Origin of the sequence: Streptomyces sp. NPDC002889, from assembly GCF_042888425.1 — a bacterium.
In the GTDB taxonomy this organism is placed as follows: domain Bacteria; phylum Actinomycetota; class Actinomycetes; order Streptomycetales; family Streptomycetaceae; genus Streptomyces.
Window position 1 is genome coordinate 111,763 of the sequence record NZ_JBIAPT010000010.1, and the last position, 56,352, is coordinate 168,114.

Genomic DNA, 56,352 nt, shown 5'->3' on the forward strand with positions numbered 1-56,352 from the left:
CTGGCCGTGCTGGCGGGCCGCGAGGCCGACGCCGCGGTCCTCGGCTACGAGATGGCGATGCTGGTCAAGAGTGTGCGGCCGTATCTGATGACGCCGGCCAGACAAGCAGCGGGGGCGACGCCGAGCGCCACGGGTCAATGATCGTGCCAACGCCCACGGACGGGCCGCTGCTCGACGACGCGGCCGGGCGGCTGATCCGTCCGTACACGGTGAGCGGCGGCCGTACCCGTCCTACGGCCGCCCTCGACCTGCTGTCCATGGTGATGGCCACCGGGAGCGCGCCGCAGCCGCAGCTCGGTCCCGAGCACACCATGGCGCTCGGACTGTGCGGCTGCCCGACCTCGGTCGCCGAGATCTCCGCGCACCTGCGGCTGCCGGCGGTCGTCACCAAGGTGCTGCTGTCCGACCTGGTGGACTGCGGCGCGCTGACCGCGCGAGCCCCGCGCAGCCATGACACACCCACGGACCGTTCTTTGCTGGAGGCGGTGCTCGATGGCCTACGACGGCGGCTTTGAAACCGGGGACCTGTTCCCCACCGCACTCAAGATTCTGGTCGCAGGCGGCTTCGGCGTGGGCAAGACGACCCTCGTGGGCGCGGTGAGCGAGATCGACCCCCTCAATACGGAGGAGTTGCTGACCCAGGTCAGCGCGGCCACCGACAACCTGGACGGCATCGAGTCCAAGACAACCACCACGGTCGCCATGGACTTCGGCCGGATCACCCTGGACGCGCGCCATGTGCTCTACCTCTTCGGCACGCCCGGGCAGGAGCGCTTCTGGTTCATGTGGGACGAACTCTCCGAGGGCGCGCTCGGAGCGGTCGTCCTTGCCGACACCCGCCGGCTCGAGGACTCCTTCTCCGCCGTGGACTTCTTCGAGCGGCGCGGCATCGGATTCGTCGTCGCCGTCAACGAGTTCGACGGCGCCTACCGCTACGAGCCGGAGGAGGTGCGGGCAGCGATCGACCTCAAGCCGGAGGTCCCGGTCGTGCTGTGTGACGCGCGGATCGCCAGCTCCGGGATCGGGACCCTCGTCACGCTGGTCCAGCATCTGCTCACCACCACCGCGGTGCCGGGCGCCCCGGCACCCAGCTATGGAGCTCCGACATGACCTACGACCCCACCGGCCATCTGCTGCTGACACCGGTCGACCGCGAGGCTCCCGTCCGGGTGCAGCGGCTGCGCCAGCTGGGATTCGGAGACCGACCCGACCCGGCCTTCGACGAATTCGCCCGCAAGCTCGCCGAGGTGACTGGGGCCCCGTTCTCCATGGTCAACTTCATCGACGAGCACCGGCAGTTCTTCGCCGGGCTGCACACGCCGACGGGTACGCACCGGGGCTCCGACCCGGGTGCGGCGTCGGGTGGCGGCGGCGCGGTCAGCCGTTTCATGGCGCGCGACCACGGCTACTGCCCGCATGTGGTGGTGCGCCGCAAGGCGCTCGTACTGGAGGACGTCTGCGACTACCCGCGCTTCGCGGGCAATCCGGTCGTCGACGAGATCGGCATCCGTTCCTATCTCGGGGCCCCGCTGATCGACCGTACCGGGATCGCGCTGGGCACGATCTGTGTGGTGGACACCGAGCCGCGGCCCTGGGGCCGGGCGGGACTGGAGACCATCAAGTCCCTTGCCGCGGAACTCGTCGACCAGATCCACCGCCGCGAGGACGGCAGCTTCTGAGGCGGCGTTGCCGGGCGCACTCCCACGGGCCCGGCAACGCCATCGGTACGGCCCCGGCAGGCGGATGCCCTGCCTGCCGGGGCCGTACGTATGAGGAAGGGGTGGCGGTACGCCTTCCGTACGTCTCCCTGGCGCCGTGTCACATCGCGGGCATCATCCGCACCTCGTCGGACAGCTGTGTCGACCATTGCCCTTTCTCCGTGCCCAGCGCCACCTCCGCGAGCCGCAGCAGCTGCACGTCCGAGGTACCGGCGGGCGCGAACATATGAAGGGCGTCGCGCAGGTACCGTTCCATGGGCCGGTCGGTGAAGAGCCCCGACGCCGCATGGATCTCCATGCCGTTGCGGGCGGAGTCGATCGTCGACTCGACGTTGACCAGCTTGGCGTTCATCAGCTCCGCGTCGCATGCCATCCCGTGATCGAGCAGATGCACGGCGTGGTACGCGGCGAGTCTGGCCGTCATCAGACGCGACTGCATCGAACCCAGCTTCATCTTCACCGACGGCAGTTCGTGCAGGGGCCGGCCGTAGCGGTGGCGCTGGGCACAGAACCGGGTGGTCTCCTCGAGGATCGCACGGTGGATTCCGAGAGATACGGCGGTGAGGTTGGCCCGTCCGTAGAGCACGCTGGACGAGTACGCCACGGACAGTCCGTCGCCCTCGTCGCCGAGGCGATGGGAGGCGGGAACCCGGCAGTTGTCGAAGTGCAGCTCTCCGAAGCTGAAGCCGTGCAGCCCCATCGTCGGTTTCTGTTCGCCGATCGTGAGCCCTGGGCGGTCCGACTCGACGAGAAGCGCCGTGAGCCCCTGCGAGCCGGGTCCGGTCCTGGCCACCACGCCATGCAGATCGCCCACATGACTGTTTCCGACGAACACTTTTCGGCCATTGAGGATGTAGTCGTCGCCGTCCCGTACCGCGGTGGCGCTCATGCCCAGAACATGGCCGCCGGACTCGGTCTCGGTCACGGCTATGGTCGGCAGGCACTCACCCGCGGCGATCGCGGGGAGCCAGGTCTTCTTCTGCTCGTCGCTCCCGAAATGGACAATTTTTGCCACTCCCAGCTGCGACGCCTGCAGCATCGCGCCCATGGCACCGCTGACCCGGGACAGCTCCTCGATGATGATGGTCTTGGCGAGGTGTCCCAGGCCCATCCCGCCGTAGTCGTTGCTGATGGTGGCACCGAGCCAGCCCTGCCGTGCGATCAGCAGGGACAGCTCCCGGTGGACCGCGCGGGCCGCCTCCATCGTGGAGATTCGTGGCCGTACCTCCCTCTCGGCGAACTCCCTCACATCAGCTCGCAGCTGATGATGCATGCGACTGGCGAAGTATCCGTCCACGCGAGCCCTCCTCCGCGAAACGCCTGCTCGTGCGGTTGTTCGAGCAGGTGGTGCATCGGCAGTGGTCCCGTCCCGAACAGGCCGACCACATCAGCGTGTTGACCCTTTCGGAGCGGCACAAGGTCATCGTCAACTTTGGCCGGAATCAAGGACGTTGACGTTTGATTGAACAGGTGTTCCCTGTGGTAAGGCCCTGTCCGGTCCTGCGGTACGGCATTCCCCACGCACGGCTTTCTGCCACATGCCAACGGCAAAGGTTTCGTGGGTATATGGCACTCAGGGACAAATGACCGCCTCGGACGAGCACGACTGTGCCATCGGGGAGCATGCGCAGGACCGGTTCAGCGGCCAAGTGAACCGAAATGAGCGTTCCCCGCGCGGTGGGCGGCCCGTCGCGGGCGCATGGTGGCGGCACTGAGCGCTGGGGCGCGCAACGCAGCGCACGGACTCCGGTTCCTGCCTCTGTCGCGAGCCGTACACGTCATCGCCGAACGGTGACCCTGCGTACCACCATCAATGTCAGTGGTGCGTCGTACGGTTTTTCCATGGCCACTGCCGACGACGTACGCAGAATCGCGCTCGCGTTGCCCGGGGCGATGGAGAAGCTCGCCTGGGGTATGCCCACCTTCCGTGTGGACAAAGGCGGGCGGATCTTCGCCTCGCTGGACGACGACGACAAGGTGATGGGGGTGAAGTGCCCCAAGGAGGACCGGGAGGAGCTGATCGCTTGCGAACCGGAGAAGTTCTTCCTGCGCGTGGGTCATGACGAGAACTACGCATGGCTGCGGGTGCGGTTGGCCGCGCTCGACGACGAGGACGAGCTGTACGCGATCCTGCTCGACTCCTGGCGCCAGGCGGCGCCGCGCAAACTGCTCGACGCGCACCCGGAGTTGGCCGCCTCTGCGGACTGAACCCGGCGAGGCTGCCGCCCCGGCCGGGGCGGCAGCGGGCGGCGACGATCCGCTCGCGCAGTCCCTGCGGATCCCGTCCGTGTGCGGCGAGGTGCTCATCGATCCGGCCTTGCTGGGCTGCTCGCGCCTTGCCGCGCCCAGCTGCGTCGGCGCGGCAGGGCCTGCGCCTCGTCCGTGGGCGACCGGGGGCGTATGGGTGTCCGTCGGCGGGCCAGGCGTCCGCGGCCCCGGCGCTGATCAGCCTCCGACCGTGCCCTGCCCGGGGCGCGGCGCTGGGCGGTGTCGGAGCCGTCGCTGCTGATCCCGCGAGCATCAGGACGAGGCGCGGGTTCTCGTCCAGCAGGCAGGGGCGGCGGAGATGGACCGGTCGCGCACCGCGTCCATGGTCAGCACCCGCACCCGCACCACCGCCGGGGGCCGGTCGGCCCCAGGGCGGGCCGCTGCCGATCCCGGCCCCGGCATGCGGTCACGGGGGACATGGGATACGGGTTCGTGACCACCGGTCGAAGTGCGGTATTGTTCTGATGCGCGTTCGGCCGGGGGAAACCCCAGGTCAGACGGGCATCGGGACGTGGCGCAGCTTGGTAGCGCACTTGACTGGGGGTCAAGGGGTCGCAGGTTCAAATCCTGTCGTCCCGACTTTTCGAAGTCGCAGGTGAGAGGCCGTGTCGGAACTGTCCGACACGGCCTCTCGATCTTTCGGGGCGGGGCGTTTTGCCAGTCCGCCCGGTCCGGGCCGACGTGGCGTACGGCATCGGGCTCGCCAACCGGCTCGTCCCAGTGGGCGACGCCCGCCGGGCGGAGCACCTCGCCCGCGAGATCGCCGCGTTCCCGCAGCTGTGCCCGCGCCACGACCGGCTGTCCGCGCGCGAGCAGCACGGACTCGTCGAGCCGCAATCCCCGGCCCCCGAGTACCGGCACGGCATGGTCCCGCTGACCGCGGGGGAGACCCGGTCGGGCGCCGACCGGTTCGCGGGCGGCGCGGGCCGCCACGGGTCCTTCACGGACCGACGGGGTCCGCGCCCGGGGCCCGGTGGCCGGGACGGTAGCCCGAATGCCCTGTCCCGGTGCCGGGTTCGCGCCCCGGCAGCGACCCTGGGGAGATGGAGCACGGCGCCTTCCGGATCCAGGTCCGCAGAATCTACGACGCCCCCGAGCCGGACGACGGCACTCGGGTGCTCGTCGACCGGCTCTGGCCACGCGGTCTGAGCAAGGCGGACGCCCGTATCGACGAGTGGCCCAAGGCTCTTACGCCGTCGACGGAACTGCGCCGCTGGTACCACGGCAAGGAGGGTACCTACGAGGAGTTCTGCCGGCGCTACGAGAACGAACTGGCCGAGCCCGCCGCCGCACAGGCGCTCGACGGGCTGCGTACGCTCGCGGCCGCCGGTCCGCTGACCCTCCTGACAGCGGCCAAGGAGCCGGACCGCAGCCATACGTCGGTGCTCGTGCGCCGACTGGCGCGGGGCCGCCCCTGACCCCTGGTGCCTCGTGCCCTTCCCGGCTGCCAGGGGACTCGTGCACGATGGCCGGACGAGCAGGCGTGCCGCCTGTGAACCTGACGTTCTTCCCCGAGCCCCGGAGGCGCCGCGTGGCGAGCAGAGATCACGACCGGCTCGACGAGTTACAGCGCGATCCCTATCCGCTCTACACCCGTGCGCGTCGCGCCGAAGGTCTGACGTTCGTGCCCGAACTCGACGCCTGGCTCGTCGCCCGCGACGCCGACGTACGCGAAGTGCTGCGCCGCGCCGACGACTTCTCCTCCGTACGCGCGCTGCTCCCGGACGTCATGCCGTCGCCAGCCGCCCTGCAGGTGCTGGCCAAGGGGTACGGAAAGCGGCCCACCGTCGTCTCCACCGACGGGGCGGCGCACAGGCGGCACCGGGCACCGCTCAACCGCGGGCTGTCCGCGGGGCGCATCGCCGCCCTGCTGCCGTACGCCACCGAACGTGCCGAGGCGCTCGTCGACACGTTCGCCGCGGACGGCCGTGCCGAGCTGATGCGGGCGTACGCGCGCAGGCTGCCGGGACAGGTGATCGGCCGGCTGATCGGCCTCGAGGAGGACGACGTACCGGACGCGGTGTACGGCGGCTACCGCGCCGAGCAGTTGCTGTTCCGCCCCCTGGAAGCGGATGAGCAGGCCGAGGCCGCCGAGGACGTCGTCGCACTGCAGACCATGCTCGACCGGTACATCCGCGACCGGCGCGAGAGCCCCCGTGACGATCTGCTGTCCGGGATGGTCGCCGCACTCGCGCCCGGCAGTGGCGAGCTCAGTCTCGACCAGCGCCACGAACTGGTCTCCAGCTTCCAGAACTTCCTGATCGCCGGGCATCTGACCACCACCGCACTCATCGGTACGACGCTGCTGCATCTGCTGCGTGACCGGCGGCAGTGGGAGATGATCTGCGACGATCCGGCGCTGATCCCCGCCGCGGTGGAGGAGGCCGCCCGCTACGACAGTGCCGTCCAGGGGTTCCGGCGCACCACGACCCGGGCCGTCACCCTCGCCGGCACCGAACTGCCGGCCGGCGCTACCGTGTTCGTGGCGTACGGTTCCGCGAACCGCGACGAGCGCAGCCATGAGCGACCCGATGTATTCGACATCACCCGTCCGGTGTCCCGTCGGCATGTGGCCTTCGGACACGGTGCGCACGGCTGCCCCGGCTCGCAGCTCGCCCGCGAACAGATGGCACTGACCGTCGGACTGCTCGCCCGCAGGCTGCCCGGCCTGAGGCTCGACGAGGACCGGCCGCCGGTCGTGATGCGCCCGACGCTGATCCACCGCTCGCCCGATGAGCTTCACGTCCGTTGGTGAACGCCGACGCCGCCACCAGCGGCCGCGCCCGGGCGCGGGGCCGGGAGACGGACAGGAGTGGTCCGATGTCCAGCCCTCCGGGTGGTACGCGGGCCTCCGTGTTCGGCATATCCTCCGGCCATGCGCGTCGCACTCTTCGTCACCTGCGTCAATGACGCGGTGTTCCCGGCCACGGGCATCGCGACCGTGAGACTCCTGGAACGGCTGGGGGTCGACGTGGACTTCCCGGCCGCTCAGACATGCTGCGGACAGCCGCAGCTCAACACCGGCTACAGGCGCCAGGCCGAGCCGCTGGTCCGGCGCACGGCGCAGACCTTCGAGGGGTACGAGTACGTCGTGACCCCGTCGGGGTCGTGCGCGGCCATGGTCCGGCAGCACTACCCGCGGCTCGGCGGCGCACCCGGAGCCGACCTGGCGGCACGCACCTACGAACTGACGGAGTTCCTCGTCGATGTGCTCGGCCTGACCGACGTCGGCGCTTACTTCCCGTACACCGTCACCTACCACCCCTCCTGCCACGGCCTGCGGCTGCTCGGACTCGGCGACCGGCCGCGCCGGCTGCTGGAAGCCGTCGAAGGGCTGGAGCTGCGCGAGCTGCCCGGCGCGCAGGAGTGCTGCGGTTTCGGCGGCACCTTCGCCGTCAAGAACGCCGATGTATCCACTGCCATGGGGCAGGACAAGGTGCGCAGCGCGGTGTCCACCGGCGCCACCGTGCTGTGCGGCGCGGACAGCTCCTGTCTCCTGCACATCGACGGCCTTCTGCGCCGCCAGGACGAGCCGCTGCGCACCCTGCACATCGCGGAGATCCTCAGCAGCACGCAGCAGCAGCCCTACGCGGCACAGGAGGTGCGGGTATGAGCGGCACCTACCTGGGGATGCCCTCCTTCCCCACGGCGGCCAGGGACGCGTTGCGCAACCCGACATTGCGCGCCAATCTGCGGTACGCCACCCACACCATCCGGGACAAGCGGGCGGCCGCGGTCGCGGAACTGCCGGACTGGGCCGAGCTGCGTGAGGCCGGCAAACAGATCAAGGACCACACGCTGCGTCATCTCGACCGACATCTGCTCCGGCTGGAGGCGCGGGTCACGGAGGCGGGCGGCACCGTGCACTGGGCAGCCGACGCCGCCGAGGCCAACCGGATCGTCGCGGACCTGGTCAAGGCCACCGGCGAGCGCGAGGTCGTCAAGGTCAAGTCGATGGCCACCCAGGAGATCGGTCTCAACGAGGCGCTGGAGGCCGAAGGGATCGCGGCCTACGAGACCGATCTCGCCGAGCTGATCGTGCAGTTGGGCGACGACCGCCCCTCGCACATCCTGGTCCCCGCCATCCACCGCAATCGCGGCGAGATCCGCGACATCTTCATCCGGAGGATGGCGAGTTGGGGGCGCCCCGCGCCCGAGGGACTCTCCGACAGCCCGGCCGAGCTCGCCGAGGCGGCCCGGCTGCACCTGCGGGAGAAGTTCCTGCGCGCCAAGGTCGGCGTCTCCGGTGCCAACTTCATGGTCGCCGAGACCGGCACCATGGTCGTCCTCGAGTCGGAGGGCAACGGCCGCATGTGCCTGACCCTGCCCGAGACGCTCATCTCCGTCGTCGGCATCGAAAAGGTGGTGCCCACCTGGCGGGACCTGGAGGTGTTCCTGCAGACCCTGCCGCGCTCCTCGACCGCCGAGCGCATGAATCCGTACACCTCCATGTGGACCGGGACCCGCGACGGCGACGGCCCCCGCGCCTTCCATCTGGTGCTGCTCGACAACGGCCGGACGCGGACACTGGCCGATGACACCGGCCGCCAGGCCCTGCGCTGTATCCGCTGCTCGGCCTGTCTGAACGTGTGCCCGGTGTACGAGCGGGCCGGCGGTCATGCCTACGGCTCCGTGTACCCCGGCCCGATCGGCGCGATCCTCAGTCCCCAACTGCGCGGCACACACAGTGAGATCGACGCCTCACTGCCGTACGCCTCGTCCCTGTGCGGAGCCTGCTACGAGGTGTGCCCGGTCGCCATCGACATCCCCGAGGTCCTGGTCCACCTCCGGGAGAAGGTTGTGGACCAGGGCGGCAGGGGCCACCGCCTGGAGAAGGTGGTGATGAAGGCGGCCGGCTGGGTGCTGAACCACCCCGGCGCGCTCGCCGCCGCCGAGCGGGCCGCGACCGGAACCCGGCGGCTCCATCCGAAGAGGCTGCCCGGCGCGGGTGCCTGGACCGCGTCCCGCGAACTGCCGGAGCTGCCTGCCGCTTCCTTTCGTGACTGGTGGAAGAAGAACCGCACATGAGCCACCGCGCCCCCTCCACGAACTCCCGCGACCGCATCCTCGGTCGCATCCGCGCCGCCGTCGCCGACGCCCCCGAGGCGCCGGAGGCGGCCCGCGACTACCTGGAGCGCCACACATCCGACGACCCGGCCGCGATGCTCGACCTGCTGCACGACAACCTCGCCGACTACCGCGCGCTCGTGCACCGCGCCGCCGAGCGTGAACTTCCCTCCCTGATCGCGGAGTTGCTCACCGAGCACTGTGCAGGCTCGGTGGCCGTGCCGGACGGACTCCCGCCCGCCTGGCTCGCCGCCACCGACGCCGAACAGTGCGCCGACGAAGGCCCGCTGTCCCCCTACGAACTCGATGCGACGGACGCCGTCGTGACCGGTTGCGCGCTCGCGATCGCCGAGACCGGCACGATCGTCCTGGACGCGGGCCCCGGCCAGGGCCGCCGGGCCCTCACCCTCGTCCCCGACCTGCACATCTGCGTCGTGCGCGCCGCCGACCAGATCGTCGCGTCCGTCCCGCAGGCCATGTCGAGACTGGACCCGACCCGCCCGCTGACCTGGATCTCGGGCCCCTCGGCGACCAGCGACATCGAACTCGACCGCGTGGAGGGCGTGCACGGTCCCCGCACGCTGGAGGTGATCCTGCTGACGGATTAGGGCGCAGGCGGGAGGTCTCCCCGGCCTGCGGTCAGCCGAGGCGACTCCGTGGCCGCGTCCACCGGGCCCGCGAGCCGGGCCGCCAGAGCCCGGGCCCACGTCGTCAGGCCGACGACATCGATCGCGTACGGATCGGGGAAACCCGAGATCCGTTCCGCACCACGCAGCAGCAGACGGGCGCCGCCCGTCGTGTTGCCGCGGGCCGCATGGGTGAGGCCGACCGCGAGCTGGGCCAGGCCCCGCCACAGCTCGCGCTCCTCGTCCGGACCGGACTTCCATGCGTCCTCGAGGACCTCGTGCGCATGGAACGGCATGCCCGCATCGAGCAGGCGCTGCGCCTCGGCCAGCGTCTGGGCCGGGGTGCGCAGTACTCCCTCGGGCTGGCGCGCGACGCCCGGTGCGCCGTAGGGCAGAGGGCGGCCCAGCCCGTCGCGGGGGCGGGCGCTGCGTGCGCGGCCTTCAAAGTCGCGGTCCCGGGGTGCCTTGGTCACGCCCCGATTGTCCCCCGGACCGTCGCACGGACCGGACCGGGGGCCGTCAGAGGTCTGCAGGCGCCGCGGGCAGGGTGGGGGGCGGGCTCGTCCGGATCACGCATCGTGTGTGGACGAGGGAAAGGTTGGGATGTCAAACCTACCTCGTCGTGATGCGGGAGGGAGTGAGTTGGATGTGGCAACCTGGTGCTCATGAAGGCACGCACCATGCCGGACGGCTCTGTCCCCGCACTGGCCCTGGACTCGCGCGGCAGACCGTGCTCGATCGCGCTGTCGCTCCAGGCAGTGGGGGAGAAGTGGGCTCTGCTCGCCGTCCGCGAGATCGGCTTCGGCAACAACCGCTTCGGGGAGATCGCCCGCAACACGGGTGCGCCCCGCGACGTCCTGACCGCGCGCCTGCGCCATCTGGAGTCGGTCGGTGTCGTCATCCGGCGGCAGTACCTCGAGCACCCGCCGCGCTACGAGTACCACCTCACCGAGGCGGGCCGGGACCTGCTGATCGTGCTGACGACGCTGCGGGCCTGGGGCGACCGATGGCTCGTCGACGAAGCTCCCGCGGTGTTCAGCCACTCCTGCGGTGCGGAACTGGACGTGGTGCACAGCTGCCGCCACTGCGGTGGCGAGGTCGTTCCCGATGATCTGCGTCTGCGGGTGCGCAGTCCCGGATGGGACAGAAGGGGACCCGTCGAGCCGCAGGACGGCCCTCGGGCGCCGGACCGCGGCCCGGGCGCCTCTTGAGGATCTTGCCGGGTTCGGCCTGAACCACAGGACACGCTCCCGGCCTTGTGGTCCGTGCGTGCGCCTCCATGGCTGCCCGTCAGGTCAGGTGTGGGCAGATCGGGTTCGCCGCCCGGTGCGGCAGCCCGCCATGAGCGGGTCACGCCCACCCCGTCCGCCCGCCCCGCAGAGTGAGGTATGGTTCTCTTGCGCGTTCGGCCGGGGGAAACCCCAGGTCAGGCGGGCATCGGGACGTGGCGCAGCTTGGTAGCGCACTTGACTGGGGGTCAAGGGGTCGCAGGTTCAAATCCTGTCGTCCCGACTTTTCGAAGTCGCAGATCAGAGACCGTGTCGGAGCAGTCCGACGCGGTCTCCTGGTGTTTCTGGTGTGGTGTTCACGGCGCGCCAACGCCGTCCTGGTGCCCGGCATATGCCCGTCGACACCACCCCCGGCGGCTCCGTTCGCCCAGGCCAGCGCGCCTCGGATAGGGTGATTCGAGATGAAATACACCCGAAAGCGGGAATGGTCGGCAGGCCGAGCGCCCCCATCCCGGGGTTAGGTCGTTGCGGTGGACACACGCGAGTCGACGAGTGACGTGCCGGATCAGCCCCTGACGGCGATCGGGTATGCGGGTGTGCTCCGCGAACTGCTGCCGATAGCGCTGTGGCGGACCGATGTGGCAGGGCGCATCGTGGAGTGGTCGCTGGCCGCCCAGGATCTGCTCGGCTACGTGCCGCAGCAGGTGCTGGGCCGGGACTCCCTCACGGTCCTGGTCCCCGAGTCCAACTGGGAGCTGGCCGGGCAGCTCACCCGGAAGGTGTCGGCGGGTGAGGCCGTAGTGGGGACGCTCCCGGTGCGGCACCACGACGGGCACTTCATCGCGATGGAGATGTGGATCGTCCCCGCCGCCGACTCGACGGGAGAGACGGGCACGCTGGCCATCGCCGTGGAGACCTCCGCGGTGCGCACCATGCGGGATTCGCTCGCGGCCCTGGAGGGCCTGTTCACCCAGTCACCCATCGGTCTCGCCATTCTCGGTCCCGATCTGCGCTTTCTGCGGGTCAACGACGCGCTGGCACGGATGAACGGCGTGACCGCTGCCGAGCATCTCGGCAAACGGCCGGCCGAGGTCGCGCCCGGGGTCAACGCCGCGGCGCTGGAGACGGTGATGCAGCAGGTCATGGACAGCGGTGAGGCGGTGGTCGACGTCCGCCGCACCGGCCGTACCCCCGCCGATCCCGATCACGACCGGATCTGGTCCTGTTCCTACGCTCCACTCCTCGACAGCACAGGCCGGAGACTGGGAGTGATCGCTTCCCTGATCGACATCACCGCCGGGCAACAGGCGCAGGTCGAGGCCGACCGCGCGCGCCACCGCTTCGCACTGCTGGCCGCGGCCGGCGCACGGATAGGCACCACGCTGGACCTGCGGCAGACCGCGGAGGAAGTGGTGCAGGTGCTGGTGCCCCAGCTGGCCGACTCGGCCGACGTCCAGCTGCTGGAGGAGATGCTCGACCCCGACGAGAGCGCCGCGTCCAGCCATGGGGTGGTGCGGCGCATGGCGCTCTCCTTCCCGGATGCGTCCGCCGTCGCCGAGCTGGCGGTGGGCCAGACCTTCCAGGTCCCGCTCGGCTCGGTGTACGAGCAGGTCATCGCCGACGGGCGTCCCATGAACCTCTACCGGTCCGACGTCCCGGCGCTGATCACCGCTCCGGAGGCGGAGCGGCTGCGGACGTACCTCAGCGGTCTCGGTTCCGCGCGGCTGGTCCCGCTGGTCGCCCGCGGCAAGGTGCTGGGCGCCGTGGTGGTGACACGGCTCCGCAGCCGCGAGCGGTTCGACGAGCAGGACTGCGTCCTCATCGACGAAGTGGTCGCCCGGGCCGCGCTGAACATCGACAACGCGCGCATGTACACCAGCCAGCGGGCGGCCGCTCTCACGCTCCAGCGCAGCCTCACGAGCACCGTGCTGCCAGAAGTGACCGGTCTGGAACTGGCCGGACGCTATCTCCCCGCCAGCGACCACGAGGTCGGCGGCGACTGGTTCGATGTCTTCGCTCTGCCCGACGGCAGGACCGGGCTGGTCATCGGGGACGTCATGGGCCACGGCATCCATGCGGCGGCGGTCATGGGACAGCTGCGCACGGCGGTGCGGACACTGGCCCGGCACGGCATCCCTCCGGCCGGGATGCTCCACTCGCTGGACGCCGCCGTGGCCGACCTGGGTGAGAACGAGATGGCGACCTGCGTCTACGCGGTCCACGATCCCGCCGCCGGCGGTGCTCTGATCGCCAGGGCCGGCCACCCACCCCCGGCCGTGGCCGACGCCGGGGGGAGGATCGCGTTTCTCGACGGCCCCCCGGGTACGCCCCTGGGGGCCGGCGGACAGGACTTCCAGACCGAATCGGTGCCGCTGCCCCCGGGCAGTGTGCTGGTGCTGTACACCGACGGCCTCATCGAGGCCCGCGACAGGGACGTCGACCACGGAATGCAGCAGCTCGCCGGGGCGCTCCTGCACCTCGACCACTCGCTGGACGAGATCTGCGACGGCGTCCTCGCCAGGCTGCTGCCCTCCACGGCCCAGGACGATGTCGCGGTACTCCTGGCCAGGGCGCTGCCGCCCGGGGCCCCTGCCAGGAGCCGTACCGGCCCGCGCGGTCGCGCACGCAAGGCGCAGGGGTGAGGGTGGTAGCGATGGACACACCCGTGACGACGTTCAGCGAGGGGCCGGAAGACCCGTTCGCGGTGCGGCGCGCGGCTTCGGCGGTTCTGGACGACCGCGGGACAGTCGTGGGCTGGAGCGAGCGGGCCGAAGCGCTGCTCGGCTACCCGCCCGACGAGGCACTCGGACAGAAGGCTACGGCTCTCCTGGTCGACCCCCCGGACCGGGACGTGGTCATGGACGCGGTGGCGGCCTGCGTACGGGAGCAGGGATGGTTCGGGGTCGTGCCCGTCCGGCATCGCAGCGGCCGTCGGGTGGAGGTGGGCTGCCGGGTCCGGGTGCTCACGAAGGGCGACAGCCGCCAGGAGTGGTTCATCGTCGCTGCGCCCGCCGAGGAGGTCGTTCAGTGGGAGACGGACCGGTCGGTCCTGGACGGACTGTTCCGCCGCTCCCCGATCGGTCTGTCCGTCTTCGCGCCGGACCTGAGCATCCTGCGGGTGAACCGGGCGATCGCGCGGTTCAGTCAGATACCGGCCGAGCAGCACCGCGGGCTCCGTACGAGCGACTTCCTGATCCAGCGGGACTCCGACACGGTGGAGAGGCAGTTGCGGGAGGTGCTCGAAACGGGCCAGTCCTCGATCTTCACCGAGCAGTCCTGCGTTCTGCGGCATGATCCCGACGTCGAGCTGTTCGTGTCGGTGTCGGCGTTCCGGATGGAGGACTCCAGCGGACGGATCCTCGGGGTGGGGCAGACGGTCGAGGACGTGACCGAACGCCACGAGGCCCGCCGTCGGCTCGCTCTGCTCAACGAGGCCAGTGCCCGCATCGGGACCACGCTGGACGTGGGCAGGACGGCGCGTGAGCTGGCAGAGGTGGCGGTCCCGGAGCTCGCCGACTGTGTCTCCGTGGACCTGCTGGAGCCGGTGACCCGCGGGGAAGAGCCCTTGCAGGACATGCTCTCGACCGTGCGCCGGGCGGCGGTGCGCAGCATCCTGCCCGACACGGCAGAGGTCATGTACCCGGTGGGCCACACGATCAACATCCCACCCGAGAGTACGCACGCGCGGTGTCTGGCCGAGCGGCGTCCGGCCATTGCCCGGCAACTGGGGGGCGGCACCGGGTGGCTCTCCCGGGATCCGGAGCGGGCCGAGCGCGCCCGGGCGCTGGGCATCCACGGCCTGATGGTGGTGCCGCTGATCGCGCGGGGGCTCGTACTCGGCATGATCAGTCTGTGGCGCTCCCGACGGACCGATGCGTTCGAGGAGGACGACCTCAAACTCGCCGAGGAGTTCGCCTCCCGTGCCGCCCTGTGCATCGACAACGCACGGCGCTACACCCAGCAGCACGACGCGGCGCTCACCTTGCAGCACAGCCTGCTCCCGCACGATGTGCCCAGCCACCCCGCGGTCGAGGTCGCCTACCGCTATCTGCCGGCCGACGCGGAGACCGGCGTCGGCGGTGACTGGTTCGATGTCATCCCCCTGTCCGGGGTCCGCGTCGCCCTCGTCGTCGGCGACGTGGTCGGCCACGGCATCCACGCGGCGGCCACCATGGGGCGGCTGCGGACGGCCGTGCACACCCTGGCCAATCTCGATCTCACCCCGGACGAGGTCCTCTCCCACCTCGACGACCTGGTGGACCGACTGGCGGCCGAACAGGAGCCGACGGAGGAGAGCTTCCCCGAAGTCCTCGGCGCGACCTGTCTGTACGCGGTCTACGACCCGGCCGCGCGGCACTGCGCCCTCGCCCGCGCCGGTCACCCGCCGCCGGTGCTGGTGACCTCGGACGGACAGGCGCGACTGCTCGACGTGCCGGCCGGTCCGCCGCTGGGCCTGGGCGGGCTGCCGTTCGAGGCCGCCGAGATGACCCTGGACGAAGGCAGCCTCCTGGCGCTCTACACCGACGGCCTCATCCAGGGCAGGAAGCGGGACGTGGATGAGTCCGTGGCGGATCTGTGCGCAGCGCTGACCTCGCCGGCCCAGTCGTTGGAGGAGATCTGTACCGCGGTCGAGGGTGCGTTGCTGCACAACCGGCCGGGCGACGGTGTCGCAGACGACGTGGCACTGCTCGTGGCCCGTACCCGCGTCCTGGCGAAGGAGAAGGTGGCCACGTGGGAGCTGCCCGTGGAAGCCACCGCCGCCGCTCAGGCCAGGGCGCTCACGACGGCCCAGCTGACCGAGTGGGGGCTCGAGGACATGATCTTCACCACCGAGCTGATCGTCAGCGAGCTGGTCACCAACGCCTACCGGTACGGTGACGGGCCGATCGGTCTGCGGCTCATCCGCAACGACCATCTCATCTGCGAGGTGTCCGACACCGGCAGCACGTCGCCCCACCTGCGCCGGGCCCGTACCACCGACGAGGGCGGCCGCGGACTGTTCCTGGTGGCCCAGCTCACCGAGCGGTGGGGGACTCGGTACACGCGCGACGGCAAGACCATCTGGACCGAGCAGCATCTGCCGTCCGCGTCACCACTGCTGCCGCCGTCGGCATGACCCCGGACTCAGGCCGAGCGCTCCTTGGCCGCCTTCAGCTTCTGCCACACCGCGCTGAGCGCTTCCAGATCCTCCTGGTCGAGGAGATCGGTGAAGACAGGGGCCAGGCATTCCCGGCGTGTGGTGTCGGCCTCCGCGAACAGCCGGTGACCCTCCTCGGTGAGCGCGACCTCGACGGATCGCGCGTCCCGCGCGGACGGGGTGCGGGTGACCAGCCCACGGCTTTGGAGGGCGTCGACGACGCGGGACACCTGGCTGCGGCTGAGCATCGTGCTGTTGCCGAGTACGGATGCGGGGACCGGCTCCGGGCTGGAGGCGAGCCACAGCATGACCTCGAACCAGGAGACCGGCAGGTCGTGGGCCTTGCTCAGGGCACGGTCGACGCGTTCGGTGAGGACGGTCCCGGCCCAGACCAGCCCGTAGAAGGCGTGGTCGGCGACCGGCATCTCCGCCTGGGTGAGCTTCCTCTTCGTCATGATCCGAGCTTAGCGGTTGCGTGCGCACGCACATAATGGCTATGGTGTGTGTACACGCACTTAATGGCGGTTCCTGCGAAAGAAAGGCCAGCACCATGTCTTCCAAGGTTGTTCTGATCACCGGCACCTCCTCCGGTATCGGCCTCGCCGCCGCCGTCGCCGCGGCACAGGCCGGCTGGCTCACCGTGGCCACCTTGCGCGACACCGGCCGCGCCGACGCGCTGCGCAAGGCCGCCGCCGAGGCCGGCGTCGAGCTCGACATACGGCAGCTCGATGTCACCGACGAAGCCTCCGTCGCCGCGGCGATCGACGGCGTGATCGCCGACCACGGCCGCCTCGACGCCGTGATCAACAACGCGGGCGCCGGGCACCTCGGCACACTGGAGAACGAGAGCGTGGCCGAGGTACGCAAGGTCATGGAGGTCAACTTCTTCGGCGTACTCCATGTCTCCAAGGCGGCCCTGCCCCACCTGCGCGCCTCCGGCGGCCGTCTGATCACCGTCACCAGCGTCGGCGGCGTCATCGGGCAGCCCTTCAACGAGGCCTACTGCGCCGCGAAGTTCGCCGTCGAGGGCTACATGGAGAGCCTGGCGCCGGTCGCGGCGAAGCTCGGCGTGAGTGTCTCCGTCGTCGAACCCGGCGCTGTCGCCACCGAGTTCGTCAACAACCTCGGTCTCGACCTCGAGAGCGAGGTCGCCGCTGCGGGTCCGTACGCCGAGCCGCTCCAGGTCTATGTGGACCGCACGATCTCACAGTTCCTCAACGGCGCGCAGACCCCGGACGAGGCCGCCGAGTCCGTGCTGCATGCGCTCACCGCGGCCCGCCCGGCGTTCCGTATCCAGACGTCGCAGTGGGCCCGTGACTTCGTCGGCACCAAGCTCGCCGACCTGGACGGCTCGGCGGTGCTCGGCCTCACCGGCACCTGGGTCGGCTGAGGCCGTCACGCGGGTGACGGGCCGGTGTCCGGCGCGGGCGCCGCCGCCGGGCGGACCGGCCAGGCGCTCAGGGCCGTGGCCAGCTGGGCGCGTGAACGGACGTCCAGTTTCTGATAGATGCGGGTGAGGCGCGCCTCCACCGTCTTCACGCTCAGATACAGCTTGGCCGCTGCCTCCTGGTTGCTCGCCCCCCGGCCCACCAGCTGCGCCAGGCGCAGTTCCGCGTCCGTGAGCGAGGACAGGGCGCCGCCGCGGGCGGCCCCCGCGCTCGGGGCTGGTTCCGTGGCCCCCGGGAGCGTCTCGGTGGCCAGTGCCAGCCAGGGCGTCGCCCCCGCCCGTTCGAAGACCGCGGCCGCGGACTGCAGCGCGCCCGCCGCCGCGGAACGTCTGCGGCGGCGGCGCTCCACGCGAGCGAGCGCGATCAGAGCGCGACCGCTCTCCAGTGGCAGCCCCGCCGCGGCGAAACGCTCGACGACCGACGTCAGTACTTCCGCCGCCTCGTCGGGTTTGCCGTTCGCCGCCAGATACAGGGCGTAGGCCCGGTCGCAGCCGAGCAGCACCGTGGTCCGGCCGAGGCGTTCCGCGACCGGGCGCACGCCGGCAAGCAGATCCGCGGCCTCCTCCAGGGCGTCGTTCGCCAGCAGCGCCTCGGCCAGCTCCTCGTGCCAGCGCAGCATCGAGGGGTCGACGGTGGACTGGGCACGTTCGCTCGCCTGGACCCGCCTCAGGGTCTCCAGCGCGTTGGACACGTCCCCGGTGACGAGCTGGACGCGTCCGAGCGCGTACAGGCTGCGGGAGAGGAAGACATGGTCGCCCTCCTCGTCGGAGGCCTGCGCACTGCGCCTGGCGTAGCTCGCGGCCCGTGCGAAGCTGCCGCCCGCGGTCTCCGCCAGGGCCAGCGCGTACCAGGCGGGGCCGGGCGACAGGCCGGCCTCGAGGGTGAGAGCGAGCGACCGACCGGCGTGGGGGATCGCCGACGCGCACTGGCCCTGCCGTGCCTCGACCTCCGCGAGCGTACGGAACAGTTCGATCGCGTCCTCGACCGGGCCGCGGCGTTCGACCAGCGGCAGCAGCGCGTTCAGCTGGTCGCGGGCGTCGGTGAGCCGGTCGTCGAACAGGGCATGGCGGATCGTCAGGATCCGGGCCGCGTTGCGGATGCCGAGCGGACGCTCGGCCAGCTCGAGGGCGCGGGCCCTGGCGAGCACCCGCTCCGCGTCCGGTGAGCCCAGCACACGGTCCATGCGCGCCCGCACGGTCAGTGCCCTGGCCTCCGTCATCCGATCGCCCACCGAGCCGGCGAGCACCGCCGATTCGACCGCGGCGCCCCGCGACCGTACGGGGTCGCCGTCGGCGAGGACGTACTTCACCGCCAGCCGGAGCTGGACGGCCGCCCGCAGCGCCGTATCGCCCTCGGAGTCCTCCATCGCGTGCACATATGTCTCGTCGAGACCGCCGAGGCCCTGCCCGGCCGTGTCGAGCACGGCGAGGCGGGCCCGCACCCGGTCGCGCGGCGCGGCGTCGCGGGCCAGCAGATCGGTGGCCGCCCGCACGGCCAGATCGGCCCGGGCGGCGCGCGCGGCCTCCTCGGCGGCGTCGACGAGCCGGGCGAGCCGCTGCACTCCGTGCTCGACGGGCGTGGACTCGGCGGCGAGCAGGGCGAGTTCGGCGGCCAGCGCGCTGTCGCCGCGCCGCCGCGCGGTGTCGGCGGCCGCCGCGACCAGCGCGGCCAGTGCCTCGTCCGGGATGTCCGTGGCCAATGCCCGGTGCCGTACCGCGGCGACGGGGTCGTCCACCACCTGCGCGAGCGCCGCGTGCCCGGAGCTGCGCTGCGTCCAGCAGGCGTCGTGCACCAGCGTCGAGGGCAGCACACCGGCGGTGAAGGCGACCGTCCCGTCCTCCTTGAGGGAGATCAGATTCGCCCGCTCCGCCGCCGCCAGGTCCGCCTCCGCGGTCGGCCGCCCGGCCCGGCGGATCAGGGAGGCTGTCGGCCGCAGCGCGAGGGCCGCCAGCAGCAGGGTGTCGCGTACGGAGGGGGAGGCGACCCCGAGCAGCTGCCGGGCCAGATCGCGGGCGCGGCCGGACAGCGACAGCGCCTCGGCGTGGTGCACCGGTGTACGTGCGTCGGCAAGGGAGCGGCCGACCGCGAGCGCGACGCGTGGATTGCCGCCACTGGCCTTGTGGATGCGGCCGGCCATCCGGGAGGGCAGCCGGTGGTGGAAGAGGAGTTCCGCGATCTCGTCCGCCTGCAGCGGCGGTACGAACAGGATGTCGGCCTCGGACGGCACCCACAGCGGCTCCTGGCCGCCCCCGGGTGCGTTCGTGCCCGGTGTTTCGGGTGCGTACGCCGCCGGCGTCTCGAGGGCGATGACCCGCAGCGAGGCCGGCGCGAGATGCAGCGCGAAGCGCAGCAGGTCCGCGCTGTCGGCGTCGATGCAGTGCACGCCGTCGACGACCAGGAGGACGGGACCGCGCACGGCGAGGGTCCGCAGTATCCGGGCGAGGGCCAGCCGCAGGGCGATGGGGTCCCAGCCGCCCTCGGGTACGGGCGCCTCGCGGCACAGCATGGCGACGGCCGAGCGCTGCGGCCCTGGCAGCTCCTCGAGGATGTCGTACGAGCGGGTCCCGTCGGAGCCGCCCTGTGCCCCCGTCGGCGGCCACGACACGGTTGCGGAGACCGAGGCGACGAGGGCTGCCGCGGCCGCACCGGACATGTCGCGGTCGGAGGGGAGTGTGGCGAGCCACAGCACGGTCTCCCCACGAGCCTCGGCACCCGCGGCGACGGCCAGTGCGATCTCTGTCTTGCCCACCCCGGCCGGGCCGGTGAGCAGGGCGCGTCCACGGGCCTGCAGGACCCGTTCGAGGCGCGCGATGAGCTCTGCTCGTCCGACGGGCGCGGGGCGGTGCGCCGCTGACGTCACGAGCCCACCACCACCTTCCGGCGTGCGCGGGCCCCCTGCCCGTTCGAGCAGAGAATACGAATGCTGTCGCCGTAGTCCAGGGGTTGCGTCCGGCATTCGGACAGTCAGTGCCGCGACGCCGACGGGGCGCGCCCCCGGCAAATGCCGTGAACACGCCCCTGACCAGCGATGATGCCGTAGAGCCGGTGGCTCAGAAGGTGAGACTCCAGGAGTCGATGTATCCGGTGTCACCCGAGGCCACATCGCGGACCTGCAGCTTCCATGTCCCGTTGGCGACCTCGCTGGACGCGTCGACCGTGTACGTCGCGAGGACGTTGTCGGCGCTGTCCGAGCCCGAGGATGCCTTCAGGTTGCGCACGGTGCCGTCCGGGGCGACCAGGTCGACGACCAGGTCGCCGCGCCAGGTGTGCTTGATGTCCACGGCGACCTTGAGGGCCGCGGGGGCGTTTCCGGTGCGGCCGGTGACAGGGATCGAGGACGAAACGGTGGAGTTGTCGCCGATCGTGACATCCGTCGTGTTGCTGAACGTCGCACCCGGGGTGGTGTCGGTGACGGCGTTCACGGTCTTCGTGGAATCGGCGATGCCGGCGCCGCAGCCGCCGGTGCAGGTGCCGGGCAGCGGGCGGGCGTTGGCCTTGATCGCGGACTCGATGTCGGCCGGGGTCAGGGCCGGCTTGGCCGACTCCAGCAGCGCGGCGAGGCCGGCGATGTGCGGGGCTGCCATCGAAGTGCCCTGGTAGGGCTTGTAGTTCTCCGCCGACTGGGTGGTGGTTCCCGAGTTCAGCGTGGAGAGGATGCCGTTCTCCGGGGTGGTGACGGTGCCGGGCGTGTCGGTGGCGCGGCGGGTTTCGCCGCCGGGCGCGGCGACATCGACGATGCTGCCGAAGTTCGAGTAGAACGAGCGGTTGCCCTCGCGGCTGGTGGACGCCACGTTGATGATGTTCGCGCAGTTGGCGGGGGTGAAGCCGGAGGCGTTGGCGTTGCTGTTGCCGGCTGCGACCACGACGGTGGTGCCGCGGGAGACGGCGCCGTTGATGGCGTTCTGGTAGACGCTCGGGCAGGTGGCGCTGGCGCCGCCCAGGCTCAGGTTGATGACCTTCGCCGGAGTCGCGTTCGCCGGGATGCCCGGGACGGTGCCACCGGACGCCCAGGTGATGGCGTCGGCGATGTCCGCGGAGGAGCCGCCGCACTTGCCGAGTACCCGCACAGGCTGGATCTTCGCGTTGTACGCGATGCCCGCGACGCCCTTGCCGTTGCCGGTCGTTGCCGCGATGGTGCCCGCCACATGCGTGCCGTGCCAGGAGGAGTTGCTTGCCTTGGAGCCGGTGCCGCACTCGCCGTCGGTGGCGTTCCAGTCGCCCTCGTCCTTGGCGTTGCTGTCGCGGCCGTTGCCGTCACGGGCGTCGGCGGAGGTGGAGATGAAGTCGTAGCCGGACACCACATTGGCGGCCAGGTCCGTGTGGGCGGCGTAGCCCGTGTCGATGACGGCGACCGTGACGCCGCTGCCGGTCGTCTTGTCCCAGGCGCCGGGGACGTTCATCCCGCCGGTGGCCTCGAACAGGTCCCACTGCTTGGTGTACTCGGTGTCGTTCGGGGTCACCGCCATCGCGTAGGCGCGGATGTCGGGCTCCACGGACGCGACCGACGGGTCGGCGCGGAAGGCGTCCATGACCTCGGTGACGTCCTTCTTCGATGCCTCGCCGCCCAGGTCGACCAGGGCGGCGCCCCCGGCGAGCCGGCGCTCGAAGGAAAGGCTCTCGCCGGTCTCGGAGCCCTTGGCGGCTGCGTCGGACTTCGCGGCTGTGTTCGAACTGGCCTCGGCAGCCTTCGACTTGTAGGTGACGATGACCTTCTCGACCGGCGCGGTGGGCAGCGTGGTCATGGACTGCGAAGCAGGGGCGGGCTTCGGGGAGGGGTCCGCCGGGGCGGCGGCAAGCGCCACGGAGGAGGTGGCAGCGGCGCCGACGATCGTGGCGCTCGCGGCCGCGACGGCTATGAGTCTCCGCCTGGAACCGTTCAAGGTGTTCCCTTTCGAATGACGGTGCGGAGCGCGGGCGGGCGGCGCGGGATGAACCGCGCTGCGGTGTGGGGGGTGCGACCGCGATTCCCCTGGGCCGGGGTCGCCCGCGCGCCGCCGCCGCGCGACAGCCCCTGGTCAAGGGCCGTCACCGGCGGAGCCCCGCATTACATGCACCTGACATTCAGGGCTTGGAATACGGGGTCTGCCGGTGTCGCAGACAGTAGGGAACGGCGAGATGAACTCGATACGGGGAAAACCCTTGTCACCCCCGCGCGGCACGAGGGGCGGGCGCTTCCGGGAATCAAGGATGAAAGGGAAAGGGGGAGAATGTAGGTGATTGAGCCGCTCCCGATCCCGGAGGTCGCGATGGATGTCCTGGTGCTGATCGGACGCATTCTCTTCGCGCTGCTCTTCCTCTCCTCAGGCGTCGCCCACCTCGTCCAGACCAAGGCGATGGCCGGATACGCAGCCTCCCGGGGGCTGCCTGCCGCTGTGCCCGCGGTCCTCTTCAGCGGGCTCCTGCTTCTGGCGGGCGGGCTCAGCCTCGTCCTCGGCGTGTGGGCAGACCTGGGCGCACTGCTGCTGGCCGTTTTCTGCTTCCCGACCGCGGTCCTGATGCACGCCTTCTGGAAGGAGAGCGACGCGCAGATGCGCCAGATCGAGCAGACGATGTTCTTGAAGGACATCGCGCTGGGCGGTGCGGCGCTGATGCTGCTGGCGTTCTTCTCGTACGCCGGTGACGACCTCGGACTGACCATCACGGGGCCGCTGTTCGACATCCGCTGACCGGCTCGGTGCGCGTACCGCGCAGGCGCCGGGCGAAGGCGACGTCACGGCGGGTGTCCGCACCGGCGACCTGTTCGCCGGGAAGGGGCGCCGTAACCGCGGCCGTAACGGGTTGGCGGTTGGGGCGAGTCGGCCCAGCGCCGCTCCAACTCCTGGGCGCACACGCCTTGATGGGGTCTGCGTGCCTCGACGTCGAGGGGGATCGGATCCCCGGTGCGTACGAGAGGAAGCGGGCCTCCCCGTACTGATGCCCCCTCGCCGGCCCCGCGGCCGTTTCCCGGGCGTGCCGCGTGGACACGACGACGGTCGGCACATCAAGGCCGGCACCGACCAGGATCGCGGCCCCGCCTGCCCGTACGAGAGAACCGCGATGTCCGAATTCCGCCAGCCCCGGTCCGGGGCGGCTCGCATACTGGCCGTATGGCGATCGAGGACAGCGGGGAGAGGACCAGGGAGGACAGCAGGTACGAGGCGGTGAGCAGCAGGGACGCCAGGTTCGACGGCGTGTTCTTCTTCGCCGTCTCCACCACTGGCATCTACTGCCGGCCGAGCTGCCCGGCGATCACGCCCAAACGGCGGAACGTCACCTTCTACCGGACCGCCGCGGCAGCCCAGAGCGCCGGATTCCGGGCCTGCCGCCGCTGCCGCCCGGACGCCGTTCCCGGCTCCGCCGAGTGGAACGCCCGCGCCGATGTCGTCGGCCGCGCCATGCGGCTGATCGGCGACGGTGTCGTCGACCGGGAAGGCGTCGGGGGCCTCGCCACCCGTCTCGGCTACAGCGCCCGCCAGGTGCAGCGCCAGCTGAACGCCGAACTCGGCGCCGGACCCATCGCACTCGCCCGTGCCCAGCGTGGCCACACCGCCCGCGTACTGCTGCAGACCACCACGCTGCAGGCCGCGGAGATCGCCTTCGCGGCGGGGTTCGCGAGCGTACGGCAGTTCAACGACACGATCCGGGAGATCTACGCCGCGACCCCCGGCGAACTCCGTGCTTCCCGCCCGGGACGCACCTCCCGCTTCGGGCCGGTCTCACCCGACAACGGCGCGGCGGGCGTCCCCCTGCGGCTCGCGTACCGGGGCCCGTACGACGCAGGCGCGGTCTTCGACCACCTGGCCCGCGAGGCGGTCCCCGGTATCGAGGAACTCGTCGGCGCACACGGCTCCCGCACCTACCGGCGCACCCTGCGCCTGCCGGGCGGAGCGGGCGTCGCCGAGGTCGAGGAACGCACCGGCGCGGGAGGCTGGCTCGAGTGCCGGCTGCACCTGGCGGATCTGCGCGACCTGACCACGGCGACGCAGCGGATGCGCCGGCTGTTCGACCTGGACGCCGACCCGTGTGCCGTCGCCGAACGACTGGGCGCGGACCCGGTGCTCGCGCCCCTGGTCGCCGCCCGCCCGGGCCTGCGTACACCGGGCACGGTCGATCCGCACGAGTTCGCGGTACGGGCCGTGCTGGGCCGGGACGCGGCGCGGGTGGTGGAGGAGCACGGGCAGGAGCTCTGCGTCCCGAGCGGCGGCCTCACCCACCTTTTCCCGCACGCACGGGACCTGGCAGGCGAGCAGGCGCCCACACGGCTGCGCGCCCTGACCGAGGCGCTGGCCGACGGCACCCTCACACTCGACGCGGGCGCCGACCGGGGCGGGACCGAACGCCAGTTGCTGACGCTCCCGGGCATCGACGCCCGGACGGCCGCCCTGATCCGTATGCGCGCCCTGGGTGACCCCGACGTCCTGCTCCCGGACGACCCGGCGGTACCCGCGGCCGCCGACACCGAGCGCTGGCGGCCGTGGCGCTCGTACGCGACGCAGCACCTGTGCCAGACGCGATCGGTCGGACAGACGGACCGGTCGTAGGCGGCGGCCCGGTCCGTACGCGACCGGCACGGTCCCACAGGCTGCACGGCTGCGTAGGGGCCGGGGCGCGCTGCACCTGTCCGGTTCGGTGGCGGCCCCCGGCCGCAGTGGTGTCAGGCGATCGACGCCGAGATGATCGCGGACACCGCGAGGTTGCAGGACGCCGTCACCCACACGGCCGGGTGCGGTTCCGGCTCGACCAGCGTGGCTCCCAGCCTGCCCGGCGTGACCAGGTCCACGATCAGGAAGGCCACCGCCATCATCACCAGGCCCAGGAGCCCGAACGCGGCGGTGGAGACAAGGCCCTTGGCGAAGTTGTCGTACGTCGTCCAGATGGACGTGAACACGATGCCACCGATACCGAGCAGTGCCGAGCTCAACAGCAGCGCCGCGTTGCGATTGCGCTCCTCCCAGATCTGCCGGCCGAGCTTTCCGGGCGTCAGCAGGTCGACGAGCACGATGCCGAGGATGAGGAGGACCACACCGAGGGCGCCGTACGTGCCGGCGCGGCCAAGTCCGTTGACTATGTCGCTCATTGAGGGGCCGGTCTCCGTATCGAAAAGATCTTGCTTGTCAAGGGCGCGCAAAATCTACCGCATGCATCCGGCCAAGCTGTCAGCCCCCCGGGCCCCACCCGTACGGCCCAGCACCGCAGGGGCCCCGGGCTCTTCCCGGTCGACAGTGGATCTCGACGCCCACCGCCAGAGCACCGGGAGAAGCAATGGGACATATCGGCCGACGTGACCTCGGACTGCTCGCACTGCGGGTCGGCACCGGTGCCGTTCTGGTTGCGCACGGCACCCAGAAGCTCTTCGGCTGGTTCGGGGGCGGCGGCCTTGAGGGCACCGCGAAAGGCATGGAGGCCATGGGATTCAGGCCGGGCAAGCACAGCGCGGTCGCCGCCGGGCTCGGCGAGGCGGGCGGCGGGACGCTGCTCGCGCTGGGCCTCGCGACCCCTGCCGCCGGAGCCGCGGCAGCAGGCGCCATGGCCGCGGCGGTCGCCGTGCATGCCCCCGCGGGGTTCTTCAACCAGGCGGGCGGCTTCGAGTACCCGGCCTTCCTGGGCTTCACCGCGGCGGCCGTCGCGCTCACGGGGCCCGGGCGTTACTCGCTCGACCATGTGACCGCCCACCGCCTGGACCAGCCGTGGGTCCTCGCGACGGCCTGTGCCGGCAGCGCTCTCGCCGCGGCCGCCGTGCTCAAGAAGCGGGCGTCGGCGCAGGCGGAGACGGTGGAGTCGGCGGACGAGTCGCCGCAGTAGGCCGCTGCTGCGACCGTCGGCCGCGTACCCCTGACGGCGGCGGGCCCCTGGCCTTCGAGCTCTCCGGCGGCCGGCGGACCATGTCGGAGCGTCGCGGCCCGCACGCGGCTCAGGACGCGCGCCACCCGCTCCAGCGCAGGACCGATACCTCGACCACCGGCCCGCCGGGCGGCCGGTCGGCGTACTGCTGGTACTTCGCCGTGAGCAGGCCGACGCAGCGGGCGGCCTCCGGGGAGCTGCCCCGCGACGGGAGCACGCGGGCCTCGCCGTCGGCCCGGGCCCACCACAGGTGGTCCCAGTCCTCCTCGTAGTGGTCGGTGAGCAGGCAGACCGCCGGATTGGCCGCGATGTTGACCAGGCGTTTCAGCCGTGTCGTCCGCTTCGGTTTGTGGTCGACGGCCAGCATCACCGTGTCGCCGTCCAGGGCGAAAACCACAGGCACGAGGTGCGGGCGGCCCGCCGTGTCGGCCGTCGCGAGGTGGGCGATGCGCGCCGCGGCGAACCGCTCCCGTGCCTCAGCGCTCGTCAGAGCGGGCATCGCACCCCTTTCCGCGGTCGGTCACGGATTCTCCGATCGGTCCCGCACCGGCTGCCGGTGCCTCAGCGGTACCGGGCCGCGACTTCGGCCAGCCGGTCCAGGTACTCGAGCGTCTCCCGCTCGGGCATCGTCGGCACGTAGAACAGCAGCCGCTCGACCCCCAGAGGGATGTAGCCCTCGATCTGCTCGGGATCGTCGGGAGCCGCGTACACCGTCACCGGCACCTCTCGGCCGGCAAGGGCGCGCAGCCGCTCGATCCGTGGACCGAGCTCCTGCGGCGGCAGGCTGATGGCCAGCCACGCGTCCCCGAGCTGCGCCACCCGCCGGAACGCGCCCTCTCCGCCGCCGACATAGATCGGCGGATGGGGACGCTGCACGGGCTTGGGCCAGGCGAAGACCGGGTCGAAGTTCACGAACTCGCCGTGGAACTCGGCCTTCTCCGCGGTCCACAGTTCGCGCATGGCGCGCAGCCGCTCATCGGTGAGCCGGCCGCGGGTAGAGGGGTCGGTTCCGTGGTTCCTCATCTCCTCACGGTTCCAGCCGACCCCCACGCCGAAGATCACGCGACCGCCCGAGACCAGGTCGAGCGAGGCCACCTCCTTCGCCGTGATGATCGGGTCGCGCTGCGGGACCAGCGCGATGCCGGTGCCCAGCAGCAGCCGCTCGGTCACCACACCGGCCGCGGTCAGAGCGACGAAGGGGTCAAGGGTGCGGTAGTAGATGTCCGGCAGCTCACCACCGCCGGGGTAGGGCGTCTCGCGGTTCGCCGGGACATGGCTGTGCTCCGCGATGAACAACGAGTCGAACGCGCGCTCCTCGAGCGCGGTTCCGAGCGAGGTCGGGCCGATGCCCTGGTCGGTGATGAAGGTCGAGACTCCGAATTTCACGACGGCTCCGTCGAGGGTCGAGTACGGGAAAGAACGGGCGGCTCAGATCTGCTGACTACCCTCTCCGGGCCGTCCCGCTCCCATGACCACCCGTGAGAACCATCGCGGAGCACGGTTGCGGGCCCGCGGCCGCAAGAACGCACCTGGATGCTGGCGGGACACGCATCGGCGGCCCGCCGACCCGGAACCGCGGCGCGGTGTCCGTCACCGACGCCCTGGAGCGGTGAAGTACCGAGCGGGGCCCCTGTCGTGCGTGCCGGCAGCCAGGCGGGTGAGAACGGCGGCCGGATGCCGCCCGCGCACTCCGTACGGCGCCGTGCGGAGTGCGCGGGCCCTGGGCGTCGTGACGTCGCGCGCCGCCAACTCCATGACGAAGGTGCCGAGATGTGCGCCACATCAGCAGAGCCCCAATGAGACAAGCTCTCGGGCGCTGCGTATCGCTTCATAACCAGACCAACCCGGGCGGCCTCGGCCGCCACGGATCCGCTGCTCCGGAGATCACATACCTCATCATTCTGGTGCTTATCTGTTCACGACAAGACATCCTCCAGCTGTCCGCGACCGGACATCCGTGGATGTCGGTTGAGGAGGACTGCCGGTGAAGGTCGACGACACCGAATCTGAGCGAGTTTCCGGCTCAGGACCCGACGCCAGGTACTCGATCACGGACTCCTTCCAGCGGGTGCTGGCCGCCCTGGACGCCGCACGCGCCGAGCTCCACGAGACCGAACCCCGTCTGTACGGGGCCGACGAGGAGAGGGTCCGGGCCGGGAGCCCGCCACCGTCCGGACGCTCGCGCGGCCCTGGCCGGGGCACCGGCCTCGGCGGCCCACCCGCGTCCCGGCCCCCGTTCCCACCCTCGCCGGCGTTCCCGCCCTCCCCGTCGCAGGAACCGGAGGTCGGCTTCGAGGACCTGGATCTCTTCCGTCCGGAGACAGCGCAGGGAGAGGCGTTCGCCGCCCCGCCGTCCGTGGTGGTGGAGCCGCTGTGGGCGCGCGGCGCGCACCTGAGGGGTACTCAGCCCGCTGTGGTGGGCGAGCCACTGTGGGCGGGGAGCGCGGTCCCGGCGGACACCCCGCCGTCCGCCACCGCCCCGCTCCCCGGCTTCCTGGAGGACGGCACGCCCCGCGGGCACGCCCCGAACCCGGAGGAGCCCTGGTGGGGCGCCGCCCACCGGCGCCGGGACGCGGCCTCCTCGGACATCGCTGGGCCGCACACCGGCCAGTGGCCGGACGAGACCCCGCAGATGTCGCCACAACCGCCCCCCGCCCGCTGGCGGGTGAGGATCAGGGGCCGTGTGCTGCCGCGCCTCGTCGTCAAGCCGGGGCGGGTAGCCGGGGCGTTCGGGGTGGGCGCGGCGAGCGGTCTCATCGTCGCCTCTTCGATGCTGACGAACAGTCCCATGGCGCCGGCCCCGTCCGCGCCTTCCGCGCAGCCTGAGCGGCCGCTGCCCGGCGATGGGGCCGTGTCGACCCCCGGCGCCTCGCAGCCGGATGAGGGCGCGCTGAGGCAGGGGGACAACGGCCAGGAGGTGTCCGATCTGCAGAAGCGTCTGCTCCAGGTTCCCAACATCTACGACGACGGCGAGACCGACGGGCACTACGACATCGAGGTGCAGGCAGCTGTGGCCAGGTTCCAGGAGTGGTACGGCGTCCGCGGCGACGAGACCGGTGTCTACGGCGACAGCACCCGACGCGGCCTGACATCGCGCACCCGGTAGCCGGCGGGAGTCCTACGCTGTCCGCCTCCCCGTGGAAGGCAGCGCTCATGGGACGGCAGGCGCCCGCCATCGCCGCCGCCCTGCGTTGCCCCACGATGCCGGACACCCAACCGCAGAACGTGCTCGGCCCCGGTCCGACCCGCTGGACCGCGTCGTCGGCGCCGGTGCCCACCCACCGGAAGGAGCAGCCCGCTCGTCGAGCGGGCTGCCCACCGGGGTCCCCTGATCGTGCTGACGCGGCACGGATGCCGGCCGACAGCTGTGTGCCGGACCGGTCGACCGGGAAATCCCTGGCTCCCTCCTGGATCCGTACGCCGCCGCCAGGCCGGAGGCGGTGGCGCCGGGACACCTGGCCTGCTGCAACCGCTCCCCCTGACAGCGGCACACGTCGTGAGGGAATCCCAGCGGTTGAGGCTCGCCCCCGGCCTTGCTCGGCGGGTGCGTCGGAAGAGGGCGATTGGTCAGTGCGAGTCCTCACAAAACCTGGGCAACGCTGACTGGGCGTGCGACTCGTTGTAAGGTAGGGAAACCGCCCTTGACCTGCAAGAACGCAGGCAGGGAGCCTAGATTCAGGAGTACCTCGATGCTTCGCACCATGTTCAAGTCCAAGATCCACCGGGCCACTGTCACCCAGGCCGACCTGAACTACGTCGGTTCTGTCACCGTGGACCGCGATCTGATGGACGCCGCCGATCTGCTGCCCGGCGAGCTCGTACACATCGTGGACATCACCAACGGCGCCCGCCTGGAGACCTACGTCATCGAGGGCGAGCGGGGTTCCGGCGTGATCGGCATCAACGGCGCGGCCGCCCATCTGGTGCACCCCGGCGACCTGGTGATACTCATCAGCTACGCCCAGGTCGAGGACGCCGAGGCCCGTGCGCTCGTGCCCAGTGTCGTCCATGTCGACGCACAGAACCGGATCGTCGAGCTCGGATCGGACGCATCCGCCCCGGTGCCCTGCAGCGACACGGCCCGCAGCCCGCACGCCGTGGTCTGATCCGTCGACAGCGCGCCGGGCCGTACAGGCGGTCCGGCCGCAGGCGGAGGGCCCGGACAGGGCCTAGCATCGCGGCCATGCTGGCGCTGCTGCACACCTCACCGGTCCATGTCCCCGTCTTCGACGCCCTGCGCGATGCGCAGCGTCCGTCGCTGGTGCTGCGGCACTTCGTCCATGAGGATCTGCTGGCCCGCGCGAGGGCAGAAGGGCCGCAGGCACTCGCCCCCGCCGTCGCGGCCGTACTGGCCGAGGCCGTCGACGACGGCGCGAGCGCCGTGCTGTGCACCTGCTCCACGATCGGCGCCGTCGCCGAGGCCTGCGCGGCCGGGCTCGGGATACCGGTGCTGCGCGTCGATCGCCCCATGGCGGCAGCGGCGGCCGGGCACCGGCGGATCGTGGTGGTCGCGGCCTTGAACAGCACACTGGAGCCGACGGCCGATCTGATCCGCGAGGAGGCCGCGGGGCGCGATCACGAGCTGCGTACGATCGTCGTCGAAGGCGCCTGGGAGCGTTTCGAGGCCGGTGACCGGGACGGCTTTCTCGACGCGATCGCCGCCGCCGCCAACGCGGTACGGGCAGCGGACGTCATCGTTCTGGCCCAGGTGTCCATGGCGGACGCCGCCGACCGCACGACCACGACCGTGCCGGTGCTCTCCAGTCCCGGACCAGGGCTGCGGGCGGCAGCCGACGCCGCCCGGTCACCGGACCGGAACCAGCCCCCGGGCGCCGTCGACGAGTGTTCCGGCGAGTGAATCCGGCGAGCGTGGGCACCCGGACGGCGCGACAGTGGGATCGCACGGATTCGAACCTTCTGGAGGTCCGGCATGACCCATCCGTTCCCCGACCCGACACACCCTTCGCCCGGCCCTGGACCGGGCCCGGTGCCCGGCCCGCCGCCGACCCCCGGCCCGCCGCCGGGGCCCTCGCCCGATCCGATCCCGAACCCGCCGGGCCCCGATCGCCCGGACCCGGAACCGCAGCCCGGCCCGGCCCGGTGAGCTGACCTGCTGCCCGCCCGCCGACCCGCGTGCCGACCGAGAGGCCGATCAGGGCCCGGCGGCCGGCGGGTGGCGCCGGCCCGCAGCCGCGCGGAGCCCCGGTCCGGGCGGCTGATCAGCCGGCGGGCACCTCCGAGCGGTCACCGCCCCAGAGGGTGTGGAAGGACCCCTCCCGGTCGGTGCGCCGGTAGGTGTGCGCGCCGAAGAAGTCGCGCTGCGCCTGGGTGAGCGCCGCGGGCAGCCGCTCGGCGCGCAGCGCGTCGTAGTACGCGAGAGCCGCGGAGAAGCCAGGCGTCGGCACGCCCTGCCGGGCGGCCGTCGCGACCACGTCGCGCCAGTCGTCCTGCGCCGCCCCGATCTCCTCGGCGAACTGCTTGTCGGCCAGCAGAATCGGCAGATCGGGCTGTGCGTCGTACGCACCGCGGATCCGGTCCAGGAACGCCGCCCTGATGATGCAGCCGGCCCGCCAGATGGCTGCCACCGCGCCCGGGTCCACGTTCCACTCGTACGCGTCGCTGCCTGCCTGGATCTGGTGGAAGCCCTGCGTGTACGACACGATCTTGGAGGCGTACAACGCCTGCTCGACCCGCTCGGCGAAGTGCGCCGCCTCATCGGCCGACAGCGGCTCGGGCTTCGGGCCGGACAGGCCGCGCGAGGCGTCACGCAGGTCCGCGTGGCCCGACAGGGAGCGGGCGAACACCGCCTCCGCGATGCCCGAGACGGGCACGCCCAGATCGAGAGCGATCTGCACGGTCCAGCGGCCTGTGCCCTTCTGCTCCGCCTGGTCGACGACGACGTCGACGAACGGCTTCCCGGTCGCCGCGTCCGTGTGCGCGAGCACCTCGGCGGTGATCTCGATCAGATACGAGTCGAGCCGCCCCGTGTTCCAGGTGCGGAAGGTGTCGGCGATCTGCGCGGGGGAGTAGCCGGCGACGGCGCGCAGCAGGTGGTACGCCTCGGCGATCAGCTGCATATCGGCGTACTCGATGCCGTTGTGCACCATCTTCACGAAGTGGCCGGCGCCGTCCGGGCCGACATGGGTGACACAGGGGGTGCCGTCAGGGGCCTTCGCCGCGATCTTCTCCAGCATCGGGCCGAGGGAGGCGTACGACTCGGCCGAGCCGCCGGGCATGATGCTCGGACCGTGCAGCGCACCCTCCTCGCCGCCGGAGACGCCCACACCGACGAAATGGATGCCGCGCTCGCGCAGCTGCTTCTCACGACGCCGGGTGTCGGCGAAGTGGGCGTTGCCGCCGTCGATGATGACGTCGCCCTCCTCCAGAAGCGGAGCGAACTCCTCGATCACCGCGTCCGTGGCCTCGCCCGCCTTGACCATGATCATCAGGCGCCGCGGCCGCTCCAGCGCCGCGACGAACTCCTCCGGCGACTCGGCGGGCACGAACGTGCCCTCGTTGCCGAACTCCTCGACCAGGGCGCGCGTCTTGGCGGGCGTGCGGTTGTGCACGGCCACCCTGAAGCCGTTGCGGGCAAAGTTACGGGCCAGATTGCGGCCCATCACCGCGAGCCCCGTGACGCCGATCTGGGCAGTTCCACTCATGCCTACGCTCCTGGAAGTCCGTCGGAAAATCTTTGTCCCGCAAAACCGGGTCCAGCCCCCACGCATACGTACGGGCGGAGCCGGCCATTCATCGATCATCAAGGCCCGTGGAATGATCCGCATTCCGCATCGCCGCAGGTATCGTGCACGCACCGGACACCTGGGCGCGAGGGCGGGCAGCCTCCCTCTCACGGATCGGACGTCCGCCGGCCCCGTTCGCGGGAGCGCGCTCTCCCCCGGCCGGGCCGAGCACATGCTGATCTTCGCATGCCGGGTGGCCGCGTCCGTGGTCACGCAGACCCGCGAGCGAGCCCTCGGCGCCTGCCCACGCCCGAGCGCACCTGCCCCGCCGGATTTGGTCCGGCGGGGCAGGTGCGGTCCCGGTCTTCGCCGAGGCGTCCGTGTGTGGGGGCGGCGGCTTTCAGTCTGCCGCTGCCACGATGTCCTTGGTCGTCATCACCGTCGCGAAACCTCCGCCGTGCAGTGACACGGCCGACGCCTGCGCCAGTTCGTCCGCGGACCGCCGCCAGCCGAACGGCCCCTCGGTGTCGAATGTGTACGTCGCGTCCAGCGCGAACAGGACCTCGTACCCGAGGTTTCCACCCATCCGTGCCGTGGTCTCCGCACACATGTTGGTCTGGATCCCGGCCACGACGAACTGCGAGATGCCCTCGGCCCTGAACCACGCGTCCAGGTCCGGCGTCCCGTAGAAGGCCGAATTCACGGTCTTCGTCACGAACAGCTCTGCCGCGGCCCCCTTGCCTCGCCGCTGCTCGACGTACTCCTTGAGACCGTTCCCCTCCTGCCCCGGGCGAAGGGGCGAGTTCGGCTTCGACGAGTCATGGCGGACGAAGACGACCGGCCGCCCCGTGGCCTGCCATGCGTCGATGAGCGAGGCGATGTTCTCGTCAGCGTCCGGATTGTTCCGCCGACCCCAGTGGTCCAGCTCGTCGAAGCCTTTCTGTACGTCCACCACGACCAGTGCTGCGCTCTTTGCGATCTCCATGCCGACGATGCTGCCGCACGGGCCGACCCGGCCCCAGATGGGTGAAAGTCAGCGATCGATGGTTTACTGCCACGGTGGCCACCGACCCCGACCCGTACCGTGTCGCCCTTGTCAGCTTCCCGGGCATCCGAGCCTTCGACGTCTCCGTCATCACCGAGGTCTGGGGCACGGACCGCACCGGCCGCGGCGTCCCCGTCTTCGACCTGCGCCGGGTCGCCGCCGACGCCGAGCCCGTTCCCATGCGCGGGGGTATGAGCCTTTGCCCCGACCGCACACTCGCCTGGCTGGCCCGAGCCGACCTGATCCTGGTCCCCGGCCTGGACGACCACCTCACCCCCGCACCGCAGCCGGTGCTCGAAGCGCTGCGCCGGGCACACGCACGCGGCACCACCATCGCCGCCCTGTGCGGCGGCGCCTTCACGCTCGCCCAGGCCGGCCTCCTCGACGGCCGCCGCGTGATCACACACTGGAACCTCGTCGATCTGCTGCGCGCCGAGCACCCCCGCGTCACCGTCGAACCCGATGCCCTGTTCATCGAGGACGGCAACATCTGGACCGCCGCCGGTACGGCCGCCGGCATCGACCTGTGCCTGCACCTGGTCCGCACGGCCCACGGCGCCGAGGCGGCCGCGACGATCGCCCGCTCCATGGTCACGGCCCCTTTCCGCACCGGAACCCAGGCCCAGTTCATCGAGCACCCCACCCCGCGCACGGACCGCGATGCCGACGCGCTCGCATCCGTACGCGCATACGCCCTCCAACACCTGCACGAACCGCTGGCCGTTGCCGACCTCGCCGCCCACGCGGGCATGTCGGTACGCTCTTTCGCCCGACACTTCGCCGCGGCCACCGGCACCACGCCGCTGCGCTGGCTCCTGGACCAGCGCATCGCCGCCGCCCAGAAGCTCCTCGAACACACCGACCTGTCGATGCCCGAGATCGCCCGTCGTACGGGCTTCGGCAGCGAGATCACGATGCGCCAGCACTTCGCGTCGCGCCTCGCCACCAGCCCACGCGCCTACCGCGCCTCCTTCGCCGCCCATGCGTCGCGCGGACCGGGCACCGAACTCACGGCGCCGGCCCGCGCCTGAGCTGCGGGGCTGTCCGCCGATGGGCTCCAGCCCCTGGAGTTTCAAGCATCCGCATGCTCGAAGAGGCCGGCGTGGTCGACTCCGACGGCGGTCGGCCGCGCACTCTGCTGTGCGTGGCCCCAGGCAGCGGGCTTCTCATCGGCATCGACATCGGCGAGACCCGTGTACGCGTCGAACTCTTCGACCTCTCCCTCACCGAGCTCGCCCGCGCCGAACGGCCGCTCGCTCAACACGGCTACGACGTCGAGCGCGTCGTAGCCCATGTCCGCAGCTCGGTCGCCGACGTGCTGCGTGACTCCGGGGCCGACCCTGCTGCCCTGCTCGGCATCGGTATCGGCGTGCCCGGAACCATCGAGCACGACACACCCACCGGCGCGGTCGTGCACGGCCAGACCATCGGCTGGAGCGCCGTGCCCTTCGAGCAACTGTTGCGTGAAGCCGTCGACATACCGCCCTGCGTACCGCTGTTCATCGACAACGGAGCCAAGACACTCGGCCAGGCCGAGATGTGGTTCGGCGGCGGGCGCGGCGCCCGTGACGCCGTCGTCGCCCTGATCGGCTCAGGCGTCGGCGCCTGCCTCGTACACGCCGCGACCCCCGACGCGAACGCCCGCAGCAGCGCCCTGGAATGGGGCCACACCACCGTACGGATCCGGGGGCGGCGATGCCGCTGCGGCTCGGCCGGCTGCCTGGAGGCGTACGCGGGAGGCGAGGCCCTGCGCGAGCGCTGGCATGAGGCGGGCGGGCCGTTGCCCGCCGACGCGGACGACGAGGGAGCGCTGGCCGCCCTGCTCGCCGCCGCCTTTCCCGCCCCCGGCGGCGGTGCTCCCGACCCGGTCGCGCTCTCCCTCCTCGGCGACACCGCCGAGTACCTCGGTGCGGCCGTCGCCGACCTGATCAACCTCTTCGGTCCCGAGCGGATCCTGCTCGGCGGCTGGGCCGGGCTGCTGCTCGGCCCCCATCTGCTGCCCGAAGTGCGGCGCTACGCCGGCCAGTACCCACTGCACCACACCGCCGCCCGCACCTGCATCGAGCTCGGACAGCTCGGCCCTGACGCCGTCAGCGTGGGAGCCGCCACCCTGCCGCTGGCCGACTTCCTGGCCCGCGGCGGCAGCCGCCCGCCGGCGCACGACAGCATCGATCCGGTCGAGTCGGGACCGCCGGCGGCCAGGCGTCGCTGGTCGCGCGCCCCGGCCGAAACCGGCGGCGCCCCCGGCTGACGAACCCACCTGCCTCCCGCCCGCACATGCTCGTTCCCGGTACGGCCGGGACAGTGATGGACGGGTACCGGCCACTGTCGTGCTGAGCCCTTGTCAGGGTCCTTGAGCCACCCCTAAGTTGACCGCTTGCGACATGACCTGCACGCGTGACCGACATGTCAGTGGGGGAGTCTCAGCCATGGCCGCAACCGGTCGGCACCGCCGATATCAGCCGAGCCGTATCAACCGAGCGTCTCTTACCGTCACGGCGGGTGGCGCCGGCATGGCGTTGCCCCTGATCGGCGCCGGGTCGGCGCACGCGGCGTCCGTGGACGTCTGGGAGAAGGTCGCGGCCTGCGAGTCCACCAGTCACTGGAAGATCAACACGGGCAACGGCTACTACGGCGGCCTCCAGTTCAGCCAGGCCACCTGGGAGGCTTACGGCGGCCGGCAGTACGCGCCACGCGCCGATCTGGCCACCAGGGACCAGCAGATAGCCGTCGCAGAGAAGGTCCTCGAAGGACAGGGACCGGGCGCCTGGCCCACCTGTTCGACGAAGGCCGGCCTCACCCGCGGCGGTGACGCCCCCGTTGTCCGGCCCGCGGCCCGTCCCGCGAAGGCGGCGCCCGGCAAGGCGGAGCCGAAGCAGGTCGCGTCGCCCACCACCGTGCCCACGCAGCGTGAGGGATACACGGTCGCCCGCGGTGACTCACTGTCCAAGATCGCCAGGGATGAGCGGGTCACCGGGGGATGGCAGCGGCTGTACGCGCAGAACCGGGCGGTCGTCGGCGACGACCCCGACCTGATCTTCCCGGGCCAGCGGCTGACTCTGCGTGTCGCGGCTCCCAAGACCGATTCCCGGCCGGGGGCGGCCACAGGCCCGGCCAAGGAGCGGACCGGGCCGTCCACACCGCAGCAGGGGCAGGGCCCGAAGGCCGGGGCGAAGCCCGGATCGAAACCGGAGGCAAAACCCGGATCGAAACCGGAGGCAAAACCCGGATCGAAGGCAGAGGTAAAGCCCGGGTCGAAGCCGCAGACGAAGCCCCAGCAGCAGGCCCCCGAACGGAAACAGCAGCAGGCCACCAAACCGAAGCAGCAGATCAAACCGGCCACGGCCAAGCCCGCCCAGCGAGTGGGATTCAGCGCCCCCGTTGCCGCGAAGCCCTCCACCGCCTACCGGAAGGCCGGTCCGTCCTGGGCGAGCGGCTACCACACGGGCGTGGACTTCCCCGTCCCCACCGGCACCTCGGTCAAGGCCGTCGCCGCCGGGCGCGTGGTGTCGGCCGGCTGGGGAGGGGCGTACGGCTACCAGGTCGTCATCAAGCACGCCGACGGCAGGTACAGCCAGTACGCCCATCTGTCGGCACTCAGCGTGCGCTCCGGGCAGCAGGTCTCCAGCGGTCAGCGGATCGCCCGCTCAGGATCCACCGGCAACAGCACCGGACCGCATCTCCACTTCGAGATTCGTACGGGGCCGGGGTACGGCTCCGACATCGATCCCCTCGCCTATCTGCGGTCGGGTGGCGTCGTGATCTGAGCGGATCCGCGGCGGGGTGGGGCCCGTACCGAGCCGTTCGATCGTCAGCAGGATCAGCCCGCCTGCCGCCACGACACCGAAGCCCAGGGCCAGAACCGTGCCCGTCGCGCCGTACCGGAACGTCTCGCCGAACATGGTGATGCCCACGATCGCCGCCACCACCGGGTTGACGACCGTGACCGTGGCCAGCGGAGCCGCCAGGCCCGCGCCGCGGTAGGAGGCCTGGGAGAGCAGCAGACCGCCGATCGCGAACGCCGCGATCGCGAGCAGACTCGACCACTGCGCGAGCGGCGCGCCCCAGTTCCAGTCCACGGCGACGGTCTTGGTGAACACCGACGCGATACCGAACGCCACACCCGCCGCGCCGGCCAGCAGCACACTGCGTGCGATCGGCCGGTGCATCCGCTGAGCGAACAGGAACAGCACCGCCACCGCGCCCACCGCCCCCGCCGCGAGCACGGCCCGCTGCACGCCCGGCAGCGAGTCGGAGTCGGCGTTGCCGGTCAGAGCGAGCAGTCCGGCGAGTCCCACCGTCGCCATGATCGCGCCCCGCCAGGCGGTGGCCCCCGCCTTGCGTCGTACGAACAGGGCCGCCATCGGCAGTGCGAAGACGATGGTCAGAGCGCCCAGCGGCTGGACCACGCTCAGCGGGCCGTACGCGAGTGCCACCACATGCAGCACCGCACCCACGCCGTTGAGCCCGATGGCTACCCACCACTCGCCCTGGTGCAGTGGTGCATAGGGGCGGGAGGGAGTGTGGGTCGCCACATGCTCCTGAAGGATGGCCCCGGCCGCGTAGGCGACCGCGGAGACCAGTGACAAGAGCACGGAGAGCGCTAGGGAACTCATAACGACCACCCTGTCCCCCTTCTGCGTTCACGTCGTCGTTCTTGAGCAGGCACTTGGCCGTACTGCTGACGTAGTACGGGATGAGACCCGAGTCCCCCTTGCGGTGGGGGCGCGGGCCGGTCCGGTTCGGTGCGGGCGCCGGCCCGTTCGGCGCACAAGGCGTTCACCACCCAGTATCCGATCGGCGACCCTCCTTCGCGCGCTGCCGGGACCCCTCGGCCCGCCCGGTGCCACCGCGCCATCGTTACGGTGTTCGGGTGCGGGCGCACCGTATTTTCGGCGCGACACCTCGTGCGGATGACGAAGGGGAGCGGAGAGTGGGTGTGGACCTGGCAGAGCTGGCGGCCGTGGGCGGCTTCTTCGCCCTGCGGACCGGGGTGCCGAAGAGCGGTCACACGGCGCTGGCACGGGTGTACGCGGGCGAGCACACGGGCGGCGGCGCGCCGCTCCCGGAGCGTGTCGAGACGGTCGCGTCGCGACTGAAGGTCACCGAACGCCGGGTCGCCGCCTCCGTCGCCCATCTCGGCCTCGCAGCCCGGCTGTGGTCCGTCGCGCTCGGCTCCGCCGCGCTCCACGGTCACATCCCCGACCTTGATCCCGAGCTGCTGCACTGGGACGGGAGCCGCATCGCGCCGGACGATCTGCTGCTCACCGAGGTGCGGGTACTGCCGGGGACCGCCGACCACGTGCGGGAGGCGGTCCAGTCCGCGCATCTGGTGCCGCTCGCCGAGGCGTTGCGACGCGACACCCGGATCTCCCCTCGGTTGCTGTGGGGCAACGCGGGGTCCGCGCTCGCCGGGGCCGTGCGCGCCCTGCACACCTGGGCCCGCAGCAGCGGCCGGCCCGACGTCGCCGAGCGTGCCTCGGCGCTCGCCGCGGAGCTGTTCGCGCACCCGGATCTCGCCGGCACGGTGGAGCTTCCCGGGCTGCGGCGGCGCACCTGCTGTCTCTACTACCGCATCCCGGATGGCGGGCTGTGCGGCGACTGCGTCTTCGACCGCCCGCCACGGCCGTCCGCTGTCAGGGACGCACCGCGGTCCTTCCCGGCGGTGGGGTGATCGCCCTGGGCAAGGCCCGGGCGGTCCGGTGGAATCGGCGTTGCCGGCCGGGTCACAGGCCTCAGCAGGGCTGCCGCCACACTCCCAGCTCGAGCCTCTTGCGCATCGAGCTGAAGCCGAGGCGCTCGACCTGCTCGCAGAAGCGGCCCACGGGGACCGCGTACTCGACATGGAACACCGCCTTGCCCGCCGCCACGAACGGCTCGAGCGCCTCGCAGTCATCGAACTCGGCACACTCCTCGTTCACCGCGAAGTCGAACTCCCGCACCAGCTCCGGGACTTGAGGCAAGTCGTTCTTGAGCCCCACGGACAGGCCCCGATCGTGGGCGAGTCGGGCGATCATGCGGTTGTACGCGAGCTGATGCACGGCGGTCAGAGGAAAGCCGGTGTCGTTGAGATGGCCGTCCAGCAGATCGGGTTCGATCGCGTCGAAGCCGCGGTCCCGGCACATGTCGAAGCGCTTGGCCATCAGCGGGCGCAGCACGTCCAGTTGACGGATGTCCAGCCAGCGTTCGCCCTCCCAGCCGTTGGGGCCGCCCCGTACGGACTCGGGGAAGTCGTCACGGTCGGGGCGGAAGGACTCCCAGGCCCCCACGTTGATGTAGCAGATGACCTTGCGGCCTTCCCGGTGGAGCCGGCGTACGGTCGCCGCGTCGTTCTCGAAGCCGTCGATGTCGTAGACGGGTACGTCGACGCTGTGGTCGATCTTTCCTTGGAGCTGCCACTGCCAGGCCAGGCCCGGCCGCGGCTGCCAGCGCGCCCGAGGCGTCGTTTGCGTTCCGGTCGGGCCCGGGCCGGGCTCGGCCGGCGTGGGGGAGCAGGCGGCGAGCAGCAGCAGTGCGACGGCGCACAGGACCGTCCGCAGCCTGGCCGTACGGATCATGACGCCTTCCGGAGCGCGGGTGGCAGGGCCGACCAGGGGTTCGGACCATGGCCGGGTACGGCGCAGTGTACGGCGGCGCCCCGCAGCTCGGCCGTGCGCGCCGCGAGCCCCCAGAGTCCGCTCGGCACCCCGTGCACCAGATGGCAGAACGCCTCGGGCGTGTGGCGGCCCGTCCACGCCGGGGCGGCCGGAGCCGTCCGGTAGGCATCCCACCCGCCCTCGAACGTCACCAGCAGATCGGCGAACGCCGCATAGCCGGGGGCCGGATGGACGCCCGGATTGAGCGCGACGGTCCGCCCGCCCCGCGCCCGCGCGACCCTTGCGAGCCTGCGGTAGTGGCGTACCCCGGCCTGGTCGGGGGCGACCTGGTCGAGGAAGAACCCGTCCGCGCCGTACCAGTCGCGGTGGCGCTCGAAGTCCTGTGCCACCGCTCGAGGGGAGCGCCGCCCGTAGTCGGTGTCCACATAACCCAGGACCCGCACCCCGGCCGCCCGCAGCGCACCGGCCGCACCGGCGAAGTGCGGGTCGGGCGCCCGGCCGGGACCGTCATCGGTGTTGAGCACCACGCCGTACAGCAGCGGTGCGGAGTCGACGAGAGCCTGCCAGGCGCCCGGGTCGACAGCCGGGTGGACGTACATCGGCACGAGCAGCTTCATGACGGACGGTTCACCGGACGGGCCCGCCCGGCTCCGGTGACTTCCACAGATCGGCGAGCGATTCGGCGAGCGTGCGCCGCGGCTGCCAGTCGAGGGCGCCGCCCGCCGCCGTGATGTCTGCGCACTGCCATGACACCGCCGTCGAGCGTGCCGACCCGGTGCCCCCCTCGTCCAGTTGCCCGGCGAACCCGGCCACCCGCACCAGCGAGTGCGCCAGCTCCCGTACCGCCGTGGCCCGTCCGCTGCCGACATTGAGCACAGGCGGCAGCGGCCCCGGCGCCGTCGCCGCCCGGGCCACCGCGTCCGCCACATCCCGGACGTCGACGAAATCACGGTGCGCGGACAGATCGCCCACCCGGACCGTGCCATCCGCCGCGGCCCGCCGCAGCTGGGCGGTGAGCCGCCCGGGCAGTCCGGCGGCCGGCGCGCCGGGCCCGACCGGGTTGAAGACACGCAGCACCACGGCCTCGAGCCCCGAGGAGGTGACGGCCACGGTCCCGGCGAGTTTGGTCGCCCCGTACGGGCTCAGCGGCCGGGTGGCGGCCGACTCGGCGACGGGCACGCCGGGGTCGGTGGGACCGTACTCGGCCGCCGAACCCAGATGGACCAGACGGGCCGCGGGCAGTGCCTCACACAGCGCCTCGCACAGGGCCGCGGGTCCGCGGGCGTTGACATCGGTGAGCTGTACAGCGCTTCCCGCCACCCGCCCCGCGCAGTTGACGACGGCATCAGGCGCCGCCCGGAGCAGTACCTCACCCAGGACCTCCGGATCCGCGGTCAGATCGATACGGAGGTCCGCCGCCGGGGACCGGCTGCCGACCAGCAGCCGTACGTCCGGCACGGCGCGCAGCCGTTCGGCGGTGTGGCTGCCCAGGAAGCCGGTTGCGCCCAGAAGGAGAATGCGCATGGAGCCGTCACGCCCCCTTGAGCAGCAGACCGCGGTGGGTGGTGAACTCGGCGTTCGCCCGGTCGTAGTCGTCGGGCCGTCCGATGTCGAGCCAGTAGCCGTCGAACTCATAGGCATGTGGCGGGGTCCCGGCCTTCAGCAGGTCCAGCACCAGTTCGTCGAAGCCGAGCGGCAGACCGGGCGTGTACCCGGCGAGGGTTTCGCGGCTCAGCCCGTACACGCCCATGGAGACGCGGTAGTCCATGCTCGGCTTCTCGGCGAAGCCGACGACCCTGCCGGACTCGGTGGTGAGCACGCCGAAGTCGATGGCGATCGTGCGGGCGTAGGTGGCGACCGTCAGCGGCGCGCCGGACGCGGTGTGGCGTCCGAGGACGTCGCCGTAGTCGAGGTCGGTCAGGATGTCCCCGTTCATCACGAGGAACGTCTCGGGCAGCCGGTCCATCATGGTGAGCAGCGGGCCCATAGTGCCGAGGGGGCTGTCCTCCGTCGAGTACCCGACCCGCAGGCCCCATTGGGAGCCGTTGCCGACATAGGCGCGGATGATGTGGCCGAGGTGGCCGATGGCCAGGGTGCAGCTGGTGAAGCCGGCGGCGGCGAGCTGGCGCAGCACGATCTCCAGGATCGCGTGCTGGTCGCCGATGGGCACCAGCGGCTTGGGCAGTGCGGTGGTGTACGGGCGCAGCCGGACGCCCTTGCCTCCGGCCAGTATCACTGCGTGCATGGAAGCCCCCTGTGGGTCAGATGTTGTAGATGCCGGTCTTGTAGCGGGCCAGGTTCGCGGCGTCGCGGAAGAAGTCGATGGTGTGCCGCAGACCGGTCTCGAGGTCGTGGCCGGGCTGCCAGCCGGTGGCCGCGCGCAGCCGGGAGGCGTCGGCGACCAGGCGCAGCACCTCGGAGCCCGTCGGCCGGACCCGCTGCGCGTCTTCGTGCACGTCGAGCTCGGTGTCCATCAACTTGCCGATCAGTCGGGTGAGTTCACCGACGGAGATCTCCCCGCCCGTCCCGGCGTTGAAGGTGCGGCCGACAACGGCCTCGGCGGGCGCGGTACCCACGGCGAGGAAGGCGCGCGCGGTGTCCTTGACGTAGAGGAAGTCGCGGGTGGGCCGCAGATCCCCGAGGGTGATGGTCTGTTCGCCCGCCGCGACCTGGCCGATGACGGTGGGGATGACCGCCCGCATCGACTGCCGCGGCCCGAAGGTGTTGAAGGGCCGCAGGGTGACGACCGCTGTACCGAAGCTGGCGTGGTAGCTGTCGGCCAGCCGGTCGCCGCCCGCCTTGGAAGCGGCGTACGGGGACTGGGTGTTGATGGGGTGGTCCTCGGTGATGGGCACGGTCTGCGCGGTGCCGTACGTCTCGCTGGTGGAGGTGTGCACCAGACGCGGGATGCCGAGCCGGCGTACGGCCTCGAGCACATTGAGCGTGCCGGTGACGTTGGTGTCCACGTAGCTGTGCGGTGCCCGGTACGAGTACGGGATCGCGATCAGCGCGGCGAGATGGTAGACGGCCTCGGCGCCTTCGACGAGCTGATGCACCGAGCCCGCGTCGCGTACGTCCCCGAGGACGATGTCGACCTGGTCGAGCACGTCGGGAGAGAGGGACTCCAGCCAGCCGTAGGAGGAGAAGGAGTTGTACTGGGCCATGGCGCGGACCCGGAAGCCCGCGGAGACAAGGGTCTCGGTCAGATGCGAGCCGATGAAACCCTCGGCTCCGGTGACGGCCACAAGGGCGTTCGTTGTCACGAAAAGTGCTCCCGTTCGTCGGTGGTCAGGTGCTGCCGGATGTGTGGGGCAGCGGGTGGTCAGCGGTGTGCGGTGGGCCGGGTGAGCAGCCGGGCGGCCGCCACGGCCAGCACGGCCGCCGCGGCGGAGCGACAGATCAACTGGAGCGGGTCCAGGGACAGGCCGGCAGCGGCCGCACCGGCCTCGGCGGCCGCCGCGGCGAGCGGCACAAGAGCCGGGAGCCACGCCAGCGAGAAGGCCTGGAGCAGCAGGGCCGTCCACAACACGGCCCCCAGCGCCAGGAGTTCGCCGGGTCGAGTGTCCACGGCCAGCGAGCCGACGCCCAGAAGTGCCAGATACGCCCCCAGGCACAGGGCAAGAGCCCGCAGTTCCAGGAGGACGAACCGGCGCAGTGAGGTGGCGGCGCGCAGGGCGGCCAGCGACAGCGAACGGAAGTGGTACAGCAGCCATTCGGCGAAGCCCATGCTGAGGGTGAGGACGACGACCGAGAGGGGGTCGGCCAGTCCGGCGAGCGCCGCGAGGGTACCCGCGGCCAGTCCGAACAGCCCGTACGGCAGGGAGCTCAGCAGTCCGGTCCTGGAGCCTGCCGACGGCGGGGCCCCGGATCGCAGCGCGGCCCGTACCGCATGGCCGGCGGCGCACGCCGAGAGGACCACCGTCGACAGCAGCAGCACCACGGCGAGCGCGTCGGACGGCCGCTGCAGCCAGGCCCCGGCGCCTCCGGCGGCAGCCGGTACCAGCGTTGCGAGCAGGGCCCGTTCCTTGCCGAGGACCAGCAGGACGCTCGCTGCCGCCAGATAGCAGGACTGCCCGGCGGCGAACGCCGCACCCGTGCCCGGGCCGGAGGCCAGCAGCCCGATGCCCGCGGCCCCGACCGCTCCGGCCGATGCACCGATACCCAGCGTCCGCGCGGCCGCCGACGGCCCCCCGGCGGCGAGCCGCAGATGGGCCCGGTGGCTGAGGGCCTGGTTCCAGGCCCAGGCGGCGAGCCCGGAGACGATCAGCCCGGTGACATCCGCGGGGCCCTGCCACAGCCCGGCACCCAGCACGTACGCCAGACCGGGCAGAGCGAACACCAGGCCGCGCAGCGCACAGCGGACGGTGTCCGGGCGCCAGGGGTCGGGAGCGGGCGGCGGCTGCGGATAGTGGCGCGGCACCCGCACGTAAAGATCCTCGGCCAGCGTGAACAGATCGGGGCGGTCGTAGCGACCGGTGATCTGATCGCCCGTCAGTCCGTCGGACTCCAGTAGCGCGGCGACCTCGTAGGGATGGACCGCGGACGCGATCTGCTCGACCAGCCGCTCGGCCAGCTCGTCGATGGGGTCCTCGGCCCAGCTGGGCCGGACGCGGGTGCCGGTGCGCGGACGCGGTAAGGCGGGCAGCGCGTCCCACTCGCCCGGCACCAGGCGCAGCGGGCCGCTCATGCGCCGGCCCCCGCGGTACGCAGGGTCCGCTCGTCCGACACGGCCTCGAACCCAGCGGCTCCCAGGGCGAGTTCGTGGTAGATCGACCGGAAGGTCTCGACGGTCCGGCGGAGGGTGAACTGCTCGATCACCCGCAGCCGCGCGCCCTCGCCCATCGCGGCCCGGCGCTGCGGATCGCGCAGCAGCTCCAGCGCTGCGGCTGCCATCGCCGCCGGCTCCCGCGGCGGTACGACCAGCCCGCAGTCGCCGACCGCCTCACGCACCCCGCCGACATCCGTGGAGACGGTGGCGCGTCCGCAGGACATCGCCTCGATCAGGGTGAACGGGAAGCCCTCGCTGATGCTGGAGAGCATGACCACATTGCCCGCCGCGTACGCGTCCCTGATGTCGTCGACCCGCCCCTCGAAAGTGACCGCGTCACCGTGCCCGAGGCCGGCCGCGAGCTTCTCGCAGCCCTCCCGGTACGCCTCGCCGCCGCGCGGCGTGCCGCCGAACAGGCGCAGCCGCGCTTCGGGCAGCTCTTCCCGCACCAGCGCGAACGCCTGGATCAGGGTCTGCAGATCCTTGATCGGATCGACCCGTCCGGCCCAACTGAGCGTCGGCGCGGCCGGTTCGGGGCCGGCGGGCGGGAAGGCCACCGGGTCGACACCGTTGTAGACCGTGCGGATCAGTGCGGGATCCGCGCCCCCGCGCTCCTCCCACAGCCGGTTGTACCGGTTGCCCGGGGTCACCAGCGCGGCCGTGCGGTACGTCTCCTCGGCGAGCAGCCGGAAGAAACCCAGCAGCAGTGCCTTGACGGGCCACCGGTAGGGCCCGGTGCGATAGCCGAGATAGCGCTCACGCAGATACACGCCGTGCTCGGTGAGCAGCAGAGGCACACCGTGCAGCCGTGCCCCCACGAGCCCGGGCAGCGCGGCGAGTCCGCCGCTGACCGCGTGGGCCACTCCGGTCTCCGGCGGCGGCGCGGTGAGCGGCCGCAGCGCATGCTCCAGCAGCTCGGTGGCGGTCAGTGCATCGTGCACGGTGGGCCGCGCCGATACCACGGCCAGATCGGGGCGGGTCCAGACGTCCACCAGGATGCCGACGGCGCGGTCGGTGCGCAGCGCCGGGGCGAGGTGGCCGTCGCGGGCGGCCCTGGCCAGCTCGTACAGCGCGGGCCCGAAGCCGTGCTCGGCGGCGGGGTCCAGGAGTGCGGTCAGGAACTGCTCGTAGCTCGTCATCAGCTGCCGCAGCCGGCGGCCACGCGGCGGGTCGCCGACGGGGTCGGGGCCCCACAGAGGGACGGAGAGCGGGGCGCACACATGGGAGGGCAGCTCCCAGGCGAGCGGTTCCTGCCCGGTTCCGGTCACCGCGGTGATCTGGAAGTCGACGTCGGGCATGCCGCCGACCAGCTGGTCGCACCACACACTCACGCCGCCGTGGCTGTGCGGATACGTTCCTTCAGTCAGCAGCGTGACCTTGGGGGCGCCGGGACGGCGCGCACGGAGAGTGTCGGTCATGCGGACCGTCAGCCCGTCACGCCGTACGGCACGCGCTTGCGCACACCCGCGGGCAGCGGCAGCGGTGGAACGGGCGATTGGAGCTTCACGCCGCCTCGCCCCTGGCCGGGCCGGCCGGAAGACGTCGACGGGTGCTCCCGGCCGGGGGTTACCAAGGGGCCGACGGTTCCTGCCTCGCGTGCGGCTGCCGCGCCGCCGGGCACGGTGAGCGTGACGCTGTCCTGCAGCAGCCCCGGCGCCGCCCACCCCGACACCGAGCCGGCGTACGGGCTGCCGAAGGAGGCGTTGCCCAGCAGCAGGGACTGCCGGGTGCCGGGAGGCATCGTGGCCGTGACCCGGACACCGGCGGGCGCCCGCACGGTGACGGTGTCGCCGATCCGGTACGCGGTCACCTGCCCGGCCGCGACCGCGGCGTTCCACGCCGCGCGGCCCTGCAACTCGGCGCCGATGTCGCGCTGGCGCAGATTGACCAGCGGGGCGCTGTCCGCGTACAGGTCCGCGTAGTCGTCCAGGACACGGTTCAGTACGGGATAGGCGATACGGTCCTCGGCGAGGTTGGACTGGTGGATGAAATGCGGACGCGGATCATTGCCGAGCACATGGCCGAGCGCGATCCGTGCCTCCAGTGGCACGACATGGCCGGCGTACCCGGTGGCAGGGTCCAACGGCTCTTCCAGGCATGTGGAGTTGGCGGCGCTCTCGCAGATGCCGCTGCCTCCGTCGGCCGCGCGGGTGTAGATCCAGTTGTACTCGTCGATCTGCTCGGCGGTGCGTCCCGCGTTGTAGAACACGTTCATCGGGAAGCGGGGCACGGTCAGGGCGGGGCCGACCCGGCGCTGTTCGCGGTCGCGGGAGTTGTCGGAGGCGAGCGAGGCGACGGCGTTGTCGGTGAGCGCGGGCCCGAGGTTGGGGTTGTCGTCGGGCTGCTGCGGCAGGACCCTCAGCCCGGAGTGTTCGCCCGTCACCAACTCGTCTGTCCGCATGGGCAGTCCGGCGCGTTGCCCCCAGGCGCGGTTGTCCGCGATCTGGGCGGATATCTCGCCGCGGCCGACGTACTTCACGCTGCCGTCGGTGTTCTTGGCGCAGGTCCACGGCACGGTGCTGACGTCCTGGACACAGCCGAGGAAGGGATGGTTGTAGGTGTGGTTCACCCAGCGGTAGGCGGCCTTGTCGGCGGTCAGCTGCTGCGCGAGCGGGTCGCTGCCGCCGTTTTCCTCCTTGAAGAGCTCGCTGCCGCCGCCGTTGAAGACCATGTCGAGGGTGAAACGCCGTGCGGCCGACCACTGGGCGGCGTACTGGGCGTCGGCGGACGTCATCCGGATCGGGTCCGGCTCGCCCTGGCCCGGCATGCAGTCGACGTCGCCGGGTGTGCAGTTCAAGGCGCTGTCCCAGCGGTCGTCGGCGGCGAAGACGTCGTCGACGTGAACGGCGAAGTAGTTGCGCGCGGCGCCCAGATGGACGCCCTGGGTCATCCAGTTCACGATGCCACGGGCGAGCAGCCGGAACTGCTGCTGGTACTGGTTGTAGGCGAAGGTGACGACGAGTTCGCGCCGGCCGTCCTGGCGGAACTCGCCGACGATCGAGCCGCGCCCCTGCGAGCCGGGCAGCGGGGCGTCCACATAGCTGGTGTAGTCGGCGCCTGCGGCGGGCTGTGCGAGGTAACCGTAACTCTCGTGCACGGTGGGTGAGTTGTCCTCGAAGGGCACCGGTCCCTCGAGATAGCCGAACGGCCCCGCACGGCCCGCCGCCGTGACCCCCGCCCGCACTCCGTCCAGCGGACCGCTGTGCCCGCCGTTGACCGGGTGGTCCAGGCCCACCTCGGGGCGCGCATAGGTATAGGCGTCGACCTGTGGGATCGCGAACGTCCGCTCGTAGGAGGCGAGGGCGGTGAGCTCCGAGGACCGCATGCCGGCCGGAGCGTCGCTGGGCAGCACCACCGCCTGGAACCTGGCACGCGGCCGTCCGCCCACGCTGTCGGCGAGGAATGCCGCGTCGATCAGCGGCCGGCCGCTCCGGGAGAGGTCGACAGTGGTGAACGGCGTCCCGGAGCCGGAGAGCTCGGCGGCGATGGCCGCGACCGCAGGACCCCCGTCGTCGACCACCAGCACCCGCAGATCGATGCGTGGCACCGGCGGCTCGGCCGCCTGTGCGGAAGGCGTCGCGAGCGTCAGTGCCAGCACCAGCGCGCTCGCGCCGGCCAGGGCAGCTCTGTGGACGATGCGGCTCATATGGTCCTCCCCCGGTAGGGCATGCCGGGCCCCCGCCCGGCATGCCCTACCCCCCCTTGAAGTGGTCGGTGTGCTGTGGCCACCGCCCACGTCGGCTCTGTCGGATCACATAGTGGGGGCGACTTGGCCGATCTGTGTGGGCATTGTGAAACCTGGCGTGAAACGGATGCGCGGCCGAAGTGTGCGTGGTGCGTCGATCGTCGTCGCGGAAGCGGTACGCGGATGCCGATCCATGTCCGATCGGTCCCTTGCGTGGTCAGGTGGCACATGGGGCGAGCCGCTGCCGGGGGGCCCGGCTGCCTTCAGAGGACTAGTCCAATCGTCGTCACTTGCCCCCGGTGAGGTGCTCACCGAATCCGGCCAGTCACAGGACGGTGTGCGGCCGCCTCCGAGCCACCGGCGATGCGCTCTGCCGCGTCTTCGGCCGCAACCGCTTCGGCGCTCCGGCCGGCATCAGGGTCCATGACGCCGTCGGCGGTGTCGGCCCCGGCGTCCGACCCTCTTCGCGCGACCACGGGCACGGGCCCGTCGGGCGGCGGCGCCACCCGGCCCGTGTGACATGCGTTTCGGATCGTTCCGGGGTGACGTTCGCCATTTGGACGGCACCCCATCACTCAGTAAAGTTGCGCTTTTGGAACTACGGCATTCGAGTGATCGAGGAACGGCAACGGCGATGACGGTGACAGAGGACAGCTTGGGGTACGGCCCGGGCATCGACCCGGAGCGTATGGCCGTCTGCCTGAGCGTGCTCGAAGAGCTCGACAAGCTCGAGGTCGACCACCCCGACGCGATCATGGTCCGCCGGGCCACCGCCGGTATCTACCGGACCGTGAAGCAGCGCCGCCGCCAGGAGCGCCGAGCCGCCAAGACCGCGCACGACAGGGCGGTCACAGAGGCCACCGCCACCGGCTCGGCCGAGCGCATCGACGACGAGACCCAGGGCCTGCTGCCGTCCTCCTCGGTCGTCGGCGAGATCGCCGGCGTACTCCAGCGCCCCCGCTCCTGCTACATCTGCAAGGCGCGCTACGTCGAGGTCGACGCCTTCTACCACCAGCTGTGCCAGGAGTGCGCGGCCGAGAACCGGGCCCGGCGCGACGCCCGTGCCGATCTGAGCGGCAAGCGCGCGCTGCTGACCGGCGGCCGCGCCAAGATTGGCATGTACATCGCCCTGCGGCTGCTGCGTGACGGTGCTCACACCACCATCACCACCCGCTTCCCGAAGGACGCGATCCGCCGCTTCAAGGCGATGCCGGACAGCGACGAGTGGATCCACCGCCTCAAGATCGTCGGCATCGATCTGCGTGACCCGGCCCAGGTGGTCGCGCTCGCCGACTCGGTGGCTGCCGAGGGCCCGCTGGACATCCTGATCAACAACGCCGCGCAGACCGTGCGCCGCTCCCCGCAGGCGTACCGCGAACTGATCGCCGCCGAATCCGCCCCGCTGCCCGCGGGCGAGCTGCCGCCCGCCCATGTCATCGGCACCTTCGGCAGCGGCGCGGTGGAGTCGGTGGCGGCGCTGCCGTCAGCCGGCGGCGAGGGCCTGACGGCCCAGGACGTCACCGACCTGGCGCTGGTGACCGGTTCCGCCTCGCTGGAGCGCATCGCGGCGGGCACCGCCATCGACGCGGGCGGGCTCGTCCCCGATCTGCACGACACCAACAGCTGGATCCAGACCGTCTCCGAGGTCGATCCGGTCGAGCTGCTCGAAGTGCAGCTGTGCAACTCCACGGCTCCGTTCATCCTCATCAGCAAGCTCCGCCCGGTGATGGCTGCGGCGGCGGCCAAGCGCACCTACGTCGTGAACGTCTCCGCGATGGAGGGTGTCTTCAGTCGGGGCTACAAGGGTGCCGGTCACCCCCACACCAACATGGCCAAGGCCGCTCTCAACATGCTCACCCGTACCAGTGCGCAGGAGATGTTCGAGGCGGACGGCATCCTGATGACCGCGGTCGACACCGGCTGGATCACCGACGAGCGCCCGCACCCGGACAAGATGCGTCTCGCCGATGAGGGCTTCCACGCCCCGCTCGACCTCATCGACGGCGCCGCCCGTGTCTACGACCCGATCGTGCGCGGCGAGAGCGGCGAGGACCTCTACGGCTGCTTCCTCAAGGACTACGCCCCGGCGAACTGGTAATCGCCCCTTCCCACGGTCCTCTTCGGCCGGTGCACCAGCAGGTGCACCGGCCGTTGTCCATCTGGAGGGGGTCGTTGGCCTGAATTGAGTCGATTTACAGGCCCCATCGAGCAGGGGGCCGCTCATTTGGTTACCCTGGGGTGAATGGACGGCCACCAAGGGATCCACGAAACCCCTTCGGCCGTCCTGGGACAGGCCTGCAACCCGGCTGCGGTCCCGCCCGAGTTGACGGCGCCACCGCGACCCAACTGCCCCTGTCCCAGTGACGCGACACAGAGGAGTGCGCGGTGACACCAGATGTGAAGCACGAACCACGACCGTCGGACCGCGGCGGCGAACGGGCCGGCAAGGCCGAAGAGCTCCGTAACCTCGAGGTCTGGGCCCGCTCGGCCCCGATCAGGCTGGCCGGGTACGAGGAAGACCTCGCCGAGCCGCACATCCTGCCCGGCATCGACTGAGCCGACGCGTCGCATCTGTGCCCCCGGTCCGGCCGGGGGCACAGATGCGCTCACGACAGCCGGGTCGGATTGAGGAACTCCCGCACATGGGTCCGGTGCCACCAGGCGCCACTCGCCCGCAGTTCCCCCCAGGTCGTGAACCGGTAGCGGTACACCCTGACGCGCACGTAGACGGGCGGTGCCTCCGGGAACGGGTTGTGGCGCAGCAGCCGCAGCGTGTCCCGGTCGCCGTCGAGCAACCGCTCGATGAACGGCAGGAACCAGGACTCGGCGTAGGCGGGGGAGAGCGCGGCGAACCACATCATCCAGTCGAGCCGCAGATGGTACGGGGCGTACTGGCGAGGCAGTCCTCGCACGGCGCCGGGTTTGCCCTTGAACTCGTACTCGCGCCACACCGTGCCCTCGTGGAGCACCCTCTCGTCCGTGCCCTCGATCACCAGCTCGTGCCGGATCCGGCCCACCGTGCCGAACGCCCCGTAGGCATTGACCAGATGGAGCGCGTCGTACGAGCGGTTCATCGCCTGCCGCTTGGAGAGCAGATTGCGCGCCGGGCGATAGCTGAGCGCCAGCAGCCCGGCCCCGACGGCGATCACCGTGACCTCGTACCAGAGCGGGGACGCGGGCAGCGCGGGCGCGTCCACGAGGAAGGAACTGTCCACGGCGGACAGCGCGAGGATGATTGTCAGCCAGTTCAGCCAGGCGAAGTTGCCCGACAGCACCAGCCACAGCTGGGTCAGTATGATCACGCCCGCGGCCACGCTCGCCACCGGCTGCGGAGTGAACAGCAGCACCGGGACGAACAACTGGACCACGTGGTTGGCGGCCGCCTCCGCCCGGTGCAGGGGATCGGGCAGATGGTGGAAGAACCAGCTCAACGGCCCCGGCATCGGCTGGGTCTCGTGGTGGAAGTACAGGCAGGTCAGATTGCGCCAGCACGGGTCGCCGCGGATCTTGATCAGCCCCGCGCCGAACTCCACCCGGAACAGCACCCAGCGCAGCAGCCACAGCACCACGACGGGCGGCGCGGTGCGCTCGTTGCCGAGGAGGACCGCGAGGAAGCCGGTCTCCAGCAGCAGGGACTCCCAGCCGAACGAGTACCAGGTCTGCCCGACATTGACGATCGACAGATACAGCGCCCACAGCGCCGCCCACCACGCCATCGCCACCCCCAGCGGCAGCCGGTCGGCGGCGCCCGCCACCAGGGCGGCCGACAGCAGGCATCCGGCCCAGGCGACCAGGGCGAAGAAGCGGTCGGAGTAGTGCAGCCGGAACAGACTCGGCGCCGCCCGTGCCGGGACCCGGCGCAGATGGTCGGGCACGGGCAGCATGCCGTGTTCGCCGATCAGCGCCCGGAACTGGAGGAGGGCGCAGAGGAAGGCGACCAGATACACGGCGGCCAGAGCCCGCTGGAAGACCAGTCGGCTCAACCAGTACGCGTCGTCACCGAACCACGTCATCACGTCCAGTATCGGCGGCGATCCGCCGCAGCGTGTCACCGAGGCGCCGGGCGTACGCCCTCTGCAGGACGGGCACGAGGGGGCCGCCGAGCCGGCTGTACCAGGTGGCGGGCCTGCTGAACGCCGTGACCGTGAACCACACCGAACCGTCGTCCCGCAGGTCGACCACGAACGACTCCTCGCCGCGCTCCGGATGCCCGGTCAGGGTTCCGTAGGCGAAGCCGACGCGGTCCTTCTCGTACGCGACCCAGATCACCTCGCACCACGCGGCCAGGCGCAGCGGGCCGATGCCCAGCGAGATCTCGAGCCGTGTGCCGGGTTGCGCCCTGTCCTCCGCGGAGCGCACCCGGGCCCCCGATCCACGGTGCATGGCCCAGGTGGTGACCGCGGCGCCCGCGGCCTCGAAGGCGGCACGGCCGCGGCCGACCTGGGCGGTGTGGTGCAGGTGGTGGTAGCAGTCCGGCAGCGGGTCCAGCCGGGTGGCGCCGACCTCGGGGTAGTTGAGGCTGCGAGGAGGCCCGCCGCCGGCGCCGTTCCTGCCGCTCATGCCGTTCCTGTCGCTCACGCCGTGATCTCCTTGAGTCGTCGCCAGGCCAGCACCGAGCAGAGCGCGAAGCCGAGGGCGTTGCCGAGGCCGTGGGTGGCGGCCATCCAGGTCACATTGGGGTGGGGCGCTCCGGTGGCCTCGCCGACCGCCCAGCTCAGGGCGAGCAGCATTGTCGCCACCAGCACGGCCGCCGAGCAGGCCAGCAGCGCGCGGGTGCATCGGTCCCGCCGGGCGCTGCGGATGTCGCGCCAGGTCAGCAGGGCCACCGCCCACATACCCGCGGTGAGCACCAGCGCGCCTGCCAGCTCCGCCCAGTCGCCGATGAAGTACCCGCACAGTACGAGCAGGGTGCCGAGCGGCACACTGAGCGCCGCGAACTGCCCCACTCGGCCGGCGACCACCCGGCACACCAGGCCCGCCACCAGTGCGGCGGTGAACCCGGCGAAGTGGAAGTGCGGCACGGTCAGCGCCAGGATCGGCAGCGTGAAACCGAAGAGCTCGTACCCGCCGCGTTCCGCGACCAGCGCCACGCCTGCCACCGCCGGTGTCACCAGCGCGGTGAGCACCGCGATCTCGGCGGGCGCGAGACTGTGCGTACGGGCGAGGCGTCGCGGGGCCTCGACGGCGAGGAGCACGGTGCCCAGGGCGTAAAGGGCCGCGAGCGCGAGAGCGACCGCCCCGCGCGGCAGCCACAGGGCCGCCGCGCCGGGGAGTGCGAACAGCGGCCATGTCCGCCGAATGGACGGATGGGCGTCCGCGTCCACAAGAAGCAGTCCCGCCGGTACGACGACCAGCATTCCGAGCATCACTATCAGGTTGACCAGTACGGACACACGCACCCACCCCCGGATTGAACGTGTTCAATTCTCTGCGGACAGCAGCCTATGCGGTGAAGTGAACGCGTTCAAGTCGCGGGGATCGTGCGCTTCCGGCAGAAATTTGAGAAACATCTCGAGGTGAAGAGGCAGGGGATCTTGGTGCGCTCTCCGATGCGGCGTGTGTGCGCGGCGGTCGCCGCGCTGTCCGTGGGGCTGCTGACGTCCGGATGCGAGGGCGAAAGGCGCCCGGCCGAGTCCGCGGAGGTCTTCCTCCAGCCGGTCGCGGCCCCTGGCCCCAACCCGTACACGGCGTCGACGGCCACTTCTGCCTCCCTGCCCCCGCTGCCACCCGTCTCCGACGCGCCCACCAACCCTGCCGGGGGCGGGCAGACGCTGCGCACCCTCTCGGGCTCGGCGCCCGGTCTGTACGGCGGAACGCAGAAGTCCGGCAGCTGCGACATCGAGAAGCAGGTGCGCTTCCTCGAGGCCGACAGGGCCAAGGCGGGCGCCTTCGCCAAGGGAGCCGGGATCGATCAGTCGGTCATGCCCGCCTTCCTGCGCGGACTGACGCCCGTCGTACTGCGCGCCGACACCCGGATCACCAACCACGGTCTGAGGGGCGGCTCCGCCGTCCGCTACCAGGCCGTACTGCAGGCCGGGACCGCTGTGCTGGTGGATCAGTACGGCGCGCCACGGGTGCGCTGCGCCTCCGGTACACCCCTGAAGCCGCCTGTCCCGGCCAAGAGCTCCGTGGTCGTCAAGGGTGCGCCGTGGAAGGGCTACCGCAGCGACCGGGTGCTCGTCATCAAGCCGGCCACCCAGGTCGTCAACAGCCTCATGATCGTCAACAGCGCCGACAGCAGCTGGATCGAGCGGCCGGTCGGCACGGACGGCGAACAGGACGCACCGCCCCAGGTGTTCCCTCCGGTCGACCCGGACGCGGTCTTCAGTGACCCCGCGAGCCGCCGGCCGGACGGATACGACGTGTCGGCGGCTCCCTCTGACCCCGGAGTGCCGGCCGACCCGGCCGTCCCCGCCCCGGTCGACCCGGCCGTCCCCGCCCCGGTCGACCCGCAGCCTGCGCTGCCCGCCGATCCGCCCGCACCCCCGGCCGACCCGCAGCCGGTACTGCCCGTCGACCCGCCCCAGCCCCAGGACGAGCTTGAGCCCGTCGACCCCCTCCTCCCCGGTGAAGAGGAGCCGATTCCCGTGGACCCCGAGCCCCTCCTGTCCCAGGCGCCCGCCGAGCCGGACACCTTCCAGGGCTGAGCCGTCCGAACGACCGCTCGTGGATTGTGACAAATGATGGCAGAGTGGCCCCATGGCTGATCGGGCAGTGGGTGCCCTGTCGCTCCCCGACGACTGGCCGGCACATGCGGATGTGAGCCTGACTCTCAACCGCATGGGCACCTTCGACTGGGACCTGACCAGCGGGCTGATGCATGTGGACGCGCCCGGCCTGGACGTGTTCGATCTGCACCCCGACGAGTGGGACGGTCACCCGGCGAGTCTGGCCCACCGGGTGCCGCCGGACGAGGCTGTCCGGCTCGACGCCGTGGTCTCCCAGGCGCTCAAGAACGGCAGCGACCACTACGGCGCCTACTTCCGTATCCGCTGTCGCGACGGAAGCCTGCGCTGGACCCATACCCAGGGCAGTGTGCGGCGTGACGAGACCGGCCGGCCGCTGCGGATCATCGGGGTCGTCCGCGACGCCACGGAGGAGCTCGCCGACTCCACGGCCCGTATCGAGCTCGACGTCGAACAGCGCCGGCAGACCAGCGTGGTTGAGAGCACCACGGCCGCCCTCGCCCATGCAAGGACCGTCCGTGACGTCATCGCCGTGCTCAAGGACTCGCACGGCCTGGAGCACCTCGGCGCCACCAG

Annotated in this window: 50 protein-coding genes and 2 tRNA genes (2 of these 52 cut by a window edge); 30 read left to right on the forward strand and 22 right to left on the reverse strand. The window is 71.4% G+C overall.

What is annotated here, in order from left to right; translation table 11 throughout:
* The 4 genes in view from ACFYWI_RS16950 to ACFYWI_RS16965 are tightly spaced (each overlapping or abutting the next) and all read left to right on the forward strand, a layout consistent with a single transcriptional unit that may run on beyond the window.
* Window positions 1–141, forward strand: partial view of a roadblock/LC7 domain-containing protein gene (locus ACFYWI_RS16950; RefSeq protein WP_389232111.1) — the end only. 297 nt of this gene lie to the left of the window's left edge; only the last 141 of its 438 coding nucleotides appear in the window; the start codon falls outside the window, past its left edge; its stop codon occupies window positions 139–141.
* Window positions 138–515 (forward strand): DUF742 domain-containing protein, encoded by a 378-nt coding sequence (locus ACFYWI_RS16955; protein ID WP_389232114.1) that lies wholly within the window; start codon window positions 138–140, stop codon window positions 513–515. Before ACFYWI_RS16950 ends, ACFYWI_RS16955 begins: the two co-directional genes overlap by 4 nt.
* A complete protein-coding gene (locus ACFYWI_RS16960; protein ID WP_389232117.1) occupies window positions 493–1,110 on the forward strand; it encodes an ATP/GTP-binding protein in 618 nt (205 codons plus the stop codon). The genes ACFYWI_RS16955 and ACFYWI_RS16960 overlap by 23 nt, the downstream gene beginning before the upstream one ends.
* Window positions 1,107–1,679 carry a GAF domain-containing protein gene (locus tag ACFYWI_RS16965; RefSeq protein WP_389232120.1) on the forward strand — a complete coding sequence of 191 codons (573 nt, stop codon included), beginning with the start codon at window positions 1,107–1,109 and terminating at the stop codon, window positions 1,677–1,679. Before ACFYWI_RS16960 ends, ACFYWI_RS16965 begins: the two co-directional genes overlap by 4 nt.
* Window positions 1,680–1,818: 139 nt before the next feature.
* On the opposite strand, the gene ACFYWI_RS16970 is transcribed toward ACFYWI_RS16965, so the two are convergent.
* Window positions 1,819–3,015 carry an acyl-CoA dehydrogenase family protein gene (locus ACFYWI_RS16970; RefSeq protein WP_389232123.1) on the reverse strand — a complete coding sequence of 399 codons (1,197 nt, stop codon included), beginning with the start codon at window positions 3,013–3,015 and terminating at the stop codon, window positions 1,819–1,821.
* 545 nt (window positions 3,016–3,560) lie between these two features.
* Between ACFYWI_RS16970 and ACFYWI_RS16975 the strand changes: the two genes are divergently transcribed.
* The 7 genes from ACFYWI_RS16975 to ACFYWI_RS17005 all read left to right on the forward strand — a co-directional run bounded on the left by ACFYWI_RS16975 (window position 3,561) and on the right by ACFYWI_RS17005 (window position 9,661).
* Complete coding sequence (locus ACFYWI_RS16975) at window positions 3,561–3,926, forward strand: MmcQ/YjbR family DNA-binding protein (protein ID WP_389232126.1); 366 nt, start codon at window positions 3,561–3,563, stop codon at window positions 3,924–3,926.
* Window positions 3,927–4,491: 565 nt separating this feature from the next.
* A tRNA-Pro gene (locus ACFYWI_RS16980) sits at window positions 4,492–4,565 on the forward strand.
* A gap of 464 nt (window positions 4,566–5,029) precedes the next feature.
* Window positions 5,030–5,404 carry a DUF488 domain-containing protein gene (locus ACFYWI_RS16985; protein ID WP_389232129.1) on the forward strand — a complete coding sequence of 125 codons (375 nt, stop codon included), beginning with the start codon at window positions 5,030–5,032 and terminating at the stop codon, window positions 5,402–5,404.
* Between the two features lie 113 nt (window positions 5,405–5,517).
* Window positions 5,518–6,741 carry a cytochrome P450 gene (locus ACFYWI_RS16990; protein WP_389232132.1) on the forward strand — a complete coding sequence of 408 codons (1,224 nt, stop codon included), beginning with the start codon at window positions 5,518–5,520 and terminating at the stop codon, window positions 6,739–6,741.
* A 120-nt stretch (window positions 6,742–6,861) separates the two neighbouring features.
* Window positions 6,862–7,599 (forward strand): (Fe-S)-binding protein, encoded by a 738-nt coding sequence (locus ACFYWI_RS16995; RefSeq protein ID WP_389232135.1) that lies wholly within the window; start codon window positions 6,862–6,864, stop codon window positions 7,597–7,599.
* Window positions 7,596–9,014, forward strand: coding sequence for a LutB/LldF family L-lactate oxidation iron-sulfur protein (locus tag ACFYWI_RS17000; protein ID WP_389232138.1), 1,419 nt, complete (start codon window positions 7,596–7,598; stop codon window positions 9,012–9,014). Before ACFYWI_RS16995 ends, ACFYWI_RS17000 begins: the two co-directional genes overlap by 4 nt.
* Window positions 9,011–9,661, forward strand: a complete 651-nt coding sequence (locus tag ACFYWI_RS17005; protein ID WP_389232141.1) for a lactate utilization protein C — start codon at window positions 9,011–9,013, stop codon at window positions 9,659–9,661. Before ACFYWI_RS17000 ends, ACFYWI_RS17005 begins: the two co-directional genes overlap by 4 nt.
* Here the strand turns inward: ACFYWI_RS17005 and ACFYWI_RS17010 are convergent.
* Window positions 9,658–10,152: a DUF309 domain-containing protein gene (locus tag ACFYWI_RS17010; protein WP_389232144.1), complete on the reverse strand. Its 495-nt coding sequence runs from the start codon at window positions 10,150–10,152 to the stop codon at window positions 9,658–9,660. The two genes, ACFYWI_RS17005 and ACFYWI_RS17010, sit on opposite strands and share 4 nt — an antisense overlap.
* Before the next feature lie 192 nt (window positions 10,153–10,344).
* Between ACFYWI_RS17010 and ACFYWI_RS17015 the strand changes: the two genes are divergently transcribed.
* The 4 genes from ACFYWI_RS17015 to ACFYWI_RS17030 all read left to right on the forward strand — a co-directional run bounded on the left by ACFYWI_RS17015 (window position 10,345) and on the right by ACFYWI_RS17030 (window position 16,024).
* The gene (locus tag ACFYWI_RS17015; RefSeq protein ID WP_389232147.1) at window positions 10,345–10,890 is read left to right on the forward strand and encodes a winged helix-turn-helix transcriptional regulator; all 546 of its coding nucleotides are present in this window, start codon (window positions 10,345–10,347) and stop codon (window positions 10,888–10,890) included.
* Between the two features lie 227 nt (window positions 10,891–11,117).
* Window positions 11,118–11,191 (forward strand) — tRNA-Pro (locus tag ACFYWI_RS17020).
* A 247-nt stretch (window positions 11,192–11,438) separates the two neighbouring features.
* A complete protein-coding gene (locus tag ACFYWI_RS17025) occupies window positions 11,439–13,550 on the forward strand; it encodes a SpoIIE family protein phosphatase (RefSeq protein ID WP_389232150.1) in 2,112 nt (703 codons plus the stop codon).
* 11 nt (window positions 13,551–13,561) lie between these two features.
* Entirely contained in the window at window positions 13,562–16,024 is a 2,463-nt protein-coding gene (locus tag ACFYWI_RS17030) for a SpoIIE family protein phosphatase (protein ID WP_389232153.1), read from the forward strand.
* Between the two features lie 8 nt (window positions 16,025–16,032).
* On the opposite strand, the gene ACFYWI_RS17035 is transcribed toward ACFYWI_RS17030, so the two are convergent.
* A complete protein-coding gene (locus tag ACFYWI_RS17035) occupies window positions 16,033–16,500 on the reverse strand; it encodes a MarR family winged helix-turn-helix transcriptional regulator (RefSeq protein ID WP_389232156.1) in 468 nt (155 codons plus the stop codon).
* Window positions 16,501–16,595: 95 nt separating this feature from the next.
* Between ACFYWI_RS17035 and ACFYWI_RS17040 the strand changes: the two genes are divergently transcribed.
* The gene (locus ACFYWI_RS17040; RefSeq protein ID WP_389232159.1) at window positions 16,596–17,435 is read left to right on the forward strand and encodes an SDR family oxidoreductase; all 840 of its coding nucleotides are present in this window, start codon (window positions 16,596–16,598) and stop codon (window positions 17,433–17,435) included.
* Between the two features lie 5 nt (window positions 17,436–17,440).
* Here the strand turns inward: ACFYWI_RS17040 and ACFYWI_RS17045 are convergent, their stop codons facing one another.
* Window positions 17,441–20,353, reverse strand: a complete 2,913-nt coding sequence (locus ACFYWI_RS17045; protein ID WP_389232163.1) for an AAA family ATPase — start codon at window positions 20,351–20,353, stop codon at window positions 17,441–17,443.
* 190 nt (window positions 20,354–20,543) lie between these two features.
* On the reverse strand, window positions 20,544–22,235 hold the full coding sequence (locus ACFYWI_RS17050) for a S8 family serine peptidase (protein WP_389232626.1): 1,692 nt from the start codon (window positions 22,233–22,235) through the stop codon (window positions 20,544–20,546).
* A 504-nt stretch (window positions 22,236–22,739) separates the two neighbouring features.
* On the opposite strand from ACFYWI_RS17050, the gene ACFYWI_RS17055 reads away from it, so the two are divergent.
* Entirely contained in the window at window positions 22,740–23,159 is a 420-nt protein-coding gene (locus ACFYWI_RS17055; protein WP_389232629.1) for a DoxX family protein, read from the forward strand.
* A gap of 420 nt (window positions 23,160–23,579) precedes the next feature.
* Window positions 23,580–25,013: a DNA-3-methyladenine glycosylase 2 family protein gene (locus tag ACFYWI_RS17060; RefSeq protein ID WP_389232166.1), complete on the forward strand. Its 1,434-nt coding sequence runs from the start codon at window positions 23,580–23,582 to the stop codon at window positions 25,011–25,013.
* 113 nt (window positions 25,014–25,126) lie between these two features.
* Here ACFYWI_RS17060 and ACFYWI_RS17065 read toward each other — a convergent pair whose 3' ends face one another.
* Window positions 25,127–25,549, reverse strand: a complete 423-nt coding sequence (locus tag ACFYWI_RS17065) for a DUF350 domain-containing protein (protein WP_389232169.1) — start codon at window positions 25,547–25,549, stop codon at window positions 25,127–25,129.
* Between the two features lie 185 nt (window positions 25,550–25,734).
* On the opposite strand from ACFYWI_RS17065, the gene ACFYWI_RS17070 reads away from it, so the two are divergent.
* Window positions 25,735–26,274 (forward strand): DoxX family protein, encoded by a 540-nt coding sequence (locus ACFYWI_RS17070; protein WP_389232172.1) that lies wholly within the window; start codon window positions 25,735–25,737, stop codon window positions 26,272–26,274.
* A gap of 109 nt (window positions 26,275–26,383) precedes the next feature.
* Here ACFYWI_RS17070 and ACFYWI_RS17075 read toward each other — a convergent pair whose 3' ends face one another.
* On the reverse strand, window positions 26,384–26,812 hold the full coding sequence (locus ACFYWI_RS17075; protein WP_389232175.1) for a TIGR03668 family PPOX class F420-dependent oxidoreductase: 429 nt from the start codon (window positions 26,810–26,812) through the stop codon (window positions 26,384–26,386).
* Window positions 26,813–26,874: 62 nt separating this feature from the next.
* Entirely contained in the window at window positions 26,875–27,699 is an 825-nt protein-coding gene (locus tag ACFYWI_RS17080; RefSeq protein WP_389232177.1) for an LLM class F420-dependent oxidoreductase, read from the reverse strand.
* Window positions 27,700–28,297: 598 nt separating this feature from the next.
* On the opposite strand from ACFYWI_RS17080, the gene ACFYWI_RS17085 reads away from it, so the two are divergent.
* The 3 genes from ACFYWI_RS17085 to ACFYWI_RS17095 all read left to right on the forward strand — a co-directional run bounded on the left by ACFYWI_RS17085 (window position 28,298) and on the right by ACFYWI_RS17095 (window position 31,171).
* Complete coding sequence (locus tag ACFYWI_RS17085) at window positions 28,298–29,419, forward strand: peptidoglycan-binding protein (RefSeq protein WP_389232180.1); 1,122 nt, start codon at window positions 28,298–28,300, stop codon at window positions 29,417–29,419.
* A 583-nt stretch (window positions 29,420–30,002) separates the two neighbouring features.
* On the forward strand, window positions 30,003–30,419 hold the full coding sequence (gene panD, locus ACFYWI_RS17090; RefSeq protein ID WP_389232183.1) for an aspartate 1-decarboxylase: 417 nt from the start codon (window positions 30,003–30,005) through the stop codon (window positions 30,417–30,419).
* A 77-nt stretch (window positions 30,420–30,496) separates the two neighbouring features.
* A complete protein-coding gene (locus tag ACFYWI_RS17095) occupies window positions 30,497–31,171 on the forward strand; it encodes an aspartate/glutamate racemase family protein (protein ID WP_389232186.1) in 675 nt (224 codons plus the stop codon).
* A 361-nt stretch (window positions 31,172–31,532) separates the two neighbouring features.
* Here ACFYWI_RS17095 and gndA read toward each other — a convergent pair whose 3' ends face one another.
* Together gndA and ACFYWI_RS17105 are read right to left on the reverse strand one after the other, a co-directional pair.
* On the reverse strand, window positions 31,533–32,975 hold the full coding sequence (gene gndA / locus ACFYWI_RS17100) for an NADP-dependent phosphogluconate dehydrogenase (protein WP_389232189.1): 1,443 nt from the start codon (window positions 32,973–32,975) through the stop codon (window positions 31,533–31,535).
* 421 nt (window positions 32,976–33,396) lie between these two features.
* Entirely contained in the window at window positions 33,397–33,981 is a 585-nt protein-coding gene (locus tag ACFYWI_RS17105) for a cysteine hydrolase family protein (protein ID WP_389232192.1), read from the reverse strand.
* A gap of 74 nt (window positions 33,982–34,055) precedes the next feature.
* On the opposite strand from ACFYWI_RS17105, the gene ACFYWI_RS17110 reads away from it, so the two are divergent.
* From ACFYWI_RS17110 to ACFYWI_RS17120, 3 genes are all read left to right on the forward strand, one after another.
* Window positions 34,056–35,072 (forward strand): GlxA family transcriptional regulator, encoded by a 1,017-nt coding sequence (locus ACFYWI_RS17110; protein WP_389232195.1) that lies wholly within the window; start codon window positions 34,056–34,058, stop codon window positions 35,070–35,072.
* Entirely contained in the window at window positions 35,069–36,292 is a 1,224-nt protein-coding gene (locus ACFYWI_RS17115) for an ROK family protein (protein WP_389232632.1), read from the forward strand. The genes ACFYWI_RS17110 and ACFYWI_RS17115 overlap by 4 nt, the downstream gene beginning before the upstream one ends.
* Window positions 36,293–36,470: 178 nt before the next feature.
* The gene (locus tag ACFYWI_RS17120) at window positions 36,471–37,808 is read left to right on the forward strand and encodes a transglycosylase family protein (protein ID WP_389232198.1); all 1,338 of its coding nucleotides are present in this window, start codon (window positions 36,471–36,473) and stop codon (window positions 37,806–37,808) included.
* On the opposite strand, the gene ACFYWI_RS17125 is transcribed toward ACFYWI_RS17120, so the two are convergent.
* Window positions 37,689–38,657, reverse strand: a complete 969-nt coding sequence (locus tag ACFYWI_RS17125) for a DMT family transporter (protein WP_389232201.1) — start codon at window positions 38,655–38,657, stop codon at window positions 37,689–37,691. The genes ACFYWI_RS17120 and ACFYWI_RS17125 overlap by 120 nt on opposite strands.
* Before the next feature lie 323 nt (window positions 38,658–38,980).
* On the opposite strand from ACFYWI_RS17125, the gene ACFYWI_RS17130 reads away from it, so the two are divergent.
* Entirely contained in the window at window positions 38,981–39,715 is a 735-nt protein-coding gene (locus ACFYWI_RS17130; protein WP_389232635.1) for a (2Fe-2S)-binding protein, read from the forward strand.
* Between the two features lie 61 nt (window positions 39,716–39,776).
* Here ACFYWI_RS17130 and ACFYWI_RS17135 read toward each other — a convergent pair whose 3' ends face one another.
* The 8 genes from ACFYWI_RS17135 to ACFYWI_RS17170 are packed head-to-tail and all read right to left on the reverse strand — an operon-like array spanning window position 39,777 to window position 49,051.
* A complete protein-coding gene (locus tag ACFYWI_RS17135; protein WP_389232204.1) occupies window positions 39,777–40,598 on the reverse strand; it encodes an endo alpha-1,4 polygalactosaminidase in 822 nt (273 codons plus the stop codon).
* The gene (locus ACFYWI_RS17140) at window positions 40,595–41,254 is read right to left on the reverse strand and encodes a spherulation-specific family 4 protein (RefSeq protein WP_389232207.1); all 660 of its coding nucleotides are present in this window, start codon (window positions 41,252–41,254) and stop codon (window positions 40,595–40,597) included. Before ACFYWI_RS17140 ends, ACFYWI_RS17135 begins: the two co-directional genes overlap by 4 nt.
* 10 nt (window positions 41,255–41,264) lie before the next feature.
* The gene (locus tag ACFYWI_RS17145; protein WP_389232212.1) at window positions 41,265–42,161 is read right to left on the reverse strand and encodes an NAD-dependent epimerase/dehydratase family protein; all 897 of its coding nucleotides are present in this window, start codon (window positions 42,159–42,161) and stop codon (window positions 41,265–41,267) included.
* Between the two features lie 7 nt (window positions 42,162–42,168).
* A complete protein-coding gene (locus tag ACFYWI_RS17150) occupies window positions 42,169–42,882 on the reverse strand; it encodes an NDP-sugar synthase (RefSeq protein ID WP_389232215.1) in 714 nt (237 codons plus the stop codon).
* Window positions 42,883–42,898: 16 nt separating this feature from the next.
* The gene (locus tag ACFYWI_RS17155) at window positions 42,899–43,900 is read right to left on the reverse strand and encodes an SDR family NAD(P)-dependent oxidoreductase (protein ID WP_389232218.1); all 1,002 of its coding nucleotides are present in this window, start codon (window positions 43,898–43,900) and stop codon (window positions 42,899–42,901) included.
* Window positions 43,901–43,959: 59 nt separating this feature from the next.
* On the reverse strand, window positions 43,960–45,324 hold the full coding sequence (locus tag ACFYWI_RS17160; RefSeq protein ID WP_389232221.1) for a hypothetical protein: 1,365 nt from the start codon (window positions 45,322–45,324) through the stop codon (window positions 43,960–43,962).
* On the reverse strand, window positions 45,321–46,823 hold the full coding sequence (gene pelF, locus ACFYWI_RS17165) for a GT4 family glycosyltransferase PelF (RefSeq protein ID WP_389232224.1): 1,503 nt from the start codon (window positions 46,821–46,823) through the stop codon (window positions 45,321–45,323). Before pelF ends, ACFYWI_RS17160 begins: the two co-directional genes overlap by 4 nt.
* Window positions 46,824–46,831: 8 nt before the next feature.
* Complete coding sequence (locus ACFYWI_RS17170) at window positions 46,832–49,051, reverse strand: hypothetical protein (protein ID WP_389232226.1); 2,220 nt, start codon at window positions 49,049–49,051, stop codon at window positions 46,832–46,834.
* A gap of 673 nt (window positions 49,052–49,724) precedes the next feature.
* On the opposite strand from ACFYWI_RS17170, the gene ACFYWI_RS17175 reads away from it, so the two are divergent.
* Window positions 49,725–51,188: an SDR family NAD(P)-dependent oxidoreductase gene (locus tag ACFYWI_RS17175; protein ID WP_389232229.1), complete on the forward strand. Its 1,464-nt coding sequence runs from the start codon at window positions 49,725–49,727 to the stop codon at window positions 51,186–51,188.
* Window positions 51,189–51,475: 287 nt separating this feature from the next.
* Entirely contained in the window at window positions 51,476–51,646 is a 171-nt protein-coding gene (locus ACFYWI_RS17180) for a hypothetical protein (RefSeq protein ID WP_389232232.1), read from the forward strand.
* A 50-nt stretch (window positions 51,647–51,696) separates the two neighbouring features.
* On the opposite strand, the gene ACFYWI_RS17185 is transcribed toward ACFYWI_RS17180, so the two are convergent.
* The 3 genes from ACFYWI_RS17185 to ACFYWI_RS17195 are packed head-to-tail and all read right to left on the reverse strand — an operon-like array spanning window position 51,697 to window position 54,483.
* Entirely contained in the window at window positions 51,697–53,103 is a 1,407-nt protein-coding gene (locus ACFYWI_RS17185) for a lipase maturation factor family protein (protein WP_389232235.1), read from the reverse strand.
* Complete coding sequence (locus ACFYWI_RS17190) at window positions 53,087–53,650, reverse strand: DUF1990 family protein (RefSeq protein WP_389232638.1); 564 nt, start codon at window positions 53,648–53,650, stop codon at window positions 53,087–53,089. Before ACFYWI_RS17190 ends, ACFYWI_RS17185 begins: the two co-directional genes overlap by 17 nt.
* 14 nt (window positions 53,651–53,664) lie before the next feature.
* Entirely contained in the window at window positions 53,665–54,483 is an 819-nt protein-coding gene (locus ACFYWI_RS17195; RefSeq protein ID WP_389232238.1) for a YndJ family protein, read from the reverse strand.
* Between the two features lie 156 nt (window positions 54,484–54,639).
* Between ACFYWI_RS17195 and ACFYWI_RS17200 the strand changes: the two genes are divergently transcribed.
* The gene (locus ACFYWI_RS17200) at window positions 54,640–55,737 is read left to right on the forward strand and encodes a DUF6777 domain-containing protein (RefSeq protein WP_389232241.1); all 1,098 of its coding nucleotides are present in this window, start codon (window positions 54,640–54,642) and stop codon (window positions 55,735–55,737) included.
* A 52-nt stretch (window positions 55,738–55,789) separates the two neighbouring features.
* A protein-coding gene (locus ACFYWI_RS17205; protein ID WP_389232244.1) for a SpoIIE family protein phosphatase crosses the window boundary here: on the forward strand, window positions 55,790–56,352 show its 5' end (the start). The gene runs 1,516 nt beyond the window's last position; only the first 563 of its 2,079 coding nucleotides appear in the window; it begins with the start codon at window positions 55,790–55,792; the stop codon falls past the right edge of the window.

Excerpts from the sequence above, each read along its gene's own strand:
- ACFYWI_RS16955 (WP_389232114.1), top strand. The coding sequence starts at position 138 with ATGATCGTGCCAACGCCCACGGACGGGCCGCTGCTCGACGACGCGGCC.
- ACFYWI_RS16960 (WP_389232117.1), top strand. The coding sequence starts at position 493 with ATGGCCTACGACGGCGGCTTTGAAACCGGGGACCTGTTCCCCACCGCA.
- ACFYWI_RS16965 (WP_389232120.1), top strand. The coding sequence starts at position 1,107 with ATGACCTACGACCCCACCGGCCATCTGCTGCTGACACCGGTCGACCGC.
- ACFYWI_RS16975 (WP_389232126.1), top strand. The coding sequence starts at position 3,561 with ATGGCCACTGCCGACGACGTACGCAGAATCGCGCTCGCGTTGCCCGGG.
- ACFYWI_RS16985 (WP_389232129.1), top strand. The coding sequence starts at position 5,030 with ATGGAGCACGGCGCCTTCCGGATCCAGGTCCGCAGAATCTACGACGCC.
- ACFYWI_RS16995 (WP_389232135.1), top strand. The coding sequence starts at position 6,862 with ATGCGCGTCGCACTCTTCGTCACCTGCGTCAATGACGCGGTGTTCCCG.
- ACFYWI_RS17000 (WP_389232138.1), top strand. The coding sequence starts at position 7,596 with ATGAGCGGCACCTACCTGGGGATGCCCTCCTTCCCCACGGCGGCCAGG.
- ACFYWI_RS17005 (WP_389232141.1), top strand. The coding sequence starts at position 9,011 with ATGAGCCACCGCGCCCCCTCCACGAACTCCCGCGACCGCATCCTCGGT.
- ACFYWI_RS17015 (WP_389232147.1), top strand. The coding sequence starts at position 10,345 with ATGAAGGCACGCACCATGCCGGACGGCTCTGTCCCCGCACTGGCCCTG.
- ACFYWI_RS17030 (WP_389232153.1), top strand. The coding sequence starts at position 13,562 with ATGGACACACCCGTGACGACGTTCAGCGAGGGGCCGGAAGACCCGTTC.
- ACFYWI_RS17035 (WP_389232156.1), bottom strand. The coding sequence starts at position 16,500 with ATGACGAAGAGGAAGCTCACCCAGGCGGAGATGCCGGTCGCCGACCAC.
- ACFYWI_RS17040 (WP_389232159.1), top strand. The coding sequence starts at position 16,596 with ATGTCTTCCAAGGTTGTTCTGATCACCGGCACCTCCTCCGGTATCGGC.
- ACFYWI_RS17050 (WP_389232626.1), bottom strand. The coding sequence starts at position 22,235 with ATGACCACGCTGCCCACCGCGCCGGTCGAGAAGGTCATCGTCACCTAC.
- ACFYWI_RS17055 (WP_389232629.1), top strand. The coding sequence starts at position 22,740 with ATGGATGTCCTGGTGCTGATCGGACGCATTCTCTTCGCGCTGCTCTTC.
- ACFYWI_RS17060 (WP_389232166.1), top strand. The coding sequence starts at position 23,580 with ATGGCGATCGAGGACAGCGGGGAGAGGACCAGGGAGGACAGCAGGTAC.
- ACFYWI_RS17065 (WP_389232169.1), bottom strand. The coding sequence starts at position 25,549 with ATGAGCGACATAGTCAACGGACTTGGCCGCGCCGGCACGTACGGCGCC.
- ACFYWI_RS17070 (WP_389232172.1), top strand. The coding sequence starts at position 25,735 with ATGGGACATATCGGCCGACGTGACCTCGGACTGCTCGCACTGCGGGTC.
- ACFYWI_RS17075 (WP_389232175.1), bottom strand. The coding sequence starts at position 26,812 with ATGCCCGCTCTGACGAGCGCTGAGGCACGGGAGCGGTTCGCCGCGGCG.
- panD (WP_389232183.1), top strand. The coding sequence starts at position 30,003 with ATGCTTCGCACCATGTTCAAGTCCAAGATCCACCGGGCCACTGTCACC.
- ACFYWI_RS17095 (WP_389232186.1), top strand. The coding sequence starts at position 30,497 with ATGCTGGCGCTGCTGCACACCTCACCGGTCCATGTCCCCGTCTTCGAC.
- gndA (WP_389232189.1), bottom strand. The coding sequence starts at position 32,975 with ATGAGTGGAACTGCCCAGATCGGCGTCACGGGGCTCGCGGTGATGGGC.
- ACFYWI_RS17105 (WP_389232192.1), bottom strand. The coding sequence starts at position 33,981 with ATGGAGATCGCAAAGAGCGCAGCACTGGTCGTGGTGGACGTACAGAAA.
- ACFYWI_RS17120 (WP_389232198.1), top strand. The coding sequence starts at position 36,471 with ATGGCCGCAACCGGTCGGCACCGCCGATATCAGCCGAGCCGTATCAAC.
- ACFYWI_RS17125 (WP_389232201.1), bottom strand. The coding sequence starts at position 38,657 with ATGAGTTCCCTAGCGCTCTCCGTGCTCTTGTCACTGGTCTCCGCGGTC.
- ACFYWI_RS17135 (WP_389232204.1), bottom strand. The coding sequence starts at position 40,598 with ATGATCCGTACGGCCAGGCTGCGGACGGTCCTGTGCGCCGTCGCACTG.
- ACFYWI_RS17140 (WP_389232207.1), bottom strand. The coding sequence starts at position 41,254 with ATGAAGCTGCTCGTGCCGATGTACGTCCACCCGGCTGTCGACCCGGGC.
- ACFYWI_RS17145 (WP_389232212.1), bottom strand. The coding sequence starts at position 42,161 with ATGCGCATTCTCCTTCTGGGCGCAACCGGCTTCCTGGGCAGCCACACC.
- ACFYWI_RS17150 (WP_389232215.1), bottom strand. The coding sequence starts at position 42,882 with ATGCACGCAGTGATACTGGCCGGAGGCAAGGGCGTCCGGCTGCGCCCG.
- ACFYWI_RS17160 (WP_389232221.1), bottom strand. The coding sequence starts at position 45,324 with ATGAGCGGCCCGCTGCGCCTGGTGCCGGGCGAGTGGGACGCGCTGCCC.
- pelF (WP_389232224.1), bottom strand. The coding sequence starts at position 46,823 with ATGACCGACACTCTCCGTGCGCGCCGTCCCGGCGCCCCCAAGGTCACG.
- ACFYWI_RS17170 (WP_389232226.1), bottom strand. The coding sequence starts at position 49,051 with ATGAGCCGCATCGTCCACAGAGCTGCCCTGGCCGGCGCGAGCGCGCTG.
- ACFYWI_RS17175 (WP_389232229.1), top strand. The coding sequence starts at position 49,725 with ATGACGGTGACAGAGGACAGCTTGGGGTACGGCCCGGGCATCGACCCG.
- ACFYWI_RS17185 (WP_389232235.1), bottom strand. The coding sequence starts at position 53,103 with ATGACGTGGTTCGGTGACGACGCGTACTGGTTGAGCCGACTGGTCTTC.
- ACFYWI_RS17190 (WP_389232638.1), bottom strand. The coding sequence starts at position 53,650 with ATGAGCGGCAGGAACGGCGCCGGCGGCGGGCCTCCTCGCAGCCTCAAC.
- ACFYWI_RS17200 (WP_389232241.1), top strand. The coding sequence starts at position 54,640 with ATGCGGCGTGTGTGCGCGGCGGTCGCCGCGCTGTCCGTGGGGCTGCTG.